General features: G+C 47.8%; 52 protein-coding genes, 1 tRNA gene and 1 riboswitch (1 of these 54 running past the window's edge). Of the genes, 18 read left to right on the forward strand and 35 right to left on the reverse strand.

The window, feature by feature from the left end:
* Positions 1-981, forward strand: the 3' portion of a protein-coding gene (locus tag ACN083_RS01085; RefSeq protein WP_419100985.1) for a cation:proton antiporter. The gene continues 408 nt to the left of window position 1, outside the view; the window shows 981 of its 1389 coding nt (coding positions 409-1389); its start codon lies beyond the left edge, outside the window; it ends in the stop codon at positions 979-981.
* An 88-nt stretch (positions 982-1069) separates the two neighbouring features.
* On the opposite strand, the gene ACN083_RS01090 is transcribed toward ACN083_RS01085, so the two are convergent.
* Genes ACN083_RS01090 through ACN083_RS01100 form a run of 3 tightly spaced genes read right to left on the reverse strand, consistent with a single transcriptional unit; the run spans position 1070 to position 4148 of the window.
* On the reverse strand, positions 1070-1711 hold the full coding sequence (locus tag ACN083_RS01090) for a LutC/YkgG family protein (protein ID WP_419100986.1): 642 nt from the start codon (positions 1709-1711) through the stop codon (positions 1070-1072).
* Entirely contained in the window at positions 1711-3345 is a 1635-nt protein-coding gene (locus ACN083_RS01095) for a LutB/LldF family L-lactate oxidation iron-sulfur protein (protein ID WP_419100987.1), read from the reverse strand. The genes ACN083_RS01090 and ACN083_RS01095 overlap by 1 nt, the downstream gene beginning before the upstream one ends.
* Before the next feature lie 2 nt (positions 3346-3347).
* Positions 3348-4148 carry a (Fe-S)-binding protein gene (locus ACN083_RS01100; protein ID WP_419100988.1) on the reverse strand — a complete coding sequence of 267 codons (801 nt, stop codon included), beginning with the start codon at positions 4146-4148 and terminating at the stop codon, positions 3348-3350.
* A gap of 490 nt (positions 4149-4638) precedes the next feature.
* On the opposite strand from ACN083_RS01100, the gene ACN083_RS01105 reads away from it, so the two are divergent.
* Both ACN083_RS01105 and ACN083_RS01110 read left to right on the forward strand, forming a co-directional pair.
* The gene (locus tag ACN083_RS01105; RefSeq protein ID WP_419100989.1) at positions 4639-6324 is read left to right on the forward strand and encodes an L-lactate permease; all 1686 of its coding nucleotides are present in this window, start codon (positions 4639-4641) and stop codon (positions 6322-6324) included.
* Positions 6325-6438: 114 nt separating this feature from the next.
* Entirely contained in the window at positions 6439-7209 is a 771-nt protein-coding gene (locus ACN083_RS01110; protein WP_419100990.1) for a FadR/GntR family transcriptional regulator, read from the forward strand.
* Between the two features lie 86 nt (positions 7210-7295).
* On the opposite strand, the gene ACN083_RS01115 is transcribed toward ACN083_RS01110, so the two are convergent.
* Both ACN083_RS01115 and purD read right to left on the reverse strand, forming a co-directional pair.
* On the reverse strand, positions 7296-8228 hold the full coding sequence (locus ACN083_RS01115) for a phosphoribosylaminoimidazolesuccinocarboxamide synthase (protein WP_419100991.1): 933 nt from the start codon (positions 8226-8228) through the stop codon (positions 7296-7298).
* 85 nt (positions 8229-8313) lie between these two features.
* Positions 8314-9597 carry a phosphoribosylamine--glycine ligase gene (gene purD, locus ACN083_RS01120; RefSeq protein WP_419100992.1) on the reverse strand — a complete coding sequence of 428 codons (1284 nt, stop codon included), beginning with the start codon at positions 9595-9597 and terminating at the stop codon, positions 8314-8316.
* Positions 9598-9848: 251 nt separating this feature from the next.
* Here purD and ACN083_RS01125 point away from each other — a divergent pair, with 251 nt between their 5' ends.
* From ACN083_RS01125 to purM, 5 genes are all read left to right on the forward strand, one after another.
* Positions 9849-10847 carry an asparaginase gene (locus ACN083_RS01125; RefSeq protein WP_419100993.1) on the forward strand — a complete coding sequence of 333 codons (999 nt, stop codon included), beginning with the start codon at positions 9849-9851 and terminating at the stop codon, positions 10845-10847.
* Positions 10848-10856: 9 nt separating this feature from the next.
* The gene (locus tag ACN083_RS01130; protein WP_419100994.1) at positions 10857-11249 is read left to right on the forward strand and encodes a sterol carrier family protein; all 393 of its coding nucleotides are present in this window, start codon (positions 10857-10859) and stop codon (positions 11247-11249) included.
* 105 nt (positions 11250-11354) lie between these two features.
* Complete coding sequence (locus ACN083_RS01135; RefSeq protein WP_419100995.1) at positions 11355-11669, forward strand: hypothetical protein; 315 nt, start codon at positions 11355-11357, stop codon at positions 11667-11669.
* 152 nt (positions 11670-11821) lie between these two features.
* Entirely contained in the window at positions 11822-13549 is a 1728-nt protein-coding gene (purF, locus tag ACN083_RS01140) for an amidophosphoribosyltransferase (RefSeq protein ID WP_419101294.1), read from the forward strand.
* The gene (gene purM, locus ACN083_RS01145; protein ID WP_419100996.1) at positions 13539-14681 is read left to right on the forward strand and encodes a phosphoribosylformylglycinamidine cyclo-ligase; all 1143 of its coding nucleotides are present in this window, start codon (positions 13539-13541) and stop codon (positions 14679-14681) included. The genes purF and purM overlap by 11 nt, the downstream gene beginning before the upstream one ends.
* Positions 14682-14858: 177 nt before the next feature.
* On the opposite strand, the gene ACN083_RS01150 is transcribed toward purM, so the two are convergent.
* From ACN083_RS01150 to ACN083_RS01165, 4 genes are all read right to left on the reverse strand, one after another.
* Entirely contained in the window at positions 14859-15068 is a 210-nt protein-coding gene (locus ACN083_RS01150) for a DUF3073 domain-containing protein (protein WP_419100997.1), read from the reverse strand.
* 269 nt (positions 15069-15337) lie between these two features.
* A complete protein-coding gene (locus tag ACN083_RS01155) occupies positions 15338-16273 on the reverse strand; it encodes a Sir2 family NAD-dependent protein deacetylase (RefSeq protein WP_419101295.1) in 936 nt (311 codons plus the stop codon).
* Between the two features lie 175 nt (positions 16274-16448).
* The gene (gene clpB / locus ACN083_RS01160; protein ID WP_419100998.1) at positions 16449-19037 is read right to left on the reverse strand and encodes an ATP-dependent chaperone ClpB; all 2589 of its coding nucleotides are present in this window, start codon (positions 19035-19037) and stop codon (positions 16449-16451) included.
* A gap of 153 nt (positions 19038-19190) precedes the next feature.
* Positions 19191-19496: a hypothetical protein gene (locus tag ACN083_RS01165; protein WP_419100999.1), complete on the reverse strand. Its 306-nt coding sequence runs from the start codon at positions 19494-19496 to the stop codon at positions 19191-19193.
* 344 nt (positions 19497-19840) lie between these two features.
* Here ACN083_RS01165 and ACN083_RS01170 point away from each other — a divergent pair, with 344 nt between their 5' ends.
* From ACN083_RS01170 to ACN083_RS01180, 3 genes are all read left to right on the forward strand, one after another.
* Entirely contained in the window at positions 19841-20506 is a 666-nt protein-coding gene (locus ACN083_RS01170) for an HAD family hydrolase (protein ID WP_419101000.1), read from the forward strand.
* Positions 20507-20620: 114 nt separating this feature from the next.
* Positions 20621-21124 carry a Dps family protein gene (locus ACN083_RS01175; protein WP_419101001.1) on the forward strand — a complete coding sequence of 168 codons (504 nt, stop codon included), beginning with the start codon at positions 20621-20623 and terminating at the stop codon, positions 21122-21124.
* 96 nt (positions 21125-21220) lie between these two features.
* On the forward strand, positions 21221-22324 hold the full coding sequence (locus ACN083_RS01180; protein ID WP_419101002.1) for a VIT1/CCC1 transporter family protein: 1104 nt from the start codon (positions 21221-21223) through the stop codon (positions 22322-22324).
* Positions 22325-22357: 33 nt separating this feature from the next.
* On the opposite strand, the gene ACN083_RS01185 is transcribed toward ACN083_RS01180, so the two are convergent.
* From ACN083_RS01185 to ACN083_RS01230, 10 genes are all read right to left on the reverse strand, one after another.
* The gene (locus tag ACN083_RS01185) at positions 22358-23290 is read right to left on the reverse strand and encodes a DUF389 domain-containing protein (protein WP_419101003.1); all 933 of its coding nucleotides are present in this window, start codon (positions 23288-23290) and stop codon (positions 22358-22360) included.
* Positions 23291-23417: 127 nt separating this feature from the next.
* Positions 23418-24686, reverse strand: coding sequence for a dicarboxylate/amino acid:cation symporter (locus tag ACN083_RS01190; protein ID WP_419101004.1), 1269 nt, complete (start codon positions 24684-24686; stop codon positions 23418-23420).
* Between the two features lie 282 nt (positions 24687-24968).
* Complete coding sequence (gene sucD, locus ACN083_RS01195; RefSeq protein WP_419101005.1) at positions 24969-25886, reverse strand: succinate--CoA ligase subunit alpha; 918 nt, start codon at positions 25884-25886, stop codon at positions 24969-24971.
* Between the two features lie 14 nt (positions 25887-25900).
* Complete coding sequence (gene sucC, locus ACN083_RS01200) at positions 25901-27085, reverse strand: ADP-forming succinate--CoA ligase subunit beta (RefSeq protein ID WP_419101006.1); 1185 nt, start codon at positions 27083-27085, stop codon at positions 25901-25903.
* A gap of 203 nt (positions 27086-27288) precedes the next feature.
* Positions 27289-27906, reverse strand: coding sequence for a hypothetical protein (locus ACN083_RS01205; RefSeq protein WP_419101007.1), 618 nt, complete (start codon positions 27904-27906; stop codon positions 27289-27291).
* 113 nt (positions 27907-28019) lie between these two features.
* On the reverse strand, positions 28020-30602 hold the full coding sequence (pcrA, locus tag ACN083_RS01210; RefSeq protein ID WP_419101008.1) for a DNA helicase PcrA: 2583 nt from the start codon (positions 30600-30602) through the stop codon (positions 28020-28022).
* A gap of 155 nt (positions 30603-30757) precedes the next feature.
* Positions 30758-30830: transfer RNA gene (locus tag ACN083_RS01215), tRNA-Arg, on the reverse strand.
* A 60-nt stretch (positions 30831-30890) separates the two neighbouring features.
* Positions 30891-31115, reverse strand: coding sequence for a hypothetical protein (locus ACN083_RS01220; protein ID WP_419101009.1), 225 nt, complete (start codon positions 31113-31115; stop codon positions 30891-30893).
* Positions 31116-31322: 207 nt separating this feature from the next.
* Positions 31323-32048: a C40 family peptidase gene (locus ACN083_RS01225; RefSeq protein WP_419101010.1), complete on the reverse strand. Its 726-nt coding sequence runs from the start codon at positions 32046-32048 to the stop codon at positions 31323-31325.
* 3 nt (positions 32049-32051) lie between these two features.
* Positions 32052-32209, reverse strand: a riboswitch (cyclic di-AMP (ydaO/yuaA leader).
* A 571-nt stretch (positions 32210-32780) separates the two neighbouring features.
* On the reverse strand, positions 32781-33473 hold the full coding sequence (locus tag ACN083_RS01230; RefSeq protein ID WP_419101011.1) for a metal-dependent transcriptional regulator: 693 nt from the start codon (positions 33471-33473) through the stop codon (positions 32781-32783).
* A 343-nt stretch (positions 33474-33816) separates the two neighbouring features.
* Between ACN083_RS01230 and serC the strand changes: the two genes are divergently transcribed.
* Positions 33817-34917 carry a phosphoserine transaminase gene (gene serC, locus ACN083_RS01235; protein ID WP_419101296.1) on the forward strand — a complete coding sequence of 367 codons (1101 nt, stop codon included), beginning with the start codon at positions 33817-33819 and terminating at the stop codon, positions 34915-34917.
* 117 nt (positions 34918-35034) lie between these two features.
* On the opposite strand, the gene ACN083_RS01240 is transcribed toward serC, so the two are convergent.
* Both ACN083_RS01240 and ACN083_RS01245 read right to left on the reverse strand, forming a co-directional pair.
* A complete protein-coding gene (locus ACN083_RS01240; RefSeq protein ID WP_419101297.1) occupies positions 35035-36318 on the reverse strand; it encodes an MFS transporter in 1284 nt (427 codons plus the stop codon).
* 161 nt (positions 36319-36479) lie between these two features.
* Positions 36480-37019, reverse strand: a complete 540-nt coding sequence (locus ACN083_RS01245; protein WP_419101012.1) for a DUF3027 domain-containing protein — start codon at positions 37017-37019, stop codon at positions 36480-36482.
* Between the two features lie 383 nt (positions 37020-37402).
* On the opposite strand from ACN083_RS01245, the gene ACN083_RS01250 reads away from it, so the two are divergent.
* The 3 genes from ACN083_RS01250 (at position 37403) to ACN083_RS01260 (ending at position 40050) form a co-directional block, all read left to right on the forward strand.
* The gene (locus ACN083_RS01250; protein ID WP_419101013.1) at positions 37403-38107 is read left to right on the forward strand and encodes a response regulator transcription factor; all 705 of its coding nucleotides are present in this window, start codon (positions 37403-37405) and stop codon (positions 38105-38107) included.
* Positions 38108-38119: 12 nt separating this feature from the next.
* Positions 38120-39595, forward strand: a complete 1476-nt coding sequence (locus ACN083_RS01255; RefSeq protein WP_419101014.1) for an ATP-binding protein — start codon at positions 38120-38122, stop codon at positions 39593-39595.
* A 164-nt stretch (positions 39596-39759) separates the two neighbouring features.
* On the forward strand, positions 39760-40050 hold the full coding sequence (locus ACN083_RS01260) for a WXG100 family type VII secretion target (RefSeq protein ID WP_419101015.1): 291 nt from the start codon (positions 39760-39762) through the stop codon (positions 40048-40050).
* Positions 40051-40143: 93 nt separating this feature from the next.
* Here ACN083_RS01260 and ACN083_RS01265 read toward each other — a convergent pair whose 3' ends face one another.
* Positions 40144-41073 (reverse strand): RNase H family protein, encoded by a 930-nt coding sequence (locus tag ACN083_RS01265; RefSeq protein ID WP_419101016.1) that lies wholly within the window; start codon positions 41071-41073, stop codon positions 40144-40146.
* 108 nt (positions 41074-41181) lie between these two features.
* On the opposite strand from ACN083_RS01265, the gene ACN083_RS01270 reads away from it, so the two are divergent.
* Positions 41182-42006, forward strand: a complete 825-nt coding sequence (locus tag ACN083_RS01270) for a 4'-phosphopantetheinyl transferase family protein (RefSeq protein ID WP_419101017.1) — start codon at positions 41182-41184, stop codon at positions 42004-42006.
* A gap of 16 nt (positions 42007-42022) precedes the next feature.
* Here the strand turns inward: ACN083_RS01270 and ACN083_RS01275 are convergent, their stop codons facing one another.
* The 4 genes from ACN083_RS01275 to ACN083_RS01290 form a co-directional block, all read right to left on the reverse strand.
* Positions 42023-43102, reverse strand: coding sequence for an isochorismate synthase (locus ACN083_RS01275; RefSeq protein WP_419101018.1), 1080 nt, complete (start codon positions 43100-43102; stop codon positions 42023-42025).
* A gap of 67 nt (positions 43103-43169) precedes the next feature.
* Positions 43170-43946 carry an SDR family oxidoreductase gene (locus tag ACN083_RS01280; protein WP_419101019.1) on the reverse strand — a complete coding sequence of 259 codons (777 nt, stop codon included), beginning with the start codon at positions 43944-43946 and terminating at the stop codon, positions 43170-43172.
* Positions 43947-43951: 5 nt separating this feature from the next.
* Positions 43952-44590, reverse strand: a complete 639-nt coding sequence (locus ACN083_RS01285; protein WP_419101020.1) for an isochorismatase family protein — start codon at positions 44588-44590, stop codon at positions 43952-43954.
* A gap of 225 nt (positions 44591-44815) precedes the next feature.
* A complete protein-coding gene (locus ACN083_RS01290; RefSeq protein ID WP_419101021.1) occupies positions 44816-45412 on the reverse strand; it encodes a TetR/AcrR family transcriptional regulator in 597 nt (198 codons plus the stop codon).
* Between the two features lie 148 nt (positions 45413-45560).
* Between ACN083_RS01290 and ACN083_RS01295 the strand changes: the two genes are divergently transcribed.
* Positions 45561-46178: a GNAT family N-acetyltransferase gene (locus ACN083_RS01295; protein ID WP_419101022.1), complete on the forward strand. Its 618-nt coding sequence runs from the start codon at positions 45561-45563 to the stop codon at positions 46176-46178.
* Here the strand turns inward: ACN083_RS01295 and rlmC are convergent.
* The 5 genes from rlmC to ACN083_RS01320 all read right to left on the reverse strand — a co-directional run bounded on the left by rlmC (position 46151) and on the right by ACN083_RS01320 (position 51209).
* Positions 46151-47326, reverse strand: coding sequence for a 23S rRNA (uracil(747)-C(5))-methyltransferase RlmC (rlmC, locus tag ACN083_RS01300; RefSeq protein ID WP_419101023.1), 1176 nt, complete (start codon positions 47324-47326; stop codon positions 46151-46153). The two genes, ACN083_RS01295 and rlmC, sit on opposite strands and share 28 nt — an antisense overlap.
* A gap of 61 nt (positions 47327-47387) precedes the next feature.
* Positions 47388-48197, reverse strand: coding sequence for an oxidoreductase (locus ACN083_RS01305; protein WP_419101024.1), 810 nt, complete (start codon positions 48195-48197; stop codon positions 47388-47390).
* 191 nt (positions 48198-48388) lie between these two features.
* The gene (gene groL / locus ACN083_RS01310; RefSeq protein ID WP_419101025.1) at positions 48389-50011 is read right to left on the reverse strand and encodes a chaperonin GroEL; all 1623 of its coding nucleotides are present in this window, start codon (positions 50009-50011) and stop codon (positions 48389-48391) included.
* A 265-nt stretch (positions 50012-50276) separates the two neighbouring features.
* Positions 50277-50825 carry a LytR C-terminal domain-containing protein gene (locus tag ACN083_RS01315; RefSeq protein WP_419101026.1) on the reverse strand — a complete coding sequence of 183 codons (549 nt, stop codon included), beginning with the start codon at positions 50823-50825 and terminating at the stop codon, positions 50277-50279.
* A gap of 117 nt (positions 50826-50942) precedes the next feature.
* Positions 50943-51209, reverse strand: coding sequence for a DUF3263 domain-containing protein (locus tag ACN083_RS01320; protein WP_419101027.1), 267 nt, complete (start codon positions 51207-51209; stop codon positions 50943-50945).
* A 122-nt stretch (positions 51210-51331) separates the two neighbouring features.
* On the opposite strand from ACN083_RS01320, the gene ACN083_RS01325 reads away from it, so the two are divergent.
* Positions 51332-52030 carry a uracil-DNA glycosylase gene (locus ACN083_RS01325; protein ID WP_419101028.1) on the forward strand — a complete coding sequence of 233 codons (699 nt, stop codon included), beginning with the start codon at positions 51332-51334 and terminating at the stop codon, positions 52028-52030.
* A gap of 9 nt (positions 52031-52039) precedes the next feature.
* Here ACN083_RS01325 and ACN083_RS01330 read toward each other — a convergent pair whose 3' ends face one another.
* From ACN083_RS01330 to ptsP, 4 genes are all read right to left on the reverse strand, one after another.
* On the reverse strand, positions 52040-54094 hold the full coding sequence (locus ACN083_RS01330; protein ID WP_419101029.1) for a threonine/serine ThrE exporter family protein: 2055 nt from the start codon (positions 54092-54094) through the stop codon (positions 52040-52042).
* A gap of 106 nt (positions 54095-54200) precedes the next feature.
* Complete coding sequence (locus ACN083_RS01335) at positions 54201-55301, reverse strand: lipid II:glycine glycyltransferase FemX (protein ID WP_419101030.1); 1101 nt, start codon at positions 55299-55301, stop codon at positions 54201-54203.
* 219 nt (positions 55302-55520) lie between these two features.
* Complete coding sequence (locus tag ACN083_RS01340; RefSeq protein ID WP_419101031.1) at positions 55521-55799, reverse strand: HPr family phosphocarrier protein; 279 nt, start codon at positions 55797-55799, stop codon at positions 55521-55523.
* A 105-nt stretch (positions 55800-55904) separates the two neighbouring features.
* A complete protein-coding gene (ptsP, locus tag ACN083_RS01345; protein ID WP_419101032.1) occupies positions 55905-57605 on the reverse strand; it encodes a phosphoenolpyruvate--protein phosphotransferase in 1701 nt (566 codons plus the stop codon).
* Between the last annotated feature and the right edge of the window lie 66 nt (positions 57606-57671).

The following is a 57671-nucleotide window of genomic DNA, read 5'->3' on the forward strand; positions in this document are numbered from 1 at the left end:
ATTGCCATGAGTTCTACCGCTCTTGGCACGATTTTGCCCATGGTCCGAGCCAACGGGAAAACTGGTACAAAACTCGGCGACGCTATTATGGTGCACGGCGCATTAGGTGAAGTCATGCCAGTTTTTGCGATGTCAATTTTGTTATCGACTCATTCTAAAGGTTTCGCTGTCCTCATTCTTCTTGGGTTCTTACTCATTGCTCTTATTACAGCGATTCTACCTCGCCGCGCTTTTGCTCATATCCCTGGGCTAGGGCGCACCATGGCTGCCGGAGCAAACCAAACAACCCAGACAATGCTACGTCTTGCAATGTTGATTCTTTCAACTCTCATGATGTTTGCAGCGGTCTTTAACCTTGACGTTGTCTTAGGCGCCTTCGCTGCCGGTATTATTTTGCGCTCGCTCACTCCCGAATATGCGTTTGAGCCCTTTTCTGAACGTCTCGATGTTCTCGGCTTTAGCTTCTTAATTCCGCTCTTCTTCATTTGCTCTGGCATGGGAATTGATCTTAAGAGCATCGCGAAATCTCCGGTAGCTCTAATCCTCTTTGTACTGGCGTTACTTATTCTTCGTGGACTACCGGTGTTCCTTGCTGAACGATTCTTCGACACCGGTTCTGGGCTACAAACGCTCAATGAGAAGGTTCAGCTTGGTTTGTACGCTGCAGCTGGTTTACCGATGATTGTTGCGGTAACTGAAGTGGCACTTTCTCATGAGCTCATCACAGAATCAGCAGCTTCACTATTAGTCGGCGGTGGAGCTTTAACAATTTTGATTTTCCCACTCTTAGCTTCTGGTTTAGACGCAATTTTCCGCAATAAAGACGCTGTTATCGAAGAGAAAACCACAAAAGATAAAATTACCGAGAAGAAGCGTCAACGTCATCAGTCCTCACAATTATCAACCAGTTCGTTGCCGGTAATTTCTCAAGGTCCTGACGGTCGCGGTATCGATCCAACGAAGAAACCTGTAGAGTCCTAAATCTTTTAGGTTTAAAAGCATTGGGTGGTTTCCCACGGACTCGTGGGAAACCACCCAATATGTTTAATGAGTTGGTATTTCACCTCAATTATTTGAGGATAATAACGTCCAGGGTTCGTGGCCCATGCACACCTTCAACACGAATCAACTCAATATCTGAGGTCGCTGAAGGTCCAGAAATCATCGTAATAGGACGTTTATAGGAGACTCGTGCGATAGCTTCTGGAATGAGTTCTACGATGGTGTCCTCTTTAACAACACAAATATGGTGGTCGGGAACAAGCGTAATAGCTCGTCGTCCTTCATCAGGATTCGTGTTCAAGAAGATTGTTCCTGTTTCCGCACATGAAACAGTAGAGTTAGTCACCACTGCGTCGATACGGTCAAGCTCTTTGAGCGAGAGCGTCCCCGCTTTTTGAATGTTACCGGCGTCGAAAACGCGAGAGCGAGTAGCGGTATCTTCGGGAAGCCAGTTCGTGTTGATACCGGTAGGCACCACGTAACGGGAAGCTTTTTCTAGAAGCTGGTCGATACGGTCAACGATGCTCTCTTCTGTTTCGTGGTAAACATTCGCTTTATAGTCGATGAGACGGTCAACGAGCATTTCGATGGTGTCTTCTTTGCTCAGTTCACTGACTCGACGATAGTTGCGGATTGGCTCAGCTGGCTGAGGGTTATCAGAAAGTGAGGCACGAATACGGGCGAGGATATCTTCTTTAGCGGTGCTCATTATTCGCTCTCCTTTGCGTGGCGCGCAGCTTGAGCTTCTCCTGCTGCTCGCGCATTAGCTTTTACTTCTTCGACCTTGCCACGGTTAGCCTCTATGAGCGCTTGAATGTCTACGCGTTCTCCGCCCACACGTTCAGCAGCAGCGCCGCGTTCTTTCTTCCACCAGTTGCGGAAGGACTGTTTGGGAGGTTCTGGAATGTCACGGTATTTTGTCCATCCGCCGACAAGACCGGGAAGTTTAGAAATCTTGTGGTCTCGTCCGGTGATAATACGGGACATGGGCAGACCCTTTTCAGCCAAAGACATCAATTTGCCGGAGCTAAAGAGTACTTTAGCGCCAAACATCATAGCGTCCATCTGTGGGTGAGGATGCTTCTTGCCACCTTTGAAGTCGCCTTGTGCTTTTTCGAAGTCGACGGCTTTACCTCGTAGGTGAACGAGCACGTCAGGAATATTAATCTTGACGGGGCAGGCTTCGTAGCATGCTCCGCAGAGGGAGGATGCAAACGGTAGTGAGGAGTTGTACTCATTTTCGATACCGCCGAGCTGTGGTGAAAGAATTGCACCGATGGGGCCGGGGTAGGTTGAGCCGTATGCGTGTCCGCCGGCACGTTCGTAGACGGGGCAAACGTTCATACATGCTGAACAACGGATGCAGTGTAGTGCTTGACGGCCAACTTCATCGTTGAGGACTGCTGTTCGTCCGTTATCGATAAGGATGACGTGCATGTTTTGGGGTCCGTCACCGGGTGTTACACCGGTCCACATGGAGGTGTAGGGGTTCATGCGCTCACCGGTTGAGGAACGTGGCAAGAGCTGTAAGAACACTTCGTAGTCGCTGAAGGTTGGAAGAATCTTTTCGATACCCATGAAGGTGATGAGAGTATCGGGAAGGGTCAGACACATACGTCCGTTACCTTCAGATTCGACGATGGTTAAGGTGCCGGTGTCGGCAATACCGAAGTTTGCGCCGGATACTGCCACCTTAGTGTTCAAGAATTTATCACGAAGGCGAATGCGGGAGGCTTCTGCTAGTTCTGCGGGGTTATCAGAGAGGTCTACTTTGACGCCTTCAATTTTTCGTTTGAAGATGTCACGAATTTGGGTTCGGTTGAAGTGAATTGCTGGAACAAGAATATGTGAGGGGCGGTCTTCTGCCAGTTGCACGATTTCTTCTGCCAGGTCAGTTTCGATGGCGTTGATGCCTTTTTCTTCAAGAAATTCATTGAGGCCCATCTCTGCAGTTGCCATAGATTTAATCTTGATGATTTCGTCTACGCCTTCGGCTTTGATGAGGTCATAGGCAATTTGGTTTGCTTCGCTGGCGTTACGTGCCCAGTGGACGTGTCCGCCGGCTGCGGTGAAGTTCTTTTCGAACATTTCTAGGTATTCTGGCAGGTTCGCAAGAACACGTTGTTTAATCATTGATCCGGCGGTGCGGAGGTCTTGCCAGTCTGGTAATTCGTTAATAACGTCGGCACGCTTATTACGGATTTTGTGGGTTGCAAATCCGAGGTTTGCGCGAAGTTGTTCGTTGGTAAGTTCTTTTGCCGCGTATTTTGGGAATTCTTCGAACTCGAAGATGTTTCCTTCACCGTGATACACACGAGGCATGCCTAGTGATACTGCTGTCATAATTATTTACCTCCTGCGGCTGCTAGTTCTACGGGGCCAGAGACTTTCAGCGGGTTTTCTTTAGTGGATGCAAGAATTTCGGCGAAGTGTACGGTTTTGACGTGTGAGCCTTTTCGGCTGAGTGCACCACCGATATTCATCAGGCACGATACGTCTCCGCCGGTGCAGATGTTTGCGCCGGTTTTTTCGATGTTGTCTGCTTTGTCGGAGACCATAGCACCTGAGGTATCTGCATTTTTGAAGGAGAAGGTTCCTCCGAAGCCGCAGCACTGGTCGAGGCCTTCGATTTCGGTGTATTCAATTCCGCCGACGGTGCGTAAGAGGTCGGCTTGGCGGGTGCCGAGTTTGAGTAGGCGCATGCCGTGGCAGGAGTTGTGGTAGGTGACGTGTTCTGGGAAGTATGAGTTAAGTTGTTCTGCAGCGTTGGTAATACCGAGAACGTCGATGAGCAGTGAGGATAGTTCGAAGGTGCGAGCGGCAATAGTTTCTGCGCGTCGAGCGAGTTCTTCGTCTCCTGCTTTACGAGCGATCATGGGTTGTTGGTGTCCTAGAGATGCAACGCATGATCCAGAGGGTGCAACGGCAACGTCGAAGTCCCAGGAGTCGAATGCGTTGACGTGCGCTTTAACTACTGGATATGCGTCGTCGAAATATCCAGAGTTAACGTGCATTTGGGAGCAGCAGGTCTGGCCTTGAGGGTAGACGACCTCGTGCCCTAAGCGTTCTAAGATTTCCACGGTAGCCTGCGCTGTGCGTGGGTACATGCCGTCAACAAGGCATGTTGAGAATAGTGCAATTCGCATAGCTTTCTCCTTAGATGGTGCGCTACAGACTCATTCGTGGTTCGCACCCAAAAAATAGAACCCTTGAGTTTGAATAGAGATAGCGCGTGTATATTCTTATCTTTCATTTAACACGAGTTTTAGTACATCGAACCATTTTGATTAGCGCATTTTTTTATGACTAAATACCTCTTTTGTGAGGATTTTTCAAATTACATCAACAATGTTTCACGGCAATACAGAACACATTTTTGAGGTGTTTGAGGATATTTTTCTTGAACTCTCCTCTTTTTTCTTGCACGGAATCTCGTTATTTTTGCAAGACACAGGCACTTCCCACACAAATACACATAATCCCTCAAAAACACGAAGTGGGGTTGAATTCACAATAGTTTTGCAATGGTGATACGCCTCATGTAGGGTTATAACATTCTAGTGGTCAGACCACATATTTTTACATCACACGTCAAACCGCTTACCAGCGGTTTTCTTAGTTCTATAAAGGAGAGCTATGAATACTTGGTTTGCACAAACCGACGCAGTCGGTGGCAGCCTGGGACTCTCAGCACTCGTAGCATGCCTACCGCTTCTCGCGTTCTTCATCATGCTTCTCGGTGTCAAAGCCCGCGCACATATTGCCGGCCTTACATCCCTCGGTGTCGCTATCATCGTCGCAGTTATCGGATTCGGCATGCCTGCCGACCTCGCCTTCATGTCAGCACTTCGTGGTGGACTCTACGGCGCATTCCCCATCGTCTGGGTTATCCTCATGGCAATTTGGTTCTACCAAATTACTGTTCTCTCTGGTCGTTTTGAAGACCTCCGTCGCACCTTCGATGCTATTGGTGGAGGCGACCTACGTATCCAGGCCATCCTCATCGCGTTCTGCTTCGGCGGCCTACTCGAAGCACTTGCAGGCTTCGGCGCTCCTGTTGCTATCACCGCAACAATGATTCTTGCATTGGGTGTTAAACCACTCAAAGCAGCTGTCACCGTACTCATTGCAAATACCGCTCCTGTAGCATTCGGTGCGGTAGCTATCCCCATCACCACCGCAGGTGAAGTTGGTGGCAAAGACGCAACCGTTATTGGTGCAATCGTTGGTCACCAAGCACCTTTCCTCGCATTCTTCGTTCCGCTCATCCTTCTTTTCATCCTTGACGGCGTCAAGGGCGTTAAAGATGCTTGGGTTCCTGCAGTTGTTATCGGCTTCTCTTTCGGTGTTGCACAGTGGCTCACCGCAACCTACTTCGTCTACCAGCTCACCGACGTTGTTGCATGTATCGTTTCGCTCGGTGTAGCAGTTGCCTTCTTGCGCGTATGGAAGCCTCGAGGTATCGCAGGCGTTCGTGAACGTTACGGACTACCTCCGCTAGAAGAAAACGCAAAATCCGAACTTACTGGAATGCGTGTCTGGATGGCACTTATGCCTTACGCAGTTGTTGTTCTCGTCTTCGGCATTGCAAACTTGGCAACCCCCGTTGTTACATGGCTCAAGAGCACCAACCTCGTTGTTAAGATGCCACTACTTGAAGACCGCCTTGTTAATTCAGCTGGCGAACACGTCAAGTCCGCATACTCTTTCGCATGGTTGAATAACCCTGGTAGCTTCCTACTCTTTGCGGGTCTCATCGTTGCTGTCTTGTACATGGTCTTCAACGAAAATAACCGCTATGCTCTCAGCTTCGGTGATGTTGTCAAAGAAATTGGTGTTACCGCATATCGTATGCGTTTCTCCGCATTGACCATCGTTACTGTTCTGGCGCTAGCATACGTTATGAACTTCTCCGGTCAGACCGTTGCAATGGGTGCATTCGTTGCAGGACTCGGACCAATCTACGCGTTCCTCGCTCCTTCCCTCGGCTGGATTGGAACTGCTGTTACTGGTTCTGACACTTCGGCAAACGCGCTCTTCTCCAAGCTACAGGTTGCGGCAGCAAATAATCTCGCCCATCAAGGTATCACCGGTGTGACACCTGAACTATTGCTTGCGGCTAACACCAGCGGTGGTGTTGTTGGCAAGATGATTTCCCCACAGTCTTTGGCTATTGCAGCAACTTCTGTGGATATGGAAGGCAAAGAGTCCGAGATCTTCAAGTCAGTTCTTCCATGGTCCGTCGCCATGTTGGTTACCGTCTGTACCTTAGTCTTCTTGCAAACCAATATTTTGCACTTCCTAATCGAAATTCACCACTAAGATACGCCCTAAGGTTGTCTCACCTAAAAGTGTGTTACTTACGGTGGCGGTATCTCAACTTCGGCTGAGGTGCCGCCACCGTTTTCTATCATTCCGCCATATCAAAGAGGAACTGTGAAAGAAAGAACCTTTAGCGTTCTCATCGACTCTATAGAAACAAAACTTCGCCGTGGACAATTACGCGTAGGCGATAGACTACCCGGAGAACGAGCTCTCGCCGAACAATATGGTATTTCTCGTGCCTCCGTACGCGAAGGACTACAAGTTCTTGGTGCTGTAGGTCTCATTCGCTCACAGACCGGTTCAGGTCCAAAATCTGGAGCTATCGTAGTGTCAGAGCCTTCGGATGCGTTAAGCTGGGCTATTCGGATGCATATTGCTACCAAGACGCTTCCCGTATCCGACGTTGTGACAACACGTATTCTTTTAGAAGGCCATGCCGCACGTATTGCAGCAAATGGTGAAGAGACTGTTAAACGTTCCCAAGCCTTACAACGAGCCAAAAGCTATCTTGATGAGATGGACTTTGAAAACATTAGTAATGAACGTTTTCATTTTTGTGATACGCGTTTCCATTACGAAATCTCCACACTCAGTGAGAATCTTGCTCTAGAAACTGTTATTGACTCACTTCATTTAGCAACGGTAGGTTATGTCGAAGAAGCTGTACCCTACTTACAGGACTGGGAAAACGTCAAAAAAGAGCTGCAAAAACAGCATCGAAAAATCTATGACTCTATCCTTGCCCAAGATCCAGATACAGCCCAGCAAAGTGTAGCGGAACATATTACATGGTTCTACGCGCTTTCGGATGAAGCTCAAAAACATCGCGAATACCACGAGAAAATTCGTGACGGGGTAACCCCCGACAAGTTCGTAGAATAACAACGCATAGACGCTGGGTATGACCGATGACGGTCATACCCAGCGTCTATCTCAATCTTTTGGTGTTGGCCGCATAGCCCCAAGCGCTATGCGGTAAATTTCGTTTGCGTTAGACGCTCGTACGCTTCGATATAACGTTCCCGAGTTTTTTCAACAATCTCATCAGGTAAGGCAGGAACAGCGCCTTGCCCATTCCACCCTGACGCGTCAGACATAAGCCAATCGCGAATAAATTGTTTATCAAAACTAGGCTGTTTCTGTCCTGGCTGATATTTTTCAGCATCCCAGAAACGAGAAGAATCAGGCGTAAGCACCTCGTCTCCAAGAGTGACAGCTCCACGATAAGAATCTAATCCAAATTCAAGTTTCGTATCGGCAATGATAATACCGCGTTCACGAGCAATTTTTTCGGCGTGAGAATATATCGATAAGGTCAGTTCTTCGAGCCTATCGGCCATAGGCTCACCAATTTCTTCATGCAATTCTTGACGCGTAATTAGTTCGTCATGTTCGCCAATTTCGGCTTTGCCGGTGGGAGTAAAAACAGCAGGAGTTAGGGGAGATCCGTCTACTAATCCCTCAGGTAGCACGGTATCGCCGATGGTACCGGTCTCCTGATATGTTTTGAGTCCAGAACCAGTGAGGTATCCTCGAGCAATACACTCTACAGGGAACATATTCAAAGATTTACAAATCATGGCTCGTCCAGCAACAATCTCAGGCACGTCGGTAGACAGAACGTGATGAGGGACTTCCTCAAGTTCACTAAACCACCATAATGAAAGCTGAGTGAGTATCTTTCCTTTATCAGGGATAAGGGTGGGAATCACTTGGTCAAAAGCGCTCACACGGTCTGAGGCGACAACAAGAACAGAGCCAGCACGCTGTTCGGCATCATCTTTTATAGACAGCCCAAAGACTTCATCGTGCCCTTCAGCTGGAATATATAAGTCTCGAACTTTTCCGGCATATACGTGTCTCCATCCTGGAATCTCAAGAGGCTCCTCTTTCCAGTTCATGATGCTCCTATAGGTTGTAACGAGTCAAAGTTAAAGGGGGGGATAAAAATGTGTGTGCTCATCGTTGTGAGGAGCAAATCTATAGCTACGAGTATTGTTGTGGCACCGCAATCTGCTGTTGTACAGCAGCTAAAGCAATATCTTGACGGTATTGGGCACCTTGCCAAGAAATACGTTGGACGCCTTCATAGGCTCGCTCTCGTGCTTGAGCAAGGTCTTCTCCTAGTCCAACGACGGCAAGAACTCTGCCGCCAGAGGTCAAAACGTCCTGACCCTGTTGGGTTGTGCCAGCATGAACAACGTAGAGATCTTCTTCATCAGCAAAATCGTCTAGTCCGTTAATAACGTCACCGGTACGAGGTGTGTCAGGATAGTTTTCTGCTGCCATGACGACATCGACCGCGTACCGTGAATCCCAAGATAGTGTGGTGTTTTCGTCTAGACGTGAACATGCTGCCGAATAAAGAAGCTGCCCTAGCGGTGTTTTCAACCGAGCAAGGACAGCTTGTGTTTCTGGGTCGCCAAAACGGGCGTTGAATTCAATGACGCGAATGCCACGAGAGGTGATAATTAAACCGCAATAGAGCACGCCAATGAACGGGGTTCCACGATGTTTCATATGGGTGATGGTTGGTTGTGCAACGCGTTCCATCACGGTCTGAACAAAATTTTCAGGAAGCCACGGTAGAGGACTATAAGCGCCCATACCTCCGGTGTTTGCACCGCGGTCTTGGTCAAAGATGCGTTTAAAATCTTGTGCTGGGGCTAAGGGGATGCATCGTTCACCATCAGAAATGACGAAGAGCGAAACTTCTGGGCCATCAAGGTATTCTTCAACAATGATGTGTGAGCCAGCGTCGAAACAGGCTTGGGCATGGGCTAGGGCTTCTTCGCGATGGTGAGTGACGACCACGCCTTTTCCAGCGGCAAGACCGTCGTCTTTGACGACGTAAGGTGGACCAAAGGAATCGATTGCTTCGCTGGCTTCTTCCATGGTGTGAGCAATTTTTGCGAGTGCTGTCGGCACTTGCGCTTCTGCCATTATTTCTTTTGCGAAGGCTTTTGAGCCTTCGAGTGTAGCGGCTTCTTGGTCTGGCCCAAATACGGGGATGTCCTCTTGACGTAGAGCGTCTGCAACACCAGCAACTAGCGGTGCTTCTGGCCCGATGACGACGAGGTCGATATCGAGTTGTTGTGCTAACGTAATGACCTCTGCAGGGTTCTGCGCATTGATAGGGTAAGTGGGGATTTGTTGCGCAATTCCAGCGTTTCCAGGGGCACTGTACACCTGGGTTACTTGTGGGTCTTTTTGAAGTGCGCGGATGATTGCATGTTCACGCCCGCCGGGGCCAAGTACCAAAACCTTCATTCTCTAAGGCTACGCGAAAAGTTCATAGTTTAGTCTCAGAATCTCTCTATTTTTCTGGAATTACGGCGTATTGAGGTTTTATGTCTTGACATTAAAACAGGAAACTTTTTCTCAGCCTTCACTCAGCATATAATGAATCTTTTGGTCTCCCCTATAGCGCAGATGTCCCTCCTATTTTTAGGGATAGTGGTCCTCTAGCCTGTACCGCAGGCTTAATCATCGGGTCTAAGAATTATGCAATACTGGAGGGTATGCAGACATTTCATGCTCAAGACGCCGTAGAACTTGCAGTCGTTCGCCGTAGCGGGTTCGTTGAATCCCGTCACATAGGTTCTGCTATTTTGCTCAACGCAGATGGCTCTCCCCGTATTTCTTATGGTGATATTGATACCCCAATTTTTCCGCGCTCTGCGCTGAAACCGTTTCAGACGATTGCGTCGATGAATGCTGGTGCTGAGTTGCAAGGAGCTCAGATTGCTCTTGCTTCGGGGTCCCATACTGGTTCTTTTGAGCATATGAAGGTTGCGCAGTCTATCCTTGCTGAGGCTGGACTTGATGATAGTGCACTCCAATGCCCTTCAGTACTTCCGTCAGATCAGCCAAGTTTGAACGCTCTTATTCAGGCTGGTAAGGGTGCTCAGCGTTTAGCGTTTAACTGTTCAGGAAAACATAGTGCCTTTTTATGGGCGTGTGTTAAAAATGGGTGGGATGTTGATCGTTATCTTGATCCAGAACATCCGCTACAACAGCGTGTTCTCGAAACTATTCGCCAATGCACCCAAGAGGATATCTCTACGGTAGGTGTTGACGGTTGTGGGGCGCCATTACCTGCGTTGTCTTTACGTGCCCTTGCTCGAGGATATTCTTTGCTCGGGGCAGGCATTGAAAATATTCATGCTGATGCTCGTGTTGCTACAGTAGCTACCGCCATGGTGGATTACCCTGAGTATCTTCAGGGAGTGGACACCCCCTATACTCGTTTGTCTGTTCTGTTAGACGGTGTTGTCAAAGGTGGAGCAGAAGGGGTTTTAGCTATTGGTTTGCGCGATGGTTCATCGTTATGCATTAAGATTCTTGACGGTTCACATCGTGCTTTAGTTGTTATTGCGTTGAGTATTTTAGAACAAGCTGGACTCATTACTGCTCAGCAGCGAGCGCAGGGTATAGAGCAGTGCACTTCGCCTATTATGGGCGCTGGTACTGTTGTTGGAGCTGTTGAACCGGGTGCAGCGTTACAGCAGGAGGTTTAGTCTTAGCAGATGAGCACCCGTCGTAAGATTTCTTTAGAACAGGGAATAGCGTATATTTCTGAGATTTTTCGAGTTTTTGAGTCGCCAGAACCGGAGAAATCTTTTGAACAGTTACCGCGCAGTGTTCAAGCTGGTGCGGTGCGTTTTTTATTGGAGGAGTTAGCGTATCGAGCTCCAGGTAATTCTGTTGAGGTGAGAGTTCCCCCTTTCGGCGTGACGCAATGTATTGCTGGTCCTCGTCATACTCGTGGAACGCCTGCCAACGTTATAGAAATGACGCCTTATCTTTGGTGCGCTTTAGCCTGTGGAGTAGTGGATTGGCAAGAGAAAGAAACTCACATAAGCGCTTCTGGTGTGCGTGCTAATTTGCGCGATATTTTGCCTTTATATCAGAGCGTTTAGGAGTTTGGTTCTCAAGCTTTGACAAGGTTGTTTTAAGTTTTTCTTGTAGAGTAATAGGGCCATATTTTTCTATTTTTGTATCGCGCCAGAATAGAATGGTACGTGATGAGTACTTCTACCCCACATTCTCAAGATTCTTCTTCTCAACGCCCTCAGGAGCGTCTTGTTCAGGTGCGTCGAGCACCTTCTTTGATTGCTTTTGGAATCACCGGTGTTCTTGTTGGTTTACTGGTTGCCGCCGTATTAACGTTTTTTGTTGGTAGCAGTGATGAATACACAAGGTCTTCCGTTTTTGGTGTCCTTGCCGTGTGCTCGATGAGCGTTTGCACTGCTATTTCTTTGACGGTTGCTCTTATCATCGATAAGTTTACGGCTCGTCACGCTGAGGTGGTTCGTGCTATTGAAACAGATGAAGAGTAGTTCTTAAACGAACATATACTCAATTTTTTCTAGAAAGTGGATGTCCATAGGCTAAACTAGTACCGTCTTAGCTTCTTTGGTACACGTCACACACCTTAGATGGTTAGGTCACTATTTTTTGTTCGGCCCCGACCTTCGAAAAGATGGCAACATTGGTTCGTCCCGACGGTAAACTGACCCATGATCTCGACCCTATTGACCACGGCCCTAAAGATGAATGCGGAGTCTTTGGCGTCTGGGCTCCAGGAGAAGACGTAGCAAAACTCACCTACTACGGCTTATACGCACTACAGCATAGAGGCCAAGAATCTGCTGGTATTGCTACTAGCGATGGAAAACGAATTAACGTCTATAAAGATATGGGGCTGGTATCCCAAGTCTTTGATGAGCACACCCTCAACTCTATGCGAGGGCATATGGCAATTGGTCATTGTCGTTATTCCACCACTGGAGCCTCACATTGGGCTAATGCGCAGCCTACTCTTGGAGCTACCCCCCACGGGACGTTAGCTTTAGCGCATAACGGAAATATTACAAACTCTGCCGAACTCTACGACAGAGTTTTAGAAAAAAATAGTGGTGAGACACCCGAACGTGGCGAATTAGCACAAGGAAACACCACAGATACAGCTCTCGTGACAGCTCTTCTTGCTAAACATCAGCACCCCTCCCTCAAAGAGGCCGCTTTAGAACTCTTACCTACCCTCAAGGGAGCTTTCTGCCTTGTCTTTATGGACGAAAACACCCTTTATGTGGCTCGTGATCCACAAGGTGTGCGTCCCCTTGTCTTGGGAAAGCTTCATCATGATGGTTGGGTTGTCGCTTCAGAAACAGCTGCACTAGACATTGTCGGTGCAGCTTTTGTTCGCGAAGTTTCTCCTGGAGAGTTTCTCACCATCACCGAAGACGGCGTTCAATCAGAACAATTTGCCCCTGCAGAGCCTGCCGGTTGTGTTTTTGAGTATGTCTATCTAGCGAGGCCAGATACCACGATTAATGCTCGTTCAGTATATGAGTCACGGGTAGAGATGGGCAGACAGTTAGCACGAGAGCATCGTGTTGAGGCGGATTTGGTTATGCCTACCCCCGAGTCAGGGGTTCCAGCCGCAATTGGGTATGCTGAAGAATCCGGTATTCCTTTTGGTAATGGTCTTGTCAAAAATGCTTATGTTGGGCGTACCTTTATTCAGCCGTCGCAGACTATTCGTCAATTAGGTATTAGGCTTAAACTCAATCCGCTGCGTTCGGTGGTTGAGGGTAAACGACTCATCGTTGTTGACGATTCTATTGTGCGAGGTAACACTCAGCGTGCATTAGTGCGGATGCTCAAAGAAGCTGGTGCGGCAGAGGTTCATGTGAGAATTTCTTCTCCTCCCGTCAAATGGCCGTGTTTCTACGGTATTGACTTTGCCTCTCGTGCTGAGCTCGTTGCTAATACGATGAGTGTTGAGGAAATTGGAGAATCTTTAGGTGCTGATTCTTTGGGGTATATCTCAGAAGATGGCATGATTGCGGCGACTCAACAGCAACGTAAAAACTTATGTACCGCTTGTTTTACGGGTAAGTACCCTATTGAGATTCCAGAACGTATTGGAAAGAATCTCTTTGACGCCCAAGACACCGTTGCAGGTGCTAGTGGACCGTTATCTAGTTCTATTGCTGAGGTGACCGCAGAACGTCCGGTACCCCAAAAGCCAGAACATGCTCAGGCATATTCTATTCATACTCGCCAAGGCTCATCGTCTACAGCAGCAGGCCCCGTGGTGGGTGGGTGTACGTCACGCTGTGAGCCTGGTCCAGATTCGGAACTAGAGTCTCTTATCTTGCCCGAAGATACGATTTATCCACAAACGACAAAGGAAGACCCCCATGACCACTGATTCTTCACAGATAACGTATGCTTCTGCCGGTGTAGATGTTGAAGCTGGCGACCGCGCTGTTGAACTAATGAAAGACGCGGTTAAAGCTACTCATAGTTCTGCAGTGGTAGGGGGTGTCGGTGGTTTTGCGGGTCTTTTCGACCTCAGCGTGTTGAAAGACTATCGCACACCGTATCTTGCAACATCAACAGATGGTGTTGGCACGAAAGTTGCTATTGCTCAAGCTTTAGATATTCACCATACAATTGGACACGATCTTGTAGGTATGGTGGTCGACGATATTGTTGTCACCGGGGCTAAACCTCTGTTCATGACTGATTATATTGCGACAGGAAAGGTTGTTCCTGAGCGTATTGCAGATATTGTTCGCGGCATTGCTGAGGGGTGTGCACTTGCTCAAACTGCTCTTGTAGGTGGTGAAACAGCTGAGCATCCTGGCCTGTTAGGCGAACATGAATACGATGTAGCAGGAGCCGCTACAGGCATTGTTGAGTCAGATGAATTACTTGGCCCAGACCGTGTTCAGGATGGAGATGTTCTCGTCGCCATGGCGTCTTCGGGGATTCATTCGAATGGTTATTCTTTAGTACGTAAAGTGGTAGAGCATTCTGAGTTCACTCTAGAGAGCCATATTCCAGAGTTGGGGCGGACTCTCGGTGAAGAATTGCTCGAACCGACGCGTATCTACACCGCAGCATGTTTAGAGCTCTTAGAGAAGTTCCCTGTCAATGGTGAAGACGGACATACCGGTTCTGGTATCCGTGCTTTCTCTCATGTAACAGGTGGCGGTTTGGCTGCTAATCTAGCACGAGTTTTGCCGCAGGGTCTGATTGGTGTAGTCGATCGTTCAACGTGGGAGGTTCCCGCAATTTTCCGTTTGGTTGAACGTCTTGGTTCGGTCCCTCTGGCAGATATGGAAAGAACCCTCAATATGGGTGTGGGCATGGTTGCGGTTGTTTCATCTCAGGTTGCTGATGAGGTTGTTTCTTCTGCCTCAGAACAAGGCATAAGTTCTTGGATTTTAGGTGAGGTTCGTAAGGATGACGGCTCTTACTCATCATGCGAGGATTATGTTCAAGGAGCTAAGGGCGTCGATGGTGGCGCTGCTCTTTTGTCTAAGACGTATCTTTAGCTCAACAAGGTGAAGAGTAAAGCTCTTCTTCTCGTTTCATCAGAGGAGAAGAGCTTTATTGTGTAGCTGAGTAGTACCGTTCACCAAGATGTTGTAGGTGCGTTTGCGTATAAAAAAGTAGTGTACCCCTCGGGGCACACTACTTTTTTATTGTCTCAAAATGACTAATCGAGAAGATTAGTCTTCATCAACATAATCGTCAGAATACTTGTCGAGGTATTCTGAGTAGTCGTCCTCATCATATTGATGACCGGATGACTTTCTGGATGAGTTATTTTTGGCACCACTGAGCTCGCGTTCGAGCGCAGAGTAATCGGTCTCGGGGCTGTAGTATTTCATCTCCCGAGCCTGCCGTGTTGCTTTAGCCTTTTGACGGCCGCGCCCCATGGCGTGACCCCCTCTTTATCCATCGTGTCCGGTGGGCCAAGTGTGTAAGCACACAGGTAGCCCCGGAATCCTCTTACAGTCTTTCCTGCTTAAGGGTACATGTTTTTTATTAGCTGTGCTTAATTCGTATCCCTTTGAGAGGAAATTAGTGACGATATTTACTCTTAAAACCGTGAAAGGGCCGTATTTCCCTCCATAGAATCTCAAAAAATGTTTTTCAGATTACATATCGTTACGATTCTTCTCAGCCTCATGAAGCGTCTGCACGACTACATTAGTTGAGCGAGAGCAGCCGCCACGTCACTACGCCACATATACGTTGCTTTGCGATCTGCGCGTGTTGGCCCACCATTAATAATTCCTAAAGGCTTCTGGTCTTTATGGGCTTCAAGAGCAAATTTATATCCGCTCATCACCGCTAGGGAACTGCCCACAACAAGTACAGAACGGCAATCACGGTACATCTGCCAGGCTCGTGTTTTTCGCTGGGCAGGCACGTTCTCGCCAAAATATACAACATCAGGTTTGAGGAAAGTCTGTTGGCAGTTCGTGCAACCAACCATCTGAAAGTCAGAAATTAACGCATCGCTAAGCGACACATCTCCATCGGGGTTTACTTGAAGATTTTGGTCCTCTAACCGTTCTAGGTATCCGGGGTTTTTCTCTTCAATTCTGAGGTCTAGTTCGGCACGGTGTTCACGGTTTTGGCAGATAAGGCATACGACGTACTCTAAGTCGCCGTGAAGGGTGAGAACGTTCCGTGATCCTGCACGCCGGTGTAATCCATCAACGTTTTGAGTGATAATACCTGCCAGTTGCGAGCGCTCTTCAAGTTTGGTGAGTAGGTAGTGTGCTGCGTTAGGTTCGGCTCTTCTCATTCTGCGCCAGCCTACGTAGGAGCGGGCCCAGTATCGTTGGCGTGCTTCGTCGTCGTAGCGGAATTCTTGGTATGTCATCGGGCGGTGGTTTTTCAAAGAACCGCTTTCTCCGCGGTAGTCGGGGATTCCTGAGGCTGTGGAAACACCGGCTCCGGTGAGAACGAGGACTTGTCCTTCGTATAATAGATGCTCAATTCCTTCACGGGCATATTGGGTGTCGTGGGCGGGAATTTCGTTTTCAACGATACGTGCGATGGAGCGTAGTGCTGATTGATGTGCGCGAGCAATTTCGGGGTGGTTGGTGAGCTCAATGTTGGAACTGTACATCGAAGAGCGGGAGGAGGATTCAAAGTTCACTCTCTTATTATCGAGGATGGCTCTGGTACAGGGTAGTATTCGTTGCCGTGAGAGTGTTCTCGTTCTTCTTGTTGTGGGGTTTTAACGACGTGTTGCCACCCCGTGCGGGGTGGCAACATCATCGAAAGGGGCACCTGAGAGGTTTTTATCGGATGGATTCTAGGTGCAGAGTCTTTGGCTCTTGGTCGGTAACATCCACATGGACGGTGTCTCCTTCGTGGATATCGCCGGCAAGTATGCCCTGAGCTAAGCGGTTTCCGAGCTCTGTTTGAACGAGGCGGCGAAGTGGTCGGGCTCCGTAGGCGGGGTCGTATCCGTTGGTGCCTAACCACTGGATGGCGTTTTCGCTCACGTCGAGGCTGATACGCTTATCTTCTAGGCGGTGTGCCATTGATTGTATTTGTAGTAGCACAATTTTTCCGAGGTCTTCTTCACTCAGTGGGTCGAACATGATGATGTTATCCAACCGGTTGAGGAACTCAGGTTTGAAAGAAGCGTTGACGACGTTCATGACAGCTTTGCTTCGGTCTTCTTGACTTTGCGTTGAGTCAATTAAGAATTGAGATCCCAAGTTTGAGGTCAAGATGAGGATAACGTTTCGGAAGTCCACAGTGCGGCCTTGTCCGTCTGTTAGACGTCCATCGTCAAGAACTTGAAGGAGGATGTCGAACACTTCTGGATGGGCTTTCTCTACCTCGTCGAGGAGTACAACAGAGTACGGGCGACGGCGTACTGCTTCGGTGAGTTGTCCGCCTTCTTCGTATCCGACGTATCCGGGAGGAGCTCCGACTAGTCGTGATACGGCATGCTTTTCAGCGTATTCAGACATGTCGATGCGAATCAGCGCGCGTTCGTCGTCAAATTGGAATTGTGCAAGTGATTTGGCGAGCTCTGTTTTACCTACACCGGTTGGGCCTAAGAAAAGGAATGAACCGATGGGGCGGTCAGGGTCGCTAATACCAGCACGTGAACGGCGTACCGCGTCAGCAACAGCTTGAACAGCTTGGTGTTGTCCGATGAGGCGCTTGCCGAGTTCGCTTTCCATGTTGAGTAGTTTTTCGCTTTCGCCTTGGAGCATTTTCCCTGCGGGGATACCTGTCCATGCGCTGATGACTTCGGCGATGTCTTCTGCTGTGACTTCTTCTGAAATCATAGATTCTTCGCGGACTCGGTCTTCTGCTTGTTGAGCATCAGTTAGTTCTTTTTCGAGGGCAGGAATTTCCCCGTAAAGAAGGCGTGATGCTTCGGCCAAGTTTCCTTCACGTTGGGCGACTTCGGCACGGGAGCGTAGCTCGTCGATGCTATTTTTGATGTCTCCGACGCGGTTCAGACCGGCTTTCTCTGCTTCCCAGCGCATATTGAGTTCGCGGAGTTCTTCTTGCTTATCTGCCATATCAGCCCGTAGCGCTTCGAGGCGTTCTTTGGAGGCCTCGTCTTTTTCTTTGGCGAGGGCAAGTTCTTCCATGGTCATACGGTCTACGGCTCTGCGTAAAGCGTCAATCTCTTCTGGAGCTGAGTCAATTTCCATACGTAACCGTGATGCGGCTTCGTCGATGAGGTCGATGGCCTTATCTGGTAATTGGCGTGATGGGATATAGCGTTGCGAGAGGTTTGCGGCGGCAACGAGTGCGGAGTCTGCGATGGCTACTTTGTGGTGTGCTTCGTAGCGTTCTTTGAGTCCACGCAAGATACCGATGGTGTCTTCGACGCTGGGTTCGCCTACGTATACTTGCTGGAATCGGCGTTCTAAGGCAGCGTCTTTTTCGATGTTCTGGCGGTACTCGTCTAGGGTGGTTGCACCGATGAGTCGAAGTTCTCCGCGAGCAAGCATAGGTTTGAGCATGTTTCCGGCGTCCATGGACCCTTCAGATGCTCCGGCGCCGACGACAGTATGTATTTCGTCGATGAAAGTGATGATTTGGCCTTGGGAGTTTTTGATTTCGTCAAGAACTGCTTTGAGTCGTTCTTCAAATTCTCCACGATATTTTGCTCCTGCGACCATGGATCCTAGGTCGAGGGAGATCAGTGTCTTTCCGCGTAAAGATTCGGGGACGTCTCCTGAGACCATGCGTTGTGCAAGTCCTTCAACGACTGCGGTTTTTCCGACGCCAGGTTCGCCAATGAGTACGGGGTTATTTTTAGTGCGTCGTGAGAGTACTTGTACGACTCGTCGTATTTCGCTGTCGCGTCCGATGACGGGGTCGAGTTTTCCGCTTCGTGCTATGGCTGTGAGGTCTGTTCCGTACTTTTCCAGGGCTTGAAAAGTTCCTTCGGGGTTTGGAGTATCCACTTTTTTACCTCCTCGTATGTTGGGGATGATTCCTTCAATGGTTTGTGCTGTAGCTCCGTTATTTTTTAGGAGTGTGGCTGCGGCGTTTTGTCCCTGAGCGATTCCTAGCAAGATGATTTCTGTAGAGATATAGCTATCTCCAAGTTTTTGCGCTTGCGTTTGGGCATTTTCTAGTGCGTGGAGAACGTCTTGGCTTATTTGGGGTTTTGCAACTGTTGCTCCAGAAGTTGCGGGAAGAGTTTTAATCTGTGCGGAGACTTTTTCAGATAGTTCGTCGAGGTTTACCCCTGCAACTTTAAGTGTTGCTGCGGCGAGGCTCTGGCGAGTATCTAGCATCGCTTTTAGTAGATGTTCTGGCTCTATTGATGGGTTTTTGAGAGTTTGAGCGTAGCTATTTGCTTGGTTGAGCAGTTCTTCTGATGCGCTTGTTAATTGCATGTTCATATAGTGTCCTTTCTGTGTCGTGTGCTGTTTTATGATGTCCGAGCACTCCATTAACGATACCCGGTTCAACTAACTTGAGTCTACAACGCTCAACTTAGTTTATGCAATACTTCCCAGAAAAAACGTTTTAAAAATATTTACAGATACAAAAGACTATGATTCAAGAAACTCATAGTCGCTAGACTCGCGAGCTATCCGCTCTTCATCTTCTTCGGTAATACCCGCACTCAGTTTCGCAGAATGCCGGCAATAATTCAGCGCAAGAAAAAAGACTGCGAAGGCACTCACAAAAGTCAGGATTCCAGCAGTGTTACCAAAACCAGCAGCCAACCCAACGTAGTGTTCGCCAAATATTTGAGAGAGCGCAGAGATTGTTTTCCCATCACGCCGATCAGGACACAACACCCCAAAAGTAAAAGCCCAAAACCACGTAAGGCAATGCATATAAGCTAAAGACACAGGCAAGGAACGCCCATTTGAATACCTACAAGCGTCACGATAACCCCAATAACACCCGCACAGCAGAATAACCAAAAGACTAGGGGTGATACTTATAGCAAAAATCCACGTCAGTTCGCCTTGTGCGTCAAAAAGGATTCTCCCAAAGCTAACCCACAAAGCACTCAAGAAAGCACCAGGCACAGAAAGCCTATATATTAGGTGCCCAAAAATGCCCTGATGTCTTATCAAAGTATTCTCACTAGAGGGTGTTGAAGTCACCATTCCATGTTAAAACACACAGCCCCAAGAAGAACAACTCACCATGCAACACACTTCAAGATAACCTCCGATAGAGTAAACGTATGAGCGATACACAATATCTAACACCACCCGAAGCTGTTTTCTTTGACCACGATGGGACACTTGTAGACACTGAACCCATCTGGGAACAAGCCAAGCAAGCAATAGCACAAGAACATCACGCTTTTTGGACGGCACAAGATACCGCCGATTGCTTAGGAAAATCTATTGACGCTTCTTTGATTCGATTACAAGAAAACGGCGTACCTCTAGAGCTTCAAGAAATGAAAGCAGAGCTTCAGAAGCAGGCTGAAACAATTTTAGAGACTCATGCCATTTCTTTAATTCCTGGAATACCAGAGGTTCTTCAAGAACTTCGCAAGGCGAACATTCCCGTCGGCATTGTCACCAATGCCATCACTAAAGTAGCAGAGCATACTGCCAGCTTATCCCCCGAAACTTTTTCAGTAATTATTGGTGATCAACAAGTTACCAACCCAAAGCCACATCCTGAGCCTTATCTGCAGGCCGCAAAGCAACTCGGCGTTAATCCTCAGCGTTGCGTGGCGGTGGAAGACTCTCCTTCAGGCGTTCAAAGTGCACTATCTGCAGGCATGAAAGTTGTTATTGTCCCAGGTGATATAGATGTTATTGAAACCAAAGGGACGACTAAGGTTAGCCATGCTAACCTATCTCTTAAGGGCATCCTTATTTTGAGTAATTCATAATAAAGCTTGCAAGGGCCTTCTATTCTTGATATATTCGTAATAACGAAGCGTTGGAAATCCCACATTTACCCAACACTTCACAGAACATCACAAATACACAGGAAGGCAACAACAATGGCAAACACTGCATCATTTACCGTACCAGGAATCACCGAGAACTCAGGACATCAGGTCGGAGAACTCCTCCAGATGCGCCTCCACGCAATGAACGACCTCCAACTCGTACTCAAGCACGCTCACTGGAACGTTGTCGGACCATCTTTCATCGGCGTTCACGAAATGATTGACCCACAGGTATCCCTCGTACGCACCTACGCAGATGACATTGCAGAACGCATGGCAACTCTCGGAGTAGCACCTAACGGACTAGCCGGAGACCTCACCGAACAGCGCACCTGGGAAGAATACCCCCTCGGCCGCGCTAAGGCGCTTGATCACCTCCGCGCACTCAACGAGGTATACACCCGCATCATTGAAGACCACCGCGTAGCCATCGCAAAGGTCGCAGACATCGACCCCGTCACCGAAGATTTGCTCATCTCTCAGACCGCAGAACTCGAAAAATTCCAGTGGTTCGTACGAGCACACCTCGAAGACGGCGAAGGCAACCTCGTCTAAGGTCTAAAGCACCTCTCTAGAGAGAAACCTAACAACCGGCTGTACACCATAAAAACTTATGGTGTACAGCCGGTCTCTCGTTATAAGGTAAAAACCATGGAGCAAGAACAGCACGAACCAACACCCCAAGAGATCAAACGCTGGAGACGATACCTCGCTGAAGAAATATCTGAAGCAAAAATTTACGCGTCTTTAGCACAACGATCACAAGGCGCCGAAGCTGAAATCCTCCACGAAGTCGCCGCCGCAGAACAACGTCACCAAAACCATTGGAGACAGCTCCTAGGAGCACATGCAGAACCCACACCACACCCCTCTATTAGTGCGTATATTCTCGAGTTCTTAGCAAAACACTGCGGAACCGTCTTCGTCCTCGCACTAGCTCAACGTGCAGAACAACGCTCCCCCTACGCCCACGACCCCCACGCAACCGAAGCCATGGCAGCAGATGAAGCTGTACATGAAGAAATAGTCCGAGCATTATCTACCGCCGGACGTGAAAAACTATCAGGTAATTTTCGTGCAGCTGTCTTTGGAGCTAACGACGGACTCGTCTCTAACGTCGCCCTCATCATGGGAATTGGAGCCAGTGGAGCCAGCTCAGAATTTATTCTCCTCTCCGGCATTGCAGGACTACTAGCCGGAGCCCTATCCATGGCAGCAGGAGAATTCGTCTCCGTCAGATCTCAACGAGAATTACTCGATGCCTCAAACCCCACCCAAATCACCCTCAGCGTCGCAGACCAACTCGATATCAACCAAAATGAACTCAAACTCATCTATAAAGCACGAGGAATGAGCGAAGAAGCCGCAACGCACCGAGCACAAGAACGCTTCGGACAATTCTCTTGCGACTGTGACCCATCATTGTCCTACCAAGAAAACAGCAATACCCCATCAACAGAATCGCACACCACAGCCCTCGGTACAGATATTGGAGCGGCAGCAGCGTCCTTCTCATTCTTCGCCTCTGGCGCGCTCATCCCCATACTCCCCTACGTCTTCGGAGCATCCGGAACATTCGCAGTCTTCCTATCGTTACTTCTCGTATCCACAGCCTTAGGTATTACGGGAGGAATTGTCGGACTACTCTCAGGCGCTTCCCCCCTCAAAAGAGGACTACGACAAATCGCCATCGGACTATCTGCTGCAACCATCACCTACATATTAGGCCTACTATTTGGCACCGGAGTCGCCTAATCACCCCCCCCCACCAAAAAACGGATACCCACCTTATGAGCTAAGCGCTCCAGAGTCTTTGAGCGACTGCACATTAGCTCTCCATAATGCTCGCTGAATCAAAAGCATCACAATTCCAGCAACGCACATTCCCAAAACGTTAATTACCAGTTGAGCAGCAGAGCCCACCACCTCTTCGGAAGAACCAATAGCAATTCCTAGGGCAAGATTCCCCACCGCTGGAATCGTCGTCACCGAAATAAAGACACCAATAAGCGCACTAGATTGATGGGTATCTAAAGCCCAAACACCCACTGCGCCAGCAAGAACCGCAACTAAAAAAGACCAAATATTAGGACGCCAAATAAAACCGGTCTGAGGCCGTGCCCCTAACACATCCAATGGTGTAAAAAGCCCCAGATAAAGAGCAATACACGCTAACAACGTAACCACTACAGTTGCTAGTAAATATCCACCCCATAAAGTGCACAAACTCCGCACGATTAAAGAACGTTCCTTAAAAGCGACCCCTGTACACAAAGCAGCTACCGGAGCAAAGTCAGGGCCAACAACCATCGCACCCACCACCAAAATAGCGGAATCTGTCAAAACAGCAATCGCAGCAAGAATCACAGCAACAACAATAAATACCCCATAGGTGAGGCTAAAAAAACTTGAATTCTGGGCTTGTGCTAACTGATTAGCCCACATTAAAGTATTACGTTCACGCCGACTCAGCATCGAAGAATCCTGAACGCCAACAGGGCGAATCTCTTGAATACGCACATCCGAATATTCAGAAAGCAATTCTAAACAGTTCTCCAAAGCCTCTTCTGAAATACACCATTCAATCACACCTTGAGCATCATCTTGAACCGCTCCAGAACGAACCCTCAACTGAGATACCTCAGCAATCGCATGAAGCCGCCGAAAGACTTCTGTACTCATACGGGGAGAAACATCAACACGTAATTGCATGATTCCCATATATTCCACCTACTTTTCGTGAAGGTATCTCTCTGCGGATAGCGCAACGCCCCTGTGCCTACTATATAAAATATATGGTAAGCACAAGGGCGTTTCACGCTATCGCACAATAATGTTCACAAAAGAGCTAGTCGTGTTTGACTTCCTCAATATATGCGTCTGGATCAAACGGAACATACTCTTGGTTAGGAGCAACGCGGGATTCACGCTCATCAAGCTTTGAACCAAGAATACGGTTCATAATCAGCGCAATAGCGCCATCACCAGTCACGTTAGTTGCTGTTCCAAAAGAATCAAGAGCAATATACGTTGCAATCATCAAAGCAACCTGTTGATCGTTGAAACCAAGCATAGACTGCAAAATGCCAACAGCTGCCATAATAGCACCACCGGGCACACCCGGTGCTGCAACCATCACAATACCGAGCATGCACACAAAACCAATCCACTGGCCCGTAGTCACATCAATATGCTGAGTGAAAGCAATAGCAATAGCAAAAGCTGTAATCTTTGAAGTAGAACCAGCGAGGTGAATTGTGGCGCACAACGGAATAACAAAGTTTGCAATAGGATGACGAACACCGTTTTTAAGCGTCTGACGAAGCGTAACCGGAATCGTCGCCGCAGAAGAAGACGTACCTAGCGCTGTCAAATACGCGTCTTTCATCGTCCACACAGCGGTTAAGGGGTTTTTACCAGAAATAGCTCCGGCAATACCATATTGGGTACCTAAAATAACAACTTCAAGAAGAAGTACCAGCACAACAACAACGGCCAAGGTTGAGATGACTTGAGCAGCTTCCCCAGAAGCACTCAAATTCAAGAAAATACCAAAAATGTGTAATGGCAAAAGTGGAATAATAACGCGCATAATCAGAGCGTTAATAATTTCTCTAAATTCTAGAAAACCACGGCGCAACACTCCACGAGGAACAATAGAAAGCCCGATACCAATAACAAACGCAAGGATGAGAGCCGTCATGACGCCAAACGGTGGGGCCATCTGAATAGTGAAGTAACCAGAGGCCGCAGATAGCGTTTCTTCAGTAGCAGTAACGTTGTTAAAGGTGGAGGTGTCGATAAGTTTGGGGTACGCCAGCAAAGCAACAACAACCGTCAAGAAACCGGCAAACAAAGTAGAAGAGTATGCCAAGGCAGCGGTTAAACCTAGCCATTTTCCTGCGCCTCGACCCAAATCACCGATAGCAGGAACAACAAGTCCAATAATAATCAGAGGAATAGAGAACGATAAGAATTGAGAAAAAATATCGTTATACGTATAAAAAATCCGAGAGATTTCTTCAGGAAGTAATTGGCCAAAAATCAGACCAAAGACTATTGCAAGAATAACCCAAGGTAAGATTCCATATTTTTTGAGCAGAGACATAAGCTTCATTCAGTTTAAGACGAGTATTGTCTCCAAAATCTTCCCACTAGTTCGTACAGCTTCCAGACAACACACTGCATATTCACCAGTTCTGTGGTTCAACTAACGAAGATTATGGGGTACACCGCGTAAAATCTCCGTCATCTTCATCCCTCCCCACGATCCCTCCACATCACAAAACCCCTAGAGCACACACACCTTATCGATGAATATACGCTAGGGGTTTTGGTTCAAGACGGGAAGTGAAATTCTATAGGGATATTTCTACTTCCCCTAAGACTCTTACCATTTTTATGACTGAGCAAAAATCTCACGCATCAGCTGAGCAGCCTCAGACGGGGTTTTACCCACTTTGACGCCCGCGGCCTCAAGAGCTTCTTTCTTAGCTTGCGCCGTTCCAGAAGAACCAGAGACAATAGCCCCAGCATGGCCCATTGTTTTACCTTCTGGAGCGGTGAAACCTGCAACATAACCTACGACAGGTTTTGTGACGTGTTCTTTGATGAACTCTGCAGCGCGTTCTTCAGCGTCACCACCAATTTCACCAATCATCACGATTGCTTCAGTCTCAGGGTCAGCTTCAAAGGCTTCTAACGCATCGATATGTGTTGTACCGATGATAGGGTCACCGCCAATACCGATACAGGTTGTGAACCCGATATCACGTAGCTCAAACATCATCTGGTATGTCAAAGTACCGGACTTTGATACAAGACCGATTTTTCCTTTTCCGGTGATATTCGCGGGAGTAATACCCACCAAAGATTCTTCAGGGGTGATAATACCGGGGCAGTTTGGCCCAATAATTCGAGTCACCATCTTGCCGTTTTCATCAACAGAGTTCTTCGCATGTGCCCAGAATTCTGCGGCATCCTGCACCGGAATACCTTCAGTAATGACCACGACTAACGGCATTTTTGCGTCAATAGCTTCAATGACTGCGTCTTTAGAAAAAGCTGGAGGAACAAAAATTACGGATACGTCTGCGCCCGTTTTTTCCATAGCTTCAGCAACAGTGCCGAATACTGTTAGTTCAATATTTTCGCCCTGTGCATTCTGATGCGAAACGGTGCTTCCTGCTTTGCGGGCGTTAACGCCACCGACAATATGAGTACCAGCAGCAAGCATACGAGCGGTATGTTTCGACCCTTCAGCGCCGGTGATACCCTGAACGATGACTTTTGAGTCTTTGTTCAAAAAGATAGACATGTCTTATGTACCTTCTAAGAATTCTGTGTTTGAGATGATGCGTAGGCAAGTTCTGCGGCACGAGCTGCGCCGGAGTCCATTGTTTCTTCTTGATGCACAAGAGGGTGATTAGCTTCTGCGAGGATACGTCGTCCTGCTTCAACGTTATTTCCATCAAGGCGTACTACTAAAGGCTTAGTCGCAGAATCGCCAAGAATCTCCAAAGCACGTACAATGCCCTCAGCCACAGCGTCACAGGAGGTGATACCGCCAAAGACGTTGACGAAGACGGATGAAACTTGTTCATCACCGAGAATGATATCTAGTCCGGCTGCCATTACTTCAGCTGATGCACCGCCACCGATGTCTAAGAAGTTTGCAGGTTTGACATTTCCGTATTGTTCGCCAGCATATGCCACTACGTCCAAAGTCGACATCACAAGACCAGCACCATTACCAATAACGCCGACTTCGCCGTCGAGTTTAACGTAGTTGAGGTCGTGTTTTTTAGCTTCTGCTTCAAGGGGATTTTCTGCGGTTTTGTCGGCTAACCCTTGGTGTTCTGGTTGGCGGAACTCTGCGTTATCGTCGAGAGAAACTTTTCCGTCGAGAGCTAGAATTTTTCCGTCCTCGGTTCTTACCAGCGGGTTTACTTCAACGAGAGTTGCATCTTCTTTTTCAAAGACAGCGCCAAGTTGAGTCAACACTTCTGCGACAGGGGTTTGTAGCTCTTGGGAGAATCCAGCAGTTTTAACAATGTTGTGTGCGGTGTCTAGGTCGAGACCAGTTGTGGGGTTGACCTCAACTTTAGCAAGCGCCTCGGGGCGTTCTTTTGCTAGCTGCTCAATTTCCATACCGCCTTCAACGGAGCACATCGCGAGGTATGTTCTATTAGCTCGGTCAAGGAGAAGAGAGAAATAGTATTCTTCTGCGATTTGTGCCCCTTGCGCAATCATGACGCGTTCAACGCGGTGACCTTTAATATCCATCCCGAGGATGTTTTGGGCGTGGGTGTATGCTTCTTCTGGGGTTTTTGCGACTTTGACGCCACCGGCTTTGCCGCGCCCGCCAACTTTTACCTGTGCTTTGACGACGGTTACTCCGCCAATTTTTTCGGCTGCTGCTTTTGCTTCTTCAGGTGTTGTCGCGACGATGCCTTCAAGCACGGGCACTCCGTGCTTTTCAAACATGTCGCGTGCCTGGTATTCAAACAGATCCACTAGATTCCTTCTTCGTTGAAGTAGTGCTGGCAGTGATGCATGCCAGCGTTCTTTCTTCTTGGATATTGTTTCTACCCCACTAAAGAGAGGTAGAGCACAATATCTTCTTCAAGACACTTTAGCTCAAAGGAGGAATAGATGCAGGTCTATGCGACAAGAACCCCTATTTTCTTCTTAAAACCTTGGCTTTGACTAGTAGATAATCAATTCTTAACTTTTTCAATAGTGTCAAGTAACGTCACTAAGAATGGTGCTGTTGTAGAAGAACGTGGAACCATCAGATATTCAAAACGGTCGATACGCCACAACATGAGTTCAGCTTCGCCCACGTTACAACGCCACCCCATACCAATATCAAATAGTTCTGGTGTAGCGTCATCTTCAAAAGTGACACAGCGGGCAAGCACTTCAGGAGCTTCTTCACCAGATAGCTCGATAACAGTCCTATTTGCAGAGACATCAAGAACAAGCCCCGGTTCTGAGCCGAGGGCACGATCTAGAGCACGCCCCAATTTTATGGGGTCTACGTGAGTAGCGATGAGGAAGGTATCCTCATGAACCCACAGAGCCGCCACAATTTGACGCGTACCATACAGAATCTCTCGTGCTTGAGAATCCCCCGTAACTTCACCGCGATGACGAGGAAAGTCAATGCCAAGCACCTGAGACATGCGTGCCGCAGCGACAGAGTCTGGTGCAACTTGAATACGTACCAATGTCAACGACGAAATTTCTCGAACCTGCACGCTCGTATCACTTACAGCATTCATTGCTTCGGTGAATTCAGAAGCAACAGAAGGCACAGTATCTCGTTCAGGCATCAGTAATCCTCCACAATGACGGTGAAAACTCACCCCTATTTTATCGGTATTCTTCACGGCGTATCGTCAAACCAACAATCGCACCGAAGATTATGCACACAGCTAATAATTACCTAAAGTTTCTTTAACGGTGCATAGCGCAAGAGGAGGCGTTTTTCTTCTGAACCAAAACGCACTTTTGCAACGGTTTTATCTCCGCTTCCTTCTAGCGCTATAACTTTTCCTGGTCCAAAGCTTTGGTGCAAAACCTCTTCTCCAACTGTTAGTTGAGGAATCTCTTTATTTGGTTGAACACGAGAGACGTTGACGCGACGAGCTGCTTCACGAAGCCCCGCACCCGAGCTTTTGTGGAGTCCTGTTCCAAGAGCTTCAGTACGGCCGTGCGAAGAAGTAGTAGATACAGTGGTGAAGCCTTTTCGAGCCCATTCAATAAGTTCTTCAGGAATCTCTTCAATAAATGGAGAGGGAGGGTTCATCTGGCTTTGGCCCCAGAGTGAACGGCTCTGAGCCCGCGTAATATAGAGTTTTTTGCGAGCTCTTGTCAGACCAACATAGGCAAGTCGGCGTTCTTCGCTCATTTCTCCTTCATCGGTCATTGCTCGCTGGTGTGGAAAGATTCCGTATTCCATTCCAGTCAGGAACACCACTGGGAATTCTAGGCCTTTAGCCGTATGCAAGGTCATCAACGTAATAACCCCTTGCGCTCGTGCTTGTGCCACTTCTTCAGCAATTTTCTGAGCGCTTACCGTCTGTTCGTCTGTGTTTTCTGGGGCAGCCGGTATCTGGTCGGCGTCTGCTACGAGTGCAACGTGTTCGAGGAAGTCAGCCAAAGACGCTTCGGGGTGGTCATGTTCAAAGTCTTGGACTGCTTCAACTAACGCGGAAAGGTTCTCTATACGAGACTCGTCTTGGATGTCTTGGGATTCTCGTAGTGATTGTAAGTATCCGCTTTGTTCTAGTACAGCTTCTAAGCAGTTTGCTGGAGAGGAGGATTGAACAAGCGTTGAGAGGTCTTGGATGAGTTGTACAAAAGAGGCAATTTTTTTCTGTGCAGCTACACCGAGTCCTGATATTTCTGAGCATTGGGTGAGAGCTTGCATGAAGGAGCAATTTTGACGGAGTGCGTAGTCAGCCACAAGCCCTTCACTCTTTGCGCCGATACCACGTTTAGGCACGTTGAGAATACGGCGAGTATTCACATCGTCATCAGCGTTGACCATAATTCTTAGGTAGCTTAGAACGTCTTTAATTTCTTTGCGTTCGTAGAAGCGTGTACCGCCGACGACTCGATAGGGCAGGCCTTCCCTCATCAGGGCTTCTTCTAAGATACGAGATTGCGCATTGGTTCGGTAGAAAATTGCGATATCTCCGGGGCGTATCCCGTGTGATGCGTAAAGACGATCAATCTCAGCTGCAATATATCGCCCTTCACCATGCTCATTTTCGGCAACATATCCAACAATTTTTTCGCCTTCTCCAGAGGCTGTCCAAAGTTTTTTGGGGCGTCGGTCTTTGTTTTTTTCGATGACCGCGTTAGCTGCCGAGAGAATATTCTGTGTTGAACGGTAGTTCTGTTCAAGCATGATGGTTCGAGCGGAGGGATAGTCTTGTTCGAAATCGATAATATTGCGAATATCGGCTCCACGAAACGCGTAGATAGACTGATCAGAGTCACCGACGACCGTGAGTTCTGCTTCGTTTTTGCCGACGAGTTCTCTCACGAGGGCGTATTGTGCGTGGTTTGTGTCTTGGTACTCGTCCACCAAAATATGTTTGAAACGTGTTCGATAGTATTGAGCGACCTCTGGAACTTTTCGTAGAAGATGCACGGTCTTTGCGATGAGGTCGTCGAAGTCTAGGGCGTGAGCTGCTTGGAGTCGCTGTGTGTACCCGTTATAGACTTGTGAAACTGCACGGTCAAAGGGATTTGCTGGATTCATGGTGGCTTGAAAATCGTATGCTGTGATGAGCTCATTTTTTAGCTGACTAATCCGTGAGGCAATCGCTTTAGGCGCTATTTTTTGAGTATCTATTGCATAGTTTTTAGCTAAAGTGGTGATGAGTCTTAGAGAGTCTGCAGAATCATAGATAGAGAACGTCGTCTTCATATCTAGGTGGGATGCTTCTTTACGTAAGACTCGCACACAGAAGCTGTGGAATGTAGAAATCCACATACGGCGTGCAGATTCTCCGACGAGTTCGATAATTCTCTCACGCATTTCGGCGGCGGCTTTGTTGGTGAAGGTGATCGCAAGAATTTCGCTTTCATAGGCTCGGCCCGTTGCCAGCAAGTAGGCAATGCGATGAGTCAAGACACGAGTTTTTCCTGAGCCAGCACCGGCAACGATCAGCAGCGGTTTCCCTTGATGGATAACGGCTTGATGCTGTTGATCGTTCAGCCCTTCTAGTAGGTCACCGGCTTGGTGATGTTCTGAGGCTGGGGCACGGTGGGAGGCCTCGACCCCGTATCCACCACTTTGGTAGGACGGTGGCAGGAAATCTAACTCTGCAATATCTTGAGGTACTTCAATGTTAGGAGTAGGTTCTTCAGTCGGTTCCCATAGTGGTTCTTCGAAGATGGGTTCTTCGTATGTAAAGATGGCAGGCTCCTCTAGGTGTGGAGCTGGGGCAGCATGTTTTTTGGTGTGTTTCTTCGTGCCAGGAGTTAGGCTCTCATCATCAAATAAGTATTCCATCGTGTGAACAAGTCTATCTCGTACACGTGTTCGATGAAAATAGGTGGATTCTTATGATGTTGCGAATATCCGTTAAAGGTTCAATAAATCACCTTGAGCTGAGCTCATTCACGCACATGGTGTGTCAATACTTCATCCGTAGAGAAGTTTCTTTGTGCCCTCGAATGGATTCGAACCATCGACACCCGCTTTAGGAGAGCGGTGCTCTATCCCCTGAGCTACGAGGGCCAAACTTTATTTAATTATTCCTGCTAAGGGACACACTATACCAATAAATTCTTAGGTGAACTACAGGTTCTTTTTCTTCTTACGAAAAATCATCTGAGCAACGACCAATCCGATGATAATACCAATACCACCTGTAATAGAAACCCACATTGCGGCGTTACCGAGGCTCAGCGCCATGAGTAGACCGATGAGGACGCCGGGTACTCCTCCGGAGATCATACCGACTGCCATGTAGGTAAATTCTTGGTCAGAACCGTTGCTGGGGCTTTCAAACTGAGTAGACATAGTCCTATCTTAGCGTGGATATAGAAATGCGACCCCTGCTGGTCGTACGAGGGTCGCATCACCCGAATAAAATATTCGGTGAGATTTCCTAGATCAGGAAAAGTTATGAATCGTTCACCCAGTAGATGACCAGAGGTGAACTCATATTATCCATCTAGTGAGGGGAACATTATGGATGTTCCCCTCACTAGCATGGGTTGTAAGTTTTTAGAGACCTGCGTAGGTGTAGTAACCGGATACAGGCATGAGTCCGCCACCGTCAACAGCGGTAAGCTGAGTACCCTGAGATGGGTTGAGAGCGGAAATCATCTGACCGTTACCGACGTAGATACCGACGTGTGCGAATCCGTTAGTGAAGACGATGTCACCTGGCTGTGGGTAAGCGGTAGGAACAAGCTGACCAACCATTGCGTAGGTGTAAGGAGTCAAGTTGATGCCTGCGCGTGCGTAAACGTTAGATACGAAGCCGGAGCAGTCCCAAGCTTTGTAGGAGCGCCCACCCCAGATGTATGCGCCACCGATTCCATCGTATGCAGAAGCAAGAACCTGAGCGCGTACGCCTGCAACGTTAGTGGTAGAAGACTGAACAGCGAGACGAGGCGCAGGAGCTGGTGCTGGTGCTGGTGCAGGTGCCGCAACAGGAGCTGGTGCAGGTGCAGCTTCTACAGCTGGTGCAGGTGCAGCTTCTACAGCTGGTGCAGGGGTGCTTTCAACGGTAGCGCCCCAAGTGGTGATGTTCTCGTAAGAAACTTCAGGAGTGGTGTAAGTAGTAAGGGTTGCTGAGTAGTCAACAGGAGCAACGGTGTTTGCTACACCGAATGCGTTAGCAGGTGCAATAGAGCCTGCAAGAGCGGCACCAGCAACAACAGCGATACCTGCGTTGCGTGCGATGTTAGATTTCTTTGGTGCCATGTGGCGTGCAGTGTTAGCCATGTTTATTTTCCTCCATTGCCTCACGAGGTAAGCTGTCGGGTTCGAGTAGAAGGTTCACTCGGTTACTGGTATTCCAGTAACTTCACCCCTAGGGCTCTTCATCTAAGAACCCAAAAGGATGGGTCCCCCGCTTCTGCCAAGCATGTCATGATGTTTTCGTTACCTCAGTGTGAACAGTGGCAGAACTAGGCGATCTGTTCTGAGGGTGCCTCTCCGACCAGTGATTGGCACGTTGAAAACACTACTACACCTTCAACTCAAATGTCACGTTTTGGTTACGAAAACGTGTTTTTGTCTCACACAGTGACCCCTCAGAAACGCATTAAAACCACTATTGACCATGTTGTATTTTTTACCGATAACCTTTAGAACCCTTATTTCTTGCAAAAATACAGGAATCTTTAATGCTCAAAACACACGAAAACCAACATAAAGAAGGTTACGAAATGATTAAAAAAAATATACGAGGTATGTCTCACACCCGTGTCCTTTTCGTGACTTTTCAGCTCAACAGGTCACTCTCAATGCAATACCATCGCCTATAAAATAGAGACTCAACAGCCCATCAACCAACAGCAAGATCACAACAACCCACCAAAAAAATGAGGTGACGTACCCCTAAATACAGGTACGCCACCTCAATAAACTAAGAATCTCTCTATTAGTCTTGCGACCAAGGCCTGATATCTACCTATCAGGAAAAACAGTCAACCCCTCTTGTGAGAAGACTATCTAACGCTTGACGATAATCGCTTCAGCAACATCCGCAGAAAGTGTCACTTCCTGTTCCTCACCATCAGCACGGACAATAACAGCCCCTTGTGGCGCAGATGCAATAGAAACAGTAGCACCATAAATAATGCCTGCATCCCCTAGACGACTCATCAATTCAATGTCAGTTTGAATAAACTCTGGAAAACGAGAAATAGTAAAACGATCCTCTACACGAGAATCCTTAGCAGCAATACTCATAGAGACAGTACGCTCATCGTTATTTTCACTCTTTGCCCCCAGCTCTTCAAGGCCGGGAATAGCATTTCCATACGGAGAGAACTTTGGATTGTTTAAGAGCTCAACTAAGCGACGTTCAACACGCTCACTCATGACGTGCTCCCAACGGCAAGCTTCCTCATGGATATACGCAATATCTAAGCCGATAATATCGGCTAACAAACGCTCCGCAAGACGATGCTTACGCATCACCTCTACAGCTTTTTTACGGCCTTGCTCCGTTAACTTCAAAGAACGGTCGGAAGAAACCTCGACAAGACCATGCTTCTCAATACGGGCAACTGTCTGAGAAACGGTTGGGCCAGAATGTTCTAGACGCTCTGCAATACGAGCACGCATAGGGACGATGCCCTCTTCTTCTAATTCCAGAATAGTCCGTAGATACATCTCGGTTGTATCGATTAGGTCAGTCATACGTCCTAACTCCCTTCTCTGGCGCCAAACCAGTGAGCAAATAACCCTTTAACTTGAGTATATATGCACTTACCATTGTAGGGCGAACAGGGGATATAACCCTTGATAAATATGACAAATCTATAAGATTTTACGAAATTCAACAGAAAGTAAATCTGCCATAGAAAGTAACACTCAATACCTCAGGAAATATTATTCCTTTTCAGAGAATGAAACACTCTCTTTTCTTCAAGCAAGGCACAATAGAACATAACCGGACGTTAAAACCGGTATTAGCACTTATACGGTGAGTTCACCATGATTTGGAGAATCAGTGACACAGTTTCCTTCTATCCCAGTTAACATGCTTCCTCAAGACGGACGTTTCGGGGCAGGCCCGTCGAAAGTACGTCGCGAACAGATTTCTGCTCTCACCCGTGCAGCTGATCTTCCTCTTCTAGGAACATCACACCGGCAAGCACCAGTTAAACATCTTGTTGAAGAAATTCAGCAAGGATTATCTCACATGTTCAATGCTCCAGAAGGCTACGAGGTTGTACTCGGCAACGGTGGAGCAACGGCTTTTTGGGATGCAGCAACTTTTGGGTTAGTGAAGAATAAGGCTCAGCATCTAAGCTTTGGAGAATTTGGCTCTAAATTTGCTCAGGCAACACAAAAAGCTCCTTTTCTAGAAGAATCCTCCATCATTGAGGTGCCTGCTGGTAGTTGTCCATCTGCTCAAGCGGAACAAGGCGTTGATGTTTACGCATGGCCTCATAACGAAACGTCTACTGGAGTCGTAGCCCCTGTTCTTCGCCCTGAAGGTATTGATACAGATGCCTTAGTCGTTATTGATGCAACAAGTGCTGCTGGTGGTATCGATGTTGACTTGTCGCAAACAGATGTTTATTACTTCTCTCCACAAAAAAACTTTGCCTCCGATGGTGGTTTATGGGTAGCTTTTTTCTCCCCTGCAGCTATTGAGCGTGCATATGCTATCGCCCAATCTGGACGTTGGATACCTGACTCGTTGAATCTTGTGACCGCAATTGAGAACTCTCGAAAAAACCAGACCTATAACACCCCTGCGTTAACAACTTTGGTGATGTTAGCTGAGCAGATTCGCTGGATTAATGGCAACGGTGGCTTGTCCTTTGCAAGTGGACGAACCGCTGATTCTGCCCAGAGGGTCTACCAGTGGGCAGAAGATTCTTCCTTTGCAAGACCCTTTGTGCAGAACCCCGCAGAACGCTCTCAAGTGATTTGCACTATCGATTTTTCAGAGCAAGTTGATGCTTCATATGTTGCTCAGGCTCTTCGTAGCAATGGGATTGTTGATACCGAACCATACCGCAAACTTGGGCGAAACCAGCTACGTATTGCGACCTTCGCGGCAATTGAACCAGAGGATGTTTCAGCGCTCTTAGAATGCATTGATTATATTGTTGCTCAAAAGAGTGCATAACCGTTCATAATGTAGGAGTTCTTAAATAGGTATTTTGAACCTTGATATAGGTGTTCTTGGGGCGCTGTCTGATGTTCAGACAGCGCCCCAAGAATTTAAAGGGGAAAGCATCGATAATTATCGTGGCTGTTGGATTTCTAGGGCTGTTGTCACGGGGTCAAGGGGCTCTTCAACCGCGCGTTTGAAAACAAACTTCGTTTTTCGAGAACGGTCAAAAACGAGTTTAAGTTTTTCAGAACGGTAGTACCATAACAGCCCGATACAACCGGCCAGAACACCTGATAACGCAGCAATGCCAAGGCCCCAACGTGCACCCCAGTGGTCGTTGACTAGCCCAACAAGAGGTGCACCGATAGGTGTGCCGCCTAAGAAAACTGCGATATATAAACTCATGACTCGTCCGCGCATCTGCGGTTCAGTAGTGACCTGAACATAGGCATTCGCTGAAGTAATAATCGTCAAGGCGCAAAGGCCCATGGGTATGAGTGTTATGGAAAAGAACAGCAGGTTAGGGGAAAGAGCCGCGCATAAGGCAGACAGCCCAAAGGCTGCTGAAGCCCCAAAAATGAAGCGCAGGCGAGGACGTTCTCGCCGTGCAGCAAGAAGAGTTCCAATGACAGAACCAACAGCCATAGTTGAGTTAAGAAAGCCAAATTCTCCAGCACCTTTATCAAACTCTGTTGTTGCCATTGCCGCGATGTTCATTGCGGAGTTAATACCGAAGGTTCCCACCAGAAAAACAGCTACCATCACGGCCAAAATATCGGGGCGTTTTCTGACGTATGCGACGCCGTCGCGGATACGCCCGGTTGAACGATCCGCACGAGGAGTGGGGCGAAGTTCTCGAGTTCGGATCAACGAGATTGCAGCAAGCATGATGAGGAATGTTGCAGCGTTGATGAAAAAGACTGGCCCAGTGCCCAAAAGAACAACAAGAATACCTGCACATGCTGGACCGATAAGACGTGCAGAATTAAAGGATGTGGAGTTTAGTGCTACAGCGTTAGGCAAGTCGTTATCGTGAACGAGCTCAGAGACAAAGGTTTGGCGGGCAGGAACTTCGAGAGAGACGATGATTCCAGCGACGAGGGCTAATGCGTAGACATGCCAAATTTGGATGTGCCCGCTCATCACTAAGAATCCTAGTATTAGAGAGAGAACGCCCATTGCGCTTTGTGTCATATAGAGCAGTTTTCGGCGGTCTAGCCTATCTGCAAGGACTCCGGCATAAGGTGCTAAGAAGAGTTGAGGGCCAAATTGTAAAGACATAACGATTCCGAGTCGAGTGGAATCGTTATGAGAGAGTTCGTTAAAAATCAGCCAGTCTTGGGCAGTATGTTGCATCCACGTCCCAATGTTGGAAAGGAATGCTCCAATAAACCATAATCGGTAGTTAAAAATCCATAAGGAACGAAAAGTAGGAGATTTGCCGTGTACCGGTTCAGGCCCGTTGCGTTCAGTTGTGAGCGTTGTTGCAGGGGGTGAGGAGGTCTTCTCCTGCGGGAGGGTTTCGGCGTGTGGAATTCTCTTACTCGTAGAAATCAGTCCTTAGGTATACGTAGTTATTCGTCGTCGCTTGTATCTTCGGAGTGGGAGGTTGTCTCTTCGGTGTCGGTTGTTTCTGCGTTTTCTTCTTCGATGGTGTTCATACGTTCAGACCACGGTACCCATGCTGGAGCGAGGAGTGCATCATCTCCGGGGATAAGTCCTACCTCGCAGACGGTGGCGATTTTAGAGCGCGGTGTTCGAGAAAGTGTCGCAAACCAGAACCAGCCTCGGTATCCGGACATCGTGCATTCAAATAGGTGTGTGGTAAGTCGTTCTTCCTCTCCACGTAGGTGGTGAACGATACCAATGTTTTCTGCGGAGGTAATCTCTTGGATTCCGGCGAGCGCAATATCTTTTGCTTGAGCAAGAACGGTATCGACTTTGCTAGTTCGACGCCGTTTAGTGGGTGCACCTAATGTTGGTTCTGCAGTCTGGGTGGTTGCAGGAGGGTGTGCGTTGCTGTCATCGTGAGGTTGTTCAGATAGGGCGGAGCTATGCTCTTCTGAGGTGGATGGCTCCGCGGGGATTGTATCGTTCTTTATCTGTTGGGACATACCTTCTATTAAAGCGTGAAATGAGAAACTTTGCTGGGTGTTTGGTTGATACGGTATGTATATGACTGAGAGTTCTTCTTCACTATCGGATTCATTAGCTGTTTCTTTCTTGAGTTTTTGTGGCGCTTTATGCACTGTTCTTGGAGTGGTCAGTGGGGTGGCGATGTTGTTGTTGATGTGGTTTTACGGCCATGCGCCTCATTTTTTGACGTGGGGTGCGATGGTGTTATTGCCGGTGGGGTTTTTGAGTTTGGTGTGTTCTCTTGTGGTAGCGATGGTGCGGAGGAGAAGGCAAAGAGCAGACTCAAAATCATAGTAAAGAGTCAGCTTATATATATCTGTCTTCCAGCAGACTCCCAGCTTCAAGAGTGAGAATAAGTATCGTGAATACAAATCAACCTGAAGCAAAATTACTCGTCGTAGACGATGAACCAAATATCCTTGAATTACTCGCAACCTCGTTACGGTTCGCCGGCTTTGAGGTTGTTACTGCGTCTAATGGTCGTGAAGCGCTTGAAAAAGCAGAAAGCGAAAACCCAGATTTAGCAGTGCTTGATGTAATGATGCCCGACCTTGATGGATTCACCGTCACCCGTAAACTCCGTGCAGCTGGAAGACTATTCCCTGTTCTCTTCCTCACCGCGAAAGATTCCACTGAGGATAAAGTCGCTGGTCTAACAGTGGGCGGAGATGACTACGTCACCAAACCCTTTAGCCTTGATGAAGTCGTTGCACGCATCCGTGCTGTCTTACGTCGAACACATCAGGGAGAAGCAGAAGACTCTCGCCTACGTGTAGGGGATCTTATCCTTGATGATGATGCACACGAAGTATTCAGAGGAGACCGAGAGATTGACCTCTCCCCCACTGAGTTCAAGCTATTGCGTTATCTGATGCTTAACCCTAACCGCGTACTATCCAAGGCTCAGATTCTTGACCACGTTTGGGAGTATGACTTCAATGGGGACGCTTCTATCGTAGAATCTTATATTTCTTACCTACGCCGGAAGATTGATAATGTTCCAGATCAAGCACCAATGATTCATACTAAACGCGGTGTTGGATACCTGTTACGCACCGCAAAATAGACGTGAGTTATTGTGACTAGGATTCGTCAAAAAATCGGACAACTGGGCGCGCTCTCTTTGCGCACCCAGTTGGTTCTTTTAACCAGTTTGCTCTTAGCCCTAGCAATTTCAGTAACGTCGTTGGTCGCGATATCTGCTCTGCGAGGACAAATGATTGAGCAGCTTGATGAAGAGATGAGTTCAAATGCTCAGACTCTCACAAGTTATCTCACAGAAGGCCCTCATCAACCGAGTACGAGTTCTCTTCTTCGGTATCAAGCGTATCTTTTAGATGATCAGGGAACGGTTCTCTCCTCTTTGGTGGGTGCTTCGTCTATTCAAAGCTCAACACCAGATTTGTCTGGATGGACGCACGAGAAGGTCAACCGATTCTCTCATAAAGGAATCACCGTTAAATCTGTTAATGGTAAAGCTGAATGGAGAATTCTCCCCATTGATTATGGGGATCTTGATTATTCTGTCATTATTGCGACTCCTTTACGGCAGACTCATGCTGTGGTGGCACTCGTAGCTGTTCTTACGTTGACTTTTGGTGTAGCAACTCTTTTTGCGTCTGTTGCAATGAGCTGGGTCATGGTTACAAGAGCATTTGAGCCGTTAGCACGAGTTGAAAAAACAGCTGCACGTATCGCTGCCGGTGATCTTTCGCAGCGTATGGAAAAATATAATCCGTATACCGAGATTGGTCATCTTTCGGCGTCTCTCAACACCATGTTGAGCCATATTGAAAAAGCCTTTGAGGTGCAGAAAAATTCTGAAGTCAAGATGCGTCGTTTTGTGGGGGATGCTTCTCACGAGTTGCGAACGCCTCTTGTTTCTATTCGTGGATATTCTGAGCTGTATCGCCAAGGTGCTCTCCAAAGTGAAGAAGCTGTAGCTAATGCGATGAGCCGTATCGAAGCAGAGTCAAAACGAATGGGGCAGTTAATTGAAGATTTGCTCACTTTGGCTCGTATTGATGAGCGTCGAGAGTTAGAAAACCGCATTATTGATCTTCTTGATTTAGCCCAAGATGCCTCCCATGATGCTTTTGCGACCTCTCCGGATAGAACAGTTCAAGTTGTTGGTCTTACAGAACATGCTGCTCCTGAAAGCGCTTATGTATATGGGGATGACTCTCGGTTGCGACAGGTCATTGCGAATTTGATGACTAACGCTATTCGATATACGCCTAAAGGCTCCCCTCTTGAGATAGCCGTGGGAACGGTCCAGTCTGATGATGCTCAGCAGTTCTCTCAGATTGAGGTTCGAGATCATGGCCCTGGTATTCATGGCGAAGATCGTCAAAGAGTTTTTGAACGGTTCTATCGTGCCGATACTTCACGTACTCGTGAAACGGGGGGCACTGGGCTCGGGTTAGCTATTGTTGCCGGTATTGTTGCTCAGCATGAAGGAAATGTTGAGGTACTAGAAACTCGTGGTGGAGGGGCAACTTTCAGATTACGTTTTCCCAGTTATATCGGAGACGACGTTTCGCGTGAAACATAAACTTTCCATCTTCTTCTGTGGATAATTAGCTATCGTTGCGTTATTAACCTCTGGCTATCCACAGTTTTTTTAAAAAATCTACTTAACTCATGTATCTCTCCCTAATGTAAAGGGTAGAAGAATCGTTCTTCTACCTCATGTATAGAACATTTTTAGGAGATGTCATGGCACAATTTGTCGTTGATTCAGAGATGATTAGTCAGAAAAGCGCTACTGCACGCGCACAAATTGATTCAATCATTGCAGAAGTTAATGGGTTAACCAGTTCCTTACAAGATTTAGAAGGATCGTGGACTGGCGCTGCTTCACTCAACTTCCAAGGCGTCCTCGCCCAATGGCGAGCAACACAGCAACAAGTAGAACAATCTATTGCACAGATTAATGAAGCCCTTTCACGTGCAGGCATTAATTATGCTGATACAGAATCAGCAAACGCTGCAATGTTCCTTGGCTAAAGCACAAAAGGCAGGAACACTACCACTTAGAGCTGCTAGTGTTCCTGCCTTCTCCGTAACCTCAATGAGTATGAATAGACTCGTCCAGAATTTTTAGGATTCTTGCGGGCAGGCAGTATCTTGTCGTGAAGATAGAACCCACCCCAAATCGCCTGTAGTGTCTTGAACCCATAGGCTCGTGCGCATAACCGACATATGGCGAGTCTTTACACGAGACAAAAGACGAATCACAGAATCCCCCAGCATCTCACAGCTGATAAAGATTGGTTCATCATGCGCATAAAAAGCACGTGTACGATATTCCACGGCGAGTGAACGTTGTGTGCGTATCCCCTGATATGTCACCCACCAAAAATCTTCCCCCAATACTTTTTCTAAATATTGTTCCTGCTCATAATGTTCAGGCTGGTAAAGAGTACGTTCATAACCCTTAACTAGTTCAAGAACATCATCAACGTTCATTGCAGTAGAGGGATTTTTCGTGTGGTCTTCAACAGAAGAATTCTTTGTTTCTTGTAGCACATGTTTTGTGTCCGTCTCCGGCGATACCTCAAGGTTAAATCCCGGCCCGCTAGGAGTCGGTGTTCCTTGTTGGAAGGATAAAGCAGCATCTCTAGCACGGGTGTCTGCAGCTTCATTCATATCTTGCCCAGAGTGCCCTTTAACCCATACGAACTCGTAATTTCGTCCTTGCATTGCCTCGTCGAGCGCCTGAATCAGCTCTTGATTTTGAACGGGCTTACCGTCCGCTTTCTTCCAGCCTTTTTTCTTCCACCCTGGCAACCATTTAGTCACCGCGTTAATGGTGTACTGAGAGTCACAAAGAACCTTGAGTTTATGTTCAGGAAGATGAGCAGTCGCTTCAAAAAGTTCTAGCACAGCACGTAGCTCACCCTGATTATTTGTTGCGTGTTCCCAGCCGCCCGCTGACCAGTTATCGTGGTCAATGTACCACGCCCACCCAGCAGGTCCAGGGTTCACTAATGCTGATCCATCTGTTGCAGCAATAATCTCTTGTGCCATGTACAAGACCTTCCTCAAGGACGTAGATTCTTCACACCCTAGCTTATCCGCTCTTATGTGTTTCTAGTGCTACCACTTTAAAGCATAAAAACATTTAGAATAGCCTGTATGAGCGCATACCCACAAACAGACCGACAATCTGTTCACCTATACATGTTGCCCTCAGCGATTCTTCGCTCAGGACACGGCATCACATGGTTATCCTATGTTGGTATCGCAGAACAAACTAAAGCAGCACAATACCGCAACCCTGAAGATGCACTCAACTACGCAGCACAACAAACCCTCATGCGATGTATTGCAGCATGTGCATTAGGTATTCGCCCCACTCATGCCTCACAAATTACCGTCGACAGAACGTGCCAGCTATGCGACCAAAAAGCAACACACGGAAAACCGCGGATTTCTGGTATTAACTTCAATATGTCACGAAGCCACGGAATGGTCGTTGGCGCATATTTTGCAGAAGATAGCCAAGACCCACAAGCCCAACTACTCGGCGTCGATGTTGAAAGAATGCGCGGAAACCTTCTCGACGGATACGATAAAGTCACCCTTACAGAAGAAGAAAAAACGGTTATCTCAGAATGTCCAGAAGAAAATAAAGCACTACTAAGGTTGCTACTGTGGACAGCTAAAGAAGCCGTACTCAAAGCCACCGGACACGGACTTGTAGCAGGCCCCCAAAAAGTGCATATGCAACTTCTTAACCCGCCACAAAACCTCGTCGAGATTTCTGGATACCGTGCAAGCGGAACCCTCAACATTGAAGGGTATCAACAACAGTTTTACGTACAGTGGTTTGTACAAGGTGAGTTTGTGATAGCAGTAGCAACAAACCAAAACCGCACCATCAAAGCCCACCCCGTTACCAAGCCTTATGACATCAAGCAGAGCATCCCACTATCTACGCAACGTCTCAAAACGGTATAACCTCAGACACATTAATCTACGAAGATACCGTGTTAATATTTAGCGCTTGACCAAAAGAGCCGAGTTTAGTTCCTGTCTCACGGTGTTCACTATCTGGTGTTGAGGCTTTGACGAGTCCAGCCCCAGCAAATAAGGTGATGTGCTCAGCCTCAACCTGAGCACAACGCAAAACGAGCGCCCATTGTCCGTCTCCAGAGGGGTCCATCCAACCAACAAGTCCCCCAAAGAAACCTCTCTCGAAGCTTTCTAACTCGCGAATTACTTCGAGTGCTGTACTTGTTGGATACCCACAAATTGCGGGAGTGGGGTGGATAGCGCGAGCGCCGTCTAAAGAGCTCATACCATCTTTAAGACGCCCCGTAATTCTTGTCGCCAGATGCCATAGTTGTGGAGTGTTAATAAGCTGTGGCGTCGCAGGAACGTGAAGTTCTTGTGTGAGCGAAGACAGACATCTTTTAATATCGTCAACGACCGTAGCATGCTCGGCACGGTCTTTAGGTGAGCGCATTAGTTCTTCACCGATTTGCGCGTCTTCAGTACTGCCAATAGGTGCTGTGCGCGGGGAGCTTCCGGCTAAGGGGAAAGTCGTGAAAACACCGTCTTCAACTCCGAAGACAAGTTCTGGTGAGGCACCCATCAGATAGCTATCATCTGATAGTTTCATCGAAAAAACATAGGCGCGTGGTTGTTGTGCCCATAGATTATGGTAGATGTTCTCTAACGTTGGGCGTTCTTCTTTATAATAGACGTGAAGGAGGCGAGAAAGCACAACTTTATCGAGTTCTCCGTTATTCATTTTTTCGACAGCACGTCCAACGTTCTGGCGGTATTCGGGGTTATCGATACCTTCAATACGAGTTGGTGCAGGGCACTTTTGTTCTTGCACAATGGGGGCAGGTGTTCGCTCGATGCTTTCAGGAACGTATAGAAGTGCAGGTTCTTGAGGGTCGAATGGGATGACTCCGATAACACCAGTTCCGCGTTCTTGGGCGCGTTTGAGTGCGTCTTTTTCGTTAACTGGTTCTAACTCCCCGAGTGCTCTGAGGCAGGTGTTTCCATAGGTAAATTGGAAGGCAGGGTACTCGTTCGTGGGCATAGGCTATGGTGTTCTTTCTATCGAGACGGGGATAGTGAGCGCGGGTTTGTTCATTCCCCGATGAAGGTTAGAAGGTTGCTCCGCCGTCGGCGGTAAGGCTCTGCATCGTCACGTGTTTAGCGTGTGGGCTTAGAAGGAATATTGCGACTTCTGCAATATCTTCTGGTTCTGCAATACGACCTAGCGGTATCCCCAAACGGTAATTTTCTAGTGATCCTTTGATGGGTGCTTCGCTACGGTCCTCTCCGTTCCAGGTGTCTGTGACCATGGGGGTTCGTGTTGTTCCAGGGCATAGAACGTTTGCGCGGATTCCGTGTGGGGCAAGTTGCAACCCAAAACTTGTTGTTACTCGTGTTGCAGCAGCTTTTGATGCGCCATAAGCTCCAAATTCAGCTCGTGGTACGTTCGCAGCGTTTGAACTGATAGTGACAATACCTCGACTATTTGTTGGGTCTTGCGGTTGTTGCTCTACCATGTATCGGGCTACTTCTCGAGTAACCAAGAATACGCCATCAGCATTAACTGCATGAACAGTACGCCACTGTTCTAAGGTTGTATCGAGAAGAGGTGCAGCATGAACAACGCCGGCACAGTTGATGAGTCCTTGTACTAGTTTTTGTTTTTGACGAAGGTAATTTCCCATACGCTGTACACAGGCTTCATCAGTGACGTCTAAAGGATAGTATTCACAATGCTCGTTTTGGTGTTGTGCCTTTTCCTGTATTTGCTCTTGGGTGTCGCAGGCAAGTACGGCGTATCCTTCGGTCAGAAGACGCTCCGTAACAGCTGCGCCGATTCCTCCACATGCGCCAGTAACAATAACGAGGGATGTTGTTGGGTTCATATCGCTTAGTCCTGACCAGATAATGTTCTCAGGATGTCTTGGGTTGAAGTGACGATGCCACATCGTTGGGCAACATAGTTACAGGCAAGTTCGTGCTCTTTTTGGCTGAAATCAGCGAGAGCGTCAGCAACAAAGAATACTTGTATATCCCGCATGAATGCGTCGAGTGCTGTCGTCATACAACCAATGTGTGCGTAGACTCCGGTAATAATCAGTTGGTTTCGTCCGCTCAGTTTGAGGTCTTCTTCAAAGGTGCTTTTAGCGAAAGCTGAGTAACGCCATTTAGTGAGGACGGTGTCCTGTTCGGCCGGTGCTAAGGCAGAGATAATCTCTGCATCAGCGTCTTGTTGTAGCCCTTGTCCCCAGATATCGGTAAGGAGCGCGCGGTCTTTAGGATCTTGACGAGGCGGTTGCGCAGTGTAGTAAACGGGGATTCCGTTATCTCGTGCTGATTTGATAAGTGCAGAAGTGTTATTGATGGCCTGTTGAATTTGCCCTGCTGTTTCGTCTTCAAAGATGGAAACAAAATAGTTTTGCATATCGTGGACGAGTAACGCAACCTGATGCGGGTTAAGTTCCCACGTGGCGCGTTTTTCATAAGGCCTATAACTATACGTATAGGTTGGTATTGTTTTGAGAGCCATGATGTTTATCGTCCTTTTCCTGCCAAGAGTGTGAAGGGCTGAGAAAACCCCTCTACATGCTATTTAGGTTTACCTATGTTTTCAATACAGTAAACCTAAATCATGGTTCTTTACATGCTTCACCACCATATAAACAGGCTCACAGGAAGACAATCACGGCCTCATCAGTATTGACACTCACCATAGAGGAAAGAGACAAGAACCTCACGTACCAGAAGAAAGCTCTTATGGTTGAGATAACTCGTTGAGCAACTTATCGTAATGCGTATCAATAGTGGCAAGAGTCGACGTAATAATCTCAGCTGGAGTCTCATATCCTTGTTGAGCCCACATCGTAAATACAGCTAAGCAACCTTGCAGATGGTAATTAGCAAAAAGAGAGAGTTGTTGAGCTGGTACGACGTCTTTGAGAGAGCTCCAGAATATATCAATATATTCACGCTCTAACCTATTGCTCAGCACTTCAAAGAAGCTTCCAGTCCCACGTTGAGTCAAGAGCATCCGGCAGACTTCTTTATTACCCTGAATAAACTGCATAAACGCACCAAATACTTCACGGCTATTCATGTTTTTACCGTTGACAGGGTCTGGGTCAAGGATGCTACTAAGTTCTAGTAACGCAGTCTCTTGAATTTGTGAGTACAGTTCTGAAATGTCAGAATAGTGCGAGTAAAAAGTTGCACGATGAATATCAGCTTTCTCCGCTAGCTCACTAACAGTAATAGAGCTGAGCTTCTTATGCTGTAATAAATCCGCTAGGGCAAGGTATAACGCTGATTGAGTTTTACGTACTCGACGGTCAGATCGCTGAACTTTTTTCATTTTAATATCTCCAAAATCTATTTGGTAAACACTATACGGCGTATTGTCTACTATCCTACATAATAAGACCTCTTTGGTCATTGCGGATTTTCTCACACCCCACGTAGGGTTTGTACGTAGGCTCACCATGTCGAAACGGTAAGAACATATGATTGAATCGCTCAACAAAGCAGATAGACAAGCTATTGCTCAGCTCATCAGCGACAAATACCATCATTTTGTGCGTCGCCCATCCAGCACACCAGAAGAGCAACAAAGAGCTATACGCCTTATCATCCGAAGATTTAACCCCGAACAATCATTTAGTGTTCGCCGAGACGACAAAATCGTTGGATTCGCTGTTGTTGAGACCTCAGAATACCCTCACGCGCTAGCTATTCCTTATGCTTCAATCCGCAGAGAATTTTCCTATTTTAAAAGTATTCTCTTCTGGCTTGCTCTAAGAATATATCGTTCACGCAAAATAGAAATTGACGAATACAGCGCACGAATAGAAGTATTCCTTGTACACCGCGACTACCAACGCCAAGGCGTGGCTACTGAACTTCTGGAAAAGATTCAAGAATTCGCACAAGAAGAAGGAAAAACCTCACTCACCTTAGAAGTACCAGAGGACGATATCGAAGCCCACACCTTCTTCAACAAGGTAGGGTTCACAACACTCAGTTATCGGCGACTCACCCAGTTCTTTCACCGGCTCATACTCCCCACCGCACCTACAAAAACTTTTCAGCTACGCTATCCACTCGACGATTCAGAAGAATAATCTTGACGACGTAGCAGAACCATCACCTCATAATGCTGAGTATGAGCAAACATATCTAGCACCCTGCCTTGCACTGGCTGATAAGAGGGCATCTTCTGCAAATCTTTTATTAACGTCTTTGCATTACAGCTAGAGTACAGCACCGTATCAATACCAGATTGTTCTATCCACTGACAAAGAACCGCCCCGATACCGCGACGAGGAGGGTTCACCACCAACATCTCAGGTAAAGAGAACCCGCGTTTCTGGCTCTCAAGGGCAAAGGCTGTAGCGTCCATTGCCTCAAAATGAGTATTGTTAAGACCCATATCTGCCACCGTACGATGAGCGCTCTCAATAGCTTCAGCACTAATCTCGATACCTGTCACACGGGCGTCTGACGACATTACTTGTGCTGCGTGTATAGCAAACCCACCCACGCCACAATAAAGATCCCATAGACTTGCTGGGTTACGCTCAGAAACCCATTCTTGTCCTTGACGATACAAGGTTGAAGCAACAGAAGAATTAGTTTGGAAGAAACTCTGTGGACGTAAATGCAAGGTGATATCGTTGGCCCTCATCGCAAGAGTCTGGGCAGAGCTAAGAATAATTTCTTCCTCACCTTCAACTCGTGCAATCGGTTCGCGTAAAAGATTGACAGAAAAAACCCGAAGCTGTGGTAAACGTTCTTGAAGCCACGGCAAAGAACGTTTGATGGGAACAATCAACTTTTTAGAACGCAGAACGCAACGCACCATCAGCTCCCCCGAAGAAGACGCTGTCATAAGAATATTTTTAAGCTCCCCTTTACGCGTTTTAATGTGATAGGGAGTTAGCTGAGCCCGAGTAATAAATTCTTTAAGAACAGGCATGGCTTTTAACAACGCAGGTTCGTAAAGAGGACATTGGCTCAGGTCAGTGCCTTGCCCAGAACCGCCGTGAACAATACCGAGCACTGGGTGATACGTCGTTCCAGATACCACTATTTTTGCTTTGTTTCGGAAATTTTTCTGTTGACTGGGAACAGCCTCGAGCCACTTAATCTGTGGGTATCCTGCCGCTAGTTCACGCATATGACGTTCTTTAGCGGAAAGTTGTTTTGGGTAAGGAATATCCAGTTCAGTGCACGAAAAGCATTGGTGAGTATCAAAATAGTGGCATTGCATAGCTCAACTATCCTACCGGAGTCCTGACCGTTTACTCAGATACGAGCTTTACCTCATCACGTTATTTCCCGCGAGCGAGTTTATCCCACAACCGGCTAGGCAACACAGAATGAGCCAAAAGAAGAGGACGCGCCCCAAAACCAGCAACATAACGAGTCTTCGGACGAGAAGCTGAGACAGCTTGTACCAACGCACGAGTAATCACCTGAGGATCAGAAGCCCACCGAGCATAAAGCTGACGCATCCGCTCTGCAGTCGCCCGAGCAGAATTCTCATAGGCTCCACCCTCAGCAACCCTCTCCAAATTCTCTATTGCCACATCACTCCACTGACTAGCAATAGCACCAGGCTCAATGAGCACCACCTCAATACCCAAGGGTTCAAGCTCCATACGCAAGCTATCACTGAGCCCTTCTAAAGCATATTTTGTAGCGTGATACCAACCACCAAATGAAGTGGTTAAACGTCCAGCAATAGAAGACACATTAATAATTCTTCCGCGCTTTGCTTCACGCATCGCAGGAAGAACAGCACGAGTAAAGGCAGCTAACCCAAAAACATTAACATCAAATTGGTGTCGAGCCTCGGCTAAGGAGACATCTTCAATCGCACCGTACATCCCATAGCCGGCATTATTGATGAGCACGTCAATACGGCCCGCTTCAGCTAGGACGAAATCCACCACTTTATTGATAGTTTCTTCATCCGTCACATCAGCATATAGTGGCGTCACACCGTATTGTTTCAGCGGCTCCATCAGCTGAACCCGCCGAGCCACAGCGTACACGCGATGCCCTTGCTGAGCTAAGCTCACTGCCGCGTCATATCCGATTCCGCTAGAAGCACCTGTAATAATGATGACTGCACTCATTGTTCTTCCTTCATCAATCCATCGTACGTTCAGAGTACTCTTTAATTCCCGCTTTTTCCTTCTCTAAGAGGAAGAAACCAGCCACAAGGTCTGAGGGTTTTCCCTTTCCCATGCTAAAAGACGGTGCCCCGATACCAGTAAAGTATCGGAGCACCGCCCTACAAAGAATTTTCAACATATCGTTGAAAAAATTACATCATGCCGCCCATACCAGGATCCATAGCAGGTGCAGCACCAGCAGGTTCAGGCTTGTTAGCAACAACAGCCTCAGTGGTCAAGAAGAGACCAGCGATAGAAGCAGCGTTCTGCAACGCAGAACGAGTCACCTTAACAGGGTCGTTGATGCCAGCAGCCATCAGGTCTTCGTACTCACCGGTTGCAGCGTTCAAACCGGTACCAGCAGGCAAACCGCGAACCTTATCAACAACAACACCGGGTTCTAGACCAGCGTTGGTCGCAATCTGCTTCAACGGTGCGTCGATAGCAACCTTGACAATATTTGCGCCAGTTGCCTCATCACCGGTGAGTTCAAGCTTCTCGAAGGCTTTAGTGCCAGCCTGAATCAAAGCAACGCCACCACCGGCGACAATGCCTTCTTCAACAGCTGCCTTTGCGTTACGAACAGCATCTTCAATGCGGTGCTTACGTTCTTTGAGTTCAACCTCAGTTGCAGCGCCAGCCTTGAGAACAGCAACGCCACCGGCAAGTTTAGCCAAGCGCTCCTGAAGCTTCTCGCGGTCATAATCAGAATCGGAGTTAGCAATCTCGCCACGAATCTGAGCTACGCGACCTTCAATAGCAGCTGCGTCGCCAGCACCTTCAATGATGGTGGTCTCGTCCTTAGTAACAACAACCTTACGTGCAGAGCCAAGAAGGTCAATAGTTGCTTGGTCCAAAGACAAACCGACTTCTTCGGTAATAACCTGTCCACCAGTCAAGATAGCGATATCTGCCATCTGAGCTTTACGACGGTCGCCAAAGCCAGGAGCTTTGACAGCAACAGACTTGATAGAACCACGCATCTTGTTCAAAACCAGTAGTGCAAGAGCTTCGCCCTCAACATCTTCTGCGATGATAAGAAGTGGCTTACCAGCCTGCATAACCTTCTCAAGAACAGGGACAAGATCTTTCACATTAGAGATCTTGGAGTTCACAATGAGAATATAAGGATCCTCAAGGACTGCTTCTTGACGGTCTGGGTCAGTGACGAAGTATCCGGAGAGGAATCCTTTATCAAAGCGCATACCTTCGGTGAGCTCAAGCTCTAGACCAAAAGTATTGGACTCTTCAACAGTGATGACGCCTTCTTTGCCGACCTTTTCCATGGCTTCTGCAATGAGCTTACCAATTTCGGTGTCGCCAGCAGAGATAGATGCGGTTGCAGCGATTTCTTCTTCAGTCTCAACTTCTTTAGCAGAAGAAAGAAGTTCAGCGGTAACTGCTTCAACAGCTTTCTCAATACCGCGCTTGAGGCTGAGAGGATCTGCACCAGCAGCAACGTTGCGGAGGCCTTCACGAACAAGTGCCTGAGCAAGAACAGTTGCAGTAGTGGTACCGTCACCAGCAACGTCATCGGTCTTTTTAGCAACTTCTTTGACCAGCTCTGCGCCGATCTTTTCGTATGGATCTTCGAGTTCGATTTCTTTAGCGATAGAAACGCCATCATTGGTAATCGTGGGAGCGCCCCAAGACTTTTCCAAAACAACGTTACGACCACGAGGTCCGAGAGTAACCTTCACAGCATCTGCTAGGGTATTCAGACCCTTTTCAAGGCCACGACGTGCCTCTTCTTCAAAAGCAATGAGCTTTGCCATTATGCTTAATCCCTCCTGGACTAAGAAAGTATTTTTCTCTCAGTTGTGCCCGCGACGGACGATGTTCTATAAGCCATGCTCTTCACAACTTATAAAGACATCTCACAAGATGAAAGTAGATATTCTCAAAGCTACCTACCGCGAATCTAGCACTAGGATTTAGCAGTCGGAGACTTTGAGTGCTAACAACAATTTTGACACCTCAAAGCACAGAGCGCAAACCTCTTGAAAGAACAAACACACTTAATCGCCCATAGCGCACAGATTACGGGGCAACGGCAGGAAGATAATCAGAGGCAAGAACAACATACAACGGGGAAGAACCAGAAGAACGCTCTTGAATATAACCAATACCTAACGCATCAGCCAAAGTATTAGCCTGTTGCTCATAACCGGCAGAATAAAACACTGTCGAAACATATACAGGCGTACCCTTCCAATTCTCTGTCACGGGCACAGGGTATCCTAAAGCCTCCACACGCTGAGTCAGTTCTGCAGCAGCACCCGTATAGGCCGAAGAGTTATAAACCTCAACCTTAATATCAGCAGGGTCAGTAGGAGCATAAGTTGGAGTCACAGCGCTTTCTGAAGCAGTAGCGCTCGCAGAGCCTGTTTCAGAAGCCACCGGAGAAAGAGTGCGTGGCTGAACCACAAACATTACTGCACCCACCAGAAGCGCAAGCGCACCAGCAACAACAATCAGAAGAGTCTGCCTCGTAGCATGAGCATTACCTAGAGGCTCACCACGATAAGCACCACGACGTTTTGAATTTTCAGGTACGTCGTCGAATTCATCATGAGGATACGAGTTCACATTAATCTCCGATAGCTACAAGCAATAGTTCTTCCATCTAGAGTACACAGGCTACAACCTAAAAACCCTTTTATTTTCCGTGGACTATCATCATAAAGAGCTCAAGACACCGAAAATTCAGGGCTTAGAATTGTCGCGTTGTTCCCTTAACCGACGTATCAACGCTGGTTCCTGAGCAATGACACGCGGAGAATCTATCAGTTCGTTAAGAATCTGATAATACGCTGTTGGATTTAATCCTAAACGTTCTCGAATCACTCGTTCTTTCGTCCCAGGATAACGCCAACGCTGCTTCTCTAAAGCAATCATCTTTTCTTCTTGTTCTGTTAGCCCTGTATCAGGAGTATGCTGAGGAGCGTCCAACTCAGAAGTATCTTCGCACATATCACTCCCCCATCTTTCCTAACCCGGTATGATAAAAAATCCCATTGTATCTTATGTGTTCTGCCAAATAGCACACATATCATGACGCATAGCAACCATTCAAACGGTGAGAACGGAATCTCATGCCCGCTTTACCCCTTAAAGAAATTATGTCTCCAGACTGGGCTGAAGCCCTAGCCCCAGTAGAACACAATATCCGTGCCATGGGCGACTTTTTACGTCAAGAACACCAAGCTGGACGACGCACACTACCGCCGTCACAACAAATCTTCCGAGCCTTCCAAGAACCGCTAGCACAAGTTAAAGTCCTCATCATCGGACAAGACCCGTACCCCACCATAGGGCACGCCATGGGACTTTCTTTCTCTGTACACCCGCAAGTGCGCCCTATCCCACGTTCACTTCAAAATATTTACCGCGAACTATCCTCCGATATGAACATTACCCCGCCAGAACATGGTGACCTCAGCGCGTGGACGCAGCAAGGAGTACTTCTTCTCAACCGTGTACTTTCTGTTGGTGCAGGAGAAGCCGGATCTCATAGAAATAGAGGGTGGGAAAATATCACCAGCTGCGCAATTGAAGCTCTCGTCCAACGAAAACAGCCGCTTGTCGCCATACTGTGGGGACGAGATGCACGAAATACGAAAACTCTTATCTCACCCTACCCCTGTATCGAATCAGCACACCCATCACCTTTATCGGCATCACGCGGATTCTTTGGATCACGACCCTTCTCAAAAGCAAACGAATTGCTAGTTCAACAAGGAGCAGAGCCTATTGATTGGCGACTTCCGTCGTCAACACCTATAGCGCCCTAAAACGTTAGGCTAACGGTCAAAGACGGTTGTGGAAAGATCTTCTCGTTCACGCCCGAAACGTTGAATCAGCCACTGCATGAGGTAATGCCCCAACGCAACACCTGAAGCCATCGCAACAATAATTGCGGCAGCGGTGATAACGCCGGGCATTGAGTTGAGGGTGTCGGTCTCTACCGTAAAAGAGTACATACCTCGGAATAATGACAAACCAGGTAGGAGGAATGTTAGAGACGGAATCGCAAATATGGCTTGTGGGGCGTGCAGACGGTATGCCAAATATGTGCTGACCATACCAATAACGAAAGCTGCTACCGCCGTATTACCGCGCCCTGCACCTTCTCCCAAGAAAAAGGTGTACACGTGGTAAGTGCTCAGCCCGCTTAAAGTTACTAGCGCAATCCACCACAATGTTTTCAACCGTGCATGAGTTGTAATAGCAATAGCAAGGGTAGCGACTGTCATCCAGAAGATGTTATCGACGATAGTTGGTTTCGCAAAAACCGACTGCGATACGTCAATAGTGGTTGCCGTTGTAATCGATAAGACGGTTACACCGCTAGCGAGTCCCACAACAAGCCCCAAAAAAGACATACCTGTAGACACAAAACGACCCGCAGCAGTTACCGGAAAACCGTTAATCGCGTCTTGCACCGCCGACACTAACCTAAAGGTCGGTAAAAGCATGATGAGTCCGGCAGCAACAATGTGAGGACCAGAGACGTTCAACCCGATACTATGCAAGATTGAGCCGTCATCTGTAGCGTAAATCGCGACGAAGGTAATCACTGCAGCACAAGCAGCCATATTGAAGAAGCTAGGCATCCCCATTTTGTTCATGATTCGAGTAATAAAATGAACGATGACCCATACCATTGCAGATAACGCCGCAGCATAACCGCTACCACCAATACCCATGGTGAGTGTTCCAGCAGCAATAATATTTGCTAACCACACCACCATCGGTGAGTATGGTTTCTTTTGAGCGTTAATCGCATTTAATGTTTTTTCAGCTTCTTCACGGTCAATACCGCGGTGGGTAATTTTATGAATCAGACGGTATATATCAGCCAAAGAAGCATAATTATCAGAGGTGGAACGTACCACGCGCACCACAGTATGGCTGAAACGTTCTTCTTTGAGAGTACGACGTCTTGAATCAAGGATTTCTACATGACCGTCAACGTCAGAAACATAGTTGATAATCACTGATTGATTGGTGATATCCACTTCAACGTCTTCAAGCCCATACGCGGAGCAAACAGCGACAATAGCAGAATCCACATCCATGGCGTCAGCACCATAGTGAAACATCGTTTCAGCAAGGCGTAATGTAAAGTTCAGTACGTCTCGTGCTTGTTCTTTCTCTTGTACAAGCTTCTCACGATCACGTCGGGTCGATAATGAAAACTGGCGTTGAGCAATGCGACCTAAACCACGAATGGGTGCGGTCAAAGAAGGGTCTGCTCGAACAAAAGAACGTAAAGAAGAAGAAACCCAACCTCCCCTAGTGTTTTTAGGTTCGACTTTAGGGATAGACGTTGTTGCAGGGGATACAGAAGGGTAACTACCTTGTTGCATCCCTGTAGCAGAAATCGCTGATTGTTGCGTGGATACAAGAGGAATACCACTAGTTAGCGGGGCAATAGGTTCTTGTTCTGGTGTGCGTAACGGTTCAAAGGGGCTAGAAGCAGAAGACACCGCATGCTGGTCAGGTTGAATTCCCGTAGAGGCATCCCCAAAGGGGCTGTTGGGGGCAAGATTCTCAACCGGAGCAGAAGCAACAGCCGATATGTTCGGACTAAAAGGCGTCTGCTCAACTTGTTTATTCTCTAATGCCTGACGAAGAGCAGTATCTTGTACCCGGTCCAAAGAAATAGCAGGCATATTGCCCGGCATTTTGGTAGGGGTTTTCGTTTCAGGTCGCGATGTTCCAGCTCGAGGAAGTGAGACTGTTGCACCGAACGCTTGCGAGGTCGGTTGTTCTGGCGTTGCTTGGTCAAAGGCAGCGGCGGAGGGGTATGCCTTTTGCTGTAGCTGCTCATCCGAATGAGTGCTAAGAGACATTGCCACCTCCGCCGAGTTGCGTCAAAAGATTTGCCATCACGTCTTATTGTGCTGATGTGTTCTCGTTACACAAAAATACAATACGTAGCTGGGCTTATCCTACGGTTTAGTAGAAAGGTTGCCCTGTTTTGCGAACCCAGAGACCACGCATAACCTTCTCAGCAAGACGATTCCATATGGTGTATTTTGCCGGAGAAAGAACATAATCCCAGACACCAACATAGTCAATGACGGTTTTTGTAAAGGATGTCTTAAAAAGACCTAAACCATAGTGATGGTGTTCTTTATTTTTGAGCTGATCTTTAGGCGGAGTACCGCAGAAGTCATAGCTCTTAATGTGGTATTCCTTCATGAGGTCCGTCAAAGCAGTCCACTGTACTTGATGTGAGTCGCCATATTGTTTACGACGAGGCTTAGAACCACCATCTTTATAGGTTCCTTTATCGCCATAACGAATAACGTAAGCACCGACAGAGGGTTCGCCGTCTTCATAGGTGAAGTAGAGGCGTCCTTGACCAGCTTTTTCAAAAGTTGTCCAGAAGTCACGGTAATACTCGTATGACCGGAGGTGGACATTTGCTGAGCCTTGTCCGACAGTGTCCATGAGCGCATACATGGTGCGCATATTCTCATCAGTAAGTTCGACACGTTCCACTTCGCAACCTTCACGAGCAGAACGACGAACGGCGTTACGCCCTCGAGAGTGAAGAGATTTAAGAACATCTTCTTCGCTCTTGTCAGTATCAAGGATGGCAGTAGAGTCGTTAGGCTGAATATTCCATGACTTAACCAGACCAGCTTTTGACAGGACGGCGTTGGTCTGTTCATCAGCGAGAATATCTGGCTCAATTTTAATCAGGAATACGCCAAGTTTATTCTCTTCTACGAAACGCTTACTTGCTTCAAGAATGGCAGGTACATCTTCTACGCTGTAGACGTCTGGGCCTTTAATCATGTACCAGACTTTTCCAAGTGCGGGCACACTTTTTTCAAGAATAAGGTTATAGCTGGTCAGTGAAGTTTCCGCACCTTCGACCTCTGTTGTACCTTCATATACGAGGTATAGAGGTTTCCAGCCGTGCTTAGCTTTTACTGATGCAAATGATGCTGACTGCAAGAGGTTTCCGCCATTGGGGTTAGCAATAACGTGCTCATCCCAGGTCGCTATTTCTTCTGCAGTGGCAAAACGCGCTGTAAATTCTCGCAAGGGCCTCAACTTCCACATCGGTGCAAGGTTTTTCTTGCACTTGTTCTTGTTTGTATCAAACTCTAAGTGTAACGACCTACGCCACCGGAATACAGCCTGACTTGATGTGACAGGAAGCATTTTCTGAGAAATAGGTGCTTAGCGTAGAACGTAATGTCATGACGATGCCCCGCCTCATACATTGCATACAAGACGGGGCATCGACAAATTGTTTAAAGACTACTCAGCGTCGTGGTCGGTCTCAAGAATCTTTACAAGAGATTCGAGAGCTTCCTCGGCGCCTTCGCCTTCTGCGCGAAGAACAACGCGGTCGCCGTGCTTTGCGCCAAGAGACATCAAAGACAAGATGGAAGCTGCGTCCATAGCCTCATCTGCTGGCTCACCTTCAGCGGCGATGGTTACCTCTACGGGAAGGTCGCCAGCTGCTTCTGCGAAGATAGCTGCTGGGCGTGCGTGCAGGCCAACACGGCTTGCGATGGTGGCGATACGTTCTGCCATGATTTTCTCCTTGAGATAAGAGTGCGGGAAAAGTTATCCCACTATCGAGTCTAGGACAGATTGGATAGGTTTTGCACTACCAAACCAGCCTATGTCGGTTTGTTTTTAGAGACCGAGTTCTTCAAGAACAGGGAGTTTCTTACGTGCTGCGTTTTTAGCTTCTGCAGAAGAAATCTGTGCCAAAGCGTCAGCCGCAATTTCTGCCGCTTGTTCTTTAGTAACGGAGCGAAGAACTGCTGCAACAGCTGCCATAGCACCAGCATTCATAGACAAGGTGTCTACGCCAAGTCCGACGAGAACAACAGCTAAGGCAGGATCTGATGCTGCTTCACCACACACCGAAACATATTTTTTGACGCCGTGGGTTTCTGATGCTTTACGTGCACCTTCAACGGTGAGCTTAATCATTTTCAAGACTGCAGGCTGCCATGGGTTGTTCAGGTGAGCAAGGTCGCCCAAAAGACGGTCTGCTGCCATGGTGTATTGGGTGAGGTCGTTGGTTCCGATGGAGATGAAATCAACTTCACCCAAAATAGCTTCAGCGTTTACGGCTGCAGCTGGGGTCTCTACCATGACACCTTTAGTTTTAATGCCGGCTTTGTCCAACATATTCTTGAACTTACGAGCTTCAGAGGTCGTTGAAATCATCGGCGCCATCACCCAGATGTCAGCTTCGGTAGCGTCAGAGGCACGCTTAATAGCTTTAAGCTGGCGCTCTAGAACACCGGGAACAGCGTTATCGGTGCGGAATCCGCGTACACCCAAGGCAGGGTTTTCTTCTTCTGTAACGTTCAAGAAGGGAAGGGGCTTATCTGCACCTGCGTCGAGGGTACGAACAACAATGTGTTGACCAGGGAAAGCATCGAAGACTGATTTGTAGGTCTCTGCCTGAGTCTCTTCACTTGGTTCGGTGTCGTTACCGAGGAAGCCAAATTCGGTGCGGAGTAGTCCAACGCCTTCAGCCTGTTTGCTAGCAGCCTTCTCTGCAGATTTTCCGTCACCAACGTTAGCGTAGAGGGGAACGTGGGTTCCGTCGGCTAGTTCACCCTTGCCAGTGAAGTCAGGTAGAGGCTTACGATTTGCATATTTAGCAGCTGCTTCTTCGTGTTCAGCAGTAGGGCTAGTCTCGATAATGCCTTCGTTGGAATCGATATATACCTTGGTTCCGTTAGGAATTTCGGTAACTCCCTTAGCAGCAACAACAGCAGGAAGGCCAAGTCCACGCGCCAAAATTGCGGTGTGTGCTTGAGGTCCACCGTCAGAAGTAATCAAGGCGATAACTTGAGAGGGGTCAAGAGTTGCAGTGTCGGCAGGAGCAAGATCTACAGCAGCCAAGATGAAAGGCTCATTTGATTTAGGTACGCCTGGTGCTTGCTGTCCGGTGAGTTCTGCCACGATACGAGCACGCACGTCATGAATGTCGGTAACGCGTTCTGCCATGTAACCACCGAGTGATTCCATCTGCCGAGCAAAGTCACTAGCAGCTTCCCAGATAGCACGTTCGGGGGCTAGGCCTTGTGCCTCTACCTTTTTAATAGCGCCTTTAAGGAGTGCGCGGTCAGTTGCCATCTGAGAAGTAGATTTGAGGACGGCTTTTCCATCTCGTCCTGCGCTTTCGGCACGCTCTAGAAGATCGGCTTTGACCGCCTGAGCTGCTTGCTGAATACGCTCAGCGGCTTGTTCTGCAGTTTCGCCTTCAGCTAGCGGCAAGCCTGCTTTAGGTTCTTTGATGGGGTCTGGCATCTGAAGTACCGGACCAATAACGCGACCGGCGTAAACGCCAACGCCTTTATAGGTAGTAGTCATGTAGAGTTCCTCTATTCCTTATGTATCGAAAATATCGCTATATCTTGCGTGTACGTTGAGCAATGC

This window comes from Rothia sp. CCM 9418, assembly GCF_048512825.1.
Lineage (GTDB): Bacteria > Actinomycetota > Actinomycetes > Actinomycetales > Micrococcaceae > Rothia.

Excerpts from the sequence above, each read along its gene's own strand:
- ACN083_RS01090 (WP_419100986.1), bottom strand. The coding sequence starts at position 1,711 with ATGAGCACCGCTAAAGAAGATATCCTCGCCCGTATTCGTGCCTCACTT.
- ACN083_RS01095 (WP_419100987.1), bottom strand. The coding sequence starts at position 3,345 with ATGACAGCAGTATCACTAGGCATGCCTCGTGTGTATCACGGTGAAGGA.
- ACN083_RS01100 (WP_419100988.1), bottom strand. The coding sequence starts at position 4,148 with ATGCGAATTGCACTATTCTCAACATGCCTTGTTGACGGCATGTACCCA.
- ACN083_RS01105 (WP_419100989.1), top strand. The coding sequence starts at position 4,639 with ATGAATACTTGGTTTGCACAAACCGACGCAGTCGGTGGCAGCCTGGGA.
- ACN083_RS01115 (WP_419100991.1), bottom strand. The coding sequence starts at position 8,228 with ATGAACTGGAAAGAGGAGCCTCTTGAGATTCCAGGATGGAGACACGTA.
- purD (WP_419100992.1), bottom strand. The coding sequence starts at position 9,597 with ATGAAGGTTTTGGTACTTGGCCCCGGCGGGCGTGAACATGCAATCATC.
- ACN083_RS01125 (WP_419100993.1), top strand. The coding sequence starts at position 9,849 with ATGCAGACATTTCATGCTCAAGACGCCGTAGAACTTGCAGTCGTTCGC.
- ACN083_RS01130 (WP_419100994.1), top strand. The coding sequence starts at position 10,857 with ATGAGCACCCGTCGTAAGATTTCTTTAGAACAGGGAATAGCGTATATT.
- ACN083_RS01135 (WP_419100995.1), top strand. The coding sequence starts at position 11,355 with ATGAGTACTTCTACCCCACATTCTCAAGATTCTTCTTCTCAACGCCCT.
- purM (WP_419100996.1), top strand. The coding sequence starts at position 13,539 with ATGACCACTGATTCTTCACAGATAACGTATGCTTCTGCCGGTGTAGAT.
- ACN083_RS01150 (WP_419100997.1), bottom strand. The coding sequence starts at position 15,068 with ATGGGGCGCGGCCGTCAAAAGGCTAAAGCAACACGGCAGGCTCGGGAG.
- ACN083_RS01155 (WP_419101295.1), bottom strand. The coding sequence starts at position 16,273 with ATGTACAGTTCCAACATTGAGCTCACCAACCACCCCGAAATTGCTCGC.
- clpB (WP_419100998.1), bottom strand. The coding sequence starts at position 19,037 with ATGAACATGCAATTAACAAGCGCATCAGAAGAACTGCTCAACCAAGCA.
- ACN083_RS01170 (WP_419101000.1), top strand. The coding sequence starts at position 19,841 with ATGAGCGATACACAATATCTAACACCACCCGAAGCTGTTTTCTTTGAC.
- ACN083_RS01175 (WP_419101001.1), top strand. The coding sequence starts at position 20,621 with ATGGCAAACACTGCATCATTTACCGTACCAGGAATCACCGAGAACTCA.
- ACN083_RS01180 (WP_419101002.1), top strand. The coding sequence starts at position 21,221 with ATGGAGCAAGAACAGCACGAACCAACACCCCAAGAGATCAAACGCTGG.
- ACN083_RS01185 (WP_419101003.1), bottom strand. The coding sequence starts at position 23,290 with ATGGGAATCATGCAATTACGTGTTGATGTTTCTCCCCGTATGAGTACA.
- ACN083_RS01190 (WP_419101004.1), bottom strand. The coding sequence starts at position 24,686 with ATGAAGCTTATGTCTCTGCTCAAAAAATATGGAATCTTACCTTGGGTT.
- sucD (WP_419101005.1), bottom strand. The coding sequence starts at position 25,886 with ATGTCTATCTTTTTGAACAAAGACTCAAAAGTCATCGTTCAGGGTATC.
- ACN083_RS01205 (WP_419101007.1), bottom strand. The coding sequence starts at position 27,906 with ATGCCTGAACGAGATACTGTGCCTTCTGTTGCTTCTGAATTCACCGAA.
- pcrA (WP_419101008.1), bottom strand. The coding sequence starts at position 30,602 with ATGGAATACTTATTTGATGATGAGAGCCTAACTCCTGGCACGAAGAAA.
- ACN083_RS01220 (WP_419101009.1), bottom strand. The coding sequence starts at position 31,115 with ATGTCTACTCAGTTTGAAAGCCCCAGCAACGGTTCTGACCAAGAATTT.
- ACN083_RS01225 (WP_419101010.1), bottom strand. The coding sequence starts at position 32,048 with ATGGCTAACACTGCACGCCACATGGCACCAAAGAAATCTAACATCGCA.
- ACN083_RS01230 (WP_419101011.1), bottom strand. The coding sequence starts at position 33,473 with ATGACTGACCTAATCGATACAACCGAGATGTATCTACGGACTATTCTG.
- serC (WP_419101296.1), top strand. The coding sequence starts at position 33,817 with ATGCTTCCTCAAGACGGACGTTTCGGGGCAGGCCCGTCGAAAGTACGT.
- ACN083_RS01245 (WP_419101012.1), bottom strand. The coding sequence starts at position 37,019 with ATGTCCCAACAGATAAAGAACGATACAATCCCCGCGGAGCCATCCACC.
- ACN083_RS01260 (WP_419101015.1), top strand. The coding sequence starts at position 39,760 with ATGGCACAATTTGTCGTTGATTCAGAGATGATTAGTCAGAAAAGCGCT.
- ACN083_RS01265 (WP_419101016.1), bottom strand. The coding sequence starts at position 41,073 with ATGGCACAAGAGATTATTGCTGCAACAGATGGATCAGCATTAGTGAAC.
- ACN083_RS01270 (WP_419101017.1), top strand. The coding sequence starts at position 41,182 with ATGAGCGCATACCCACAAACAGACCGACAATCTGTTCACCTATACATG.
- ACN083_RS01275 (WP_419101018.1), bottom strand. The coding sequence starts at position 43,102 with ATGCCCACGAACGAGTACCCTGCCTTCCAATTTACCTATGGAAACACC.
- ACN083_RS01280 (WP_419101019.1), bottom strand. The coding sequence starts at position 43,946 with ATGAACCCAACAACATCCCTCGTTATTGTTACTGGCGCATGTGGAGGA.
- ACN083_RS01285 (WP_419101020.1), bottom strand. The coding sequence starts at position 44,590 with ATGGCTCTCAAAACAATACCAACCTATACGTATAGTTATAGGCCTTAT.
- ACN083_RS01290 (WP_419101021.1), bottom strand. The coding sequence starts at position 45,412 with ATGAAAAAAGTTCAGCGATCTGACCGTCGAGTACGTAAAACTCAATCA.
- ACN083_RS01295 (WP_419101022.1), top strand. The coding sequence starts at position 45,561 with ATGATTGAATCGCTCAACAAAGCAGATAGACAAGCTATTGCTCAGCTC.
- rlmC (WP_419101023.1), bottom strand. The coding sequence starts at position 47,326 with ATGCAATGCCACTATTTTGATACTCACCAATGCTTTTCGTGCACTGAA.
- ACN083_RS01305 (WP_419101024.1), bottom strand. The coding sequence starts at position 48,197 with ATGAGTGCAGTCATCATTATTACAGGTGCTTCTAGCGGAATCGGATAT.
- groL (WP_419101025.1), bottom strand. The coding sequence starts at position 50,011 with ATGGCAAAGCTCATTGCTTTTGAAGAAGAGGCACGTCGTGGCCTTGAA.
- ACN083_RS01320 (WP_419101027.1), bottom strand. The coding sequence starts at position 51,209 with ATGTGCGAAGATACTTCTGAGTTGGACGCTCCTCAGCATACTCCTGAT.
- ACN083_RS01325 (WP_419101028.1), top strand. The coding sequence starts at position 51,332 with ATGCCCGCTTTACCCCTTAAAGAAATTATGTCTCCAGACTGGGCTGAA.
- ACN083_RS01330 (WP_419101029.1), bottom strand. The coding sequence starts at position 54,094 with ATGTCTCTTAGCACTCATTCGGATGAGCAGCTACAGCAAAAGGCATAC.
- ACN083_RS01340 (WP_419101031.1), bottom strand. The coding sequence starts at position 55,799 with ATGGCAGAACGTATCGCCACCATCGCAAGCCGTGTTGGCCTGCACGCA.
- ptsP (WP_419101032.1), bottom strand. The coding sequence starts at position 57,605 with ATGACTACTACCTATAAAGGCGTTGGCGTTTACGCCGGTCGCGTTATT.